General features: G+C 72.0%; 54 protein-coding genes and 1 pseudogene (1 of these 55 running past the window's edge). 21 read left to right on the top strand and 34 right to left on the bottom strand.

The genetic code is table 11. The features are described 5' to 3' along the window. The 3 genes from AB0J55_RS38215 to AB0J55_RS38205 form a co-directional block, all read left to right on the top strand. On the top strand, positions 1-158 hold the final stretch of the coding sequence (locus AB0J55_RS38215) for an SDR family oxidoreductase (RefSeq protein WP_364260326.1). Its footprint begins 601 nt before the window's first position; 158 of the gene's 759 nt are visible here — the last part of the coding sequence; its start codon lies beyond the left edge, outside the window; the stop codon is at positions 156-158. A 129-nt stretch (positions 159-287) separates the two neighbouring features. Next, complete coding sequence (locus AB0J55_RS38210; RefSeq protein WP_364260323.1) at positions 288-1,175, top strand: RNA polymerase sigma-70 factor; 888 nt, start codon at positions 288-290, stop codon at positions 1,173-1,175. Positions 1,176-1,194: 19 nt separating this feature from the next. Beyond that, the gene (locus AB0J55_RS38205) at positions 1,195-1,560 is read left to right on the top strand and encodes a hypothetical protein (RefSeq protein WP_364260320.1); all 366 of its coding nucleotides are present in this window, start codon (positions 1,195-1,197) and stop codon (positions 1,558-1,560) included. 33 nt (positions 1,561-1,593) lie between these two features. Here AB0J55_RS38205 and AB0J55_RS38200 read toward each other — a convergent pair whose 3' ends face one another. The 4 genes from AB0J55_RS38200 to AB0J55_RS38185 all read right to left on the bottom strand — a co-directional run bounded on the left by AB0J55_RS38200 (position 1,594) and on the right by AB0J55_RS38185 (position 4,432). Then, the gene (locus AB0J55_RS38200) at positions 1,594-2,328 is read right to left on the bottom strand and encodes an SDR family oxidoreductase (protein ID WP_364260317.1); all 735 of its coding nucleotides are present in this window, start codon (positions 2,326-2,328) and stop codon (positions 1,594-1,596) included. After that, positions 2,325-2,693 carry a cupin domain-containing protein gene (locus AB0J55_RS38195; RefSeq protein ID WP_364260314.1) on the bottom strand — a complete coding sequence of 123 codons (369 nt, stop codon included), beginning with the start codon at positions 2,691-2,693 and terminating at the stop codon, positions 2,325-2,327. Before AB0J55_RS38195 ends, AB0J55_RS38200 begins: the two co-directional genes overlap by 4 nt. A gap of 75 nt (positions 2,694-2,768) precedes the next feature. Beyond that, entirely contained in the window at positions 2,769-3,509 is a 741-nt protein-coding gene (locus AB0J55_RS38190; protein ID WP_364260311.1) for a 5'/3'-nucleotidase SurE, read from the bottom strand. After that, positions 3,497-4,432 (bottom strand): PfkB family carbohydrate kinase, encoded by a 936-nt coding sequence (locus tag AB0J55_RS38185; RefSeq protein ID WP_364260309.1) that lies wholly within the window; start codon positions 4,430-4,432, stop codon positions 3,497-3,499. Before AB0J55_RS38185 ends, AB0J55_RS38190 begins: the two co-directional genes overlap by 13 nt. A 141-nt stretch (positions 4,433-4,573) precedes the next feature. On the opposite strand from AB0J55_RS38185, the gene AB0J55_RS38180 reads away from it, so the two are divergent. Beyond that, positions 4,574-5,272 carry a helix-turn-helix domain-containing protein gene (locus AB0J55_RS38180; protein ID WP_364260306.1) on the top strand — a complete coding sequence of 233 codons (699 nt, stop codon included), beginning with the start codon at positions 4,574-4,576 and terminating at the stop codon, positions 5,270-5,272. After that, positions 5,265-5,921, top strand: coding sequence for an arsenate reductase ArsC (locus AB0J55_RS38175; protein ID WP_364260303.1), 657 nt, complete (start codon positions 5,265-5,267; stop codon positions 5,919-5,921). The genes AB0J55_RS38180 and AB0J55_RS38175 overlap by 8 nt, the downstream gene beginning before the upstream one ends. 484 nt (positions 5,922-6,405) lie before the next feature. On the opposite strand, the gene AB0J55_RS38170 is transcribed toward AB0J55_RS38175, so the two are convergent. Further along, positions 6,406-7,110: an STAS domain-containing protein gene (locus AB0J55_RS38170; protein WP_364260300.1), complete on the bottom strand. Its 705-nt coding sequence runs from the start codon at positions 7,108-7,110 to the stop codon at positions 6,406-6,408. 69 nt (positions 7,111-7,179) lie between these two features. Beyond that, a complete protein-coding gene (locus AB0J55_RS38165; protein WP_364260297.1) occupies positions 7,180-7,332 on the bottom strand; it encodes a hypothetical protein in 153 nt (50 codons plus the stop codon). A gap of 224 nt (positions 7,333-7,556) precedes the next feature. Here AB0J55_RS38165 and AB0J55_RS38160 point away from each other — a divergent pair, with 224 nt between their 5' ends. Continuing rightward, the gene (locus AB0J55_RS38160) at positions 7,557-8,009 is read left to right on the top strand and encodes an STAS domain-containing protein (protein WP_364260294.1); all 453 of its coding nucleotides are present in this window, start codon (positions 7,557-7,559) and stop codon (positions 8,007-8,009) included. 569 nt (positions 8,010-8,578) lie between these two features. Further along, positions 8,579-10,867 carry a hypothetical protein gene (locus AB0J55_RS38155; protein WP_364260292.1) on the top strand — a complete coding sequence of 763 codons (2,289 nt, stop codon included), beginning with the start codon at positions 8,579-8,581 and terminating at the stop codon, positions 10,865-10,867. A gap of 114 nt (positions 10,868-10,981) precedes the next feature. Here the strand turns inward: AB0J55_RS38155 and AB0J55_RS38150 are convergent, their stop codons facing one another. The 12 genes from AB0J55_RS38150 to AB0J55_RS38095 form a co-directional block, all read right to left on the bottom strand. Further along, positions 10,982-12,223: a cellulose binding domain-containing protein gene (locus AB0J55_RS38150; RefSeq protein ID WP_364260289.1), complete on the bottom strand. Its 1,242-nt coding sequence runs from the start codon at positions 12,221-12,223 to the stop codon at positions 10,982-10,984. Positions 12,224-12,388: 165 nt separating this feature from the next. Further along, on the bottom strand, positions 12,389-13,141 hold the full coding sequence (locus tag AB0J55_RS38145) for an ATP-binding cassette domain-containing protein (RefSeq protein ID WP_364260286.1): 753 nt from the start codon (positions 13,139-13,141) through the stop codon (positions 12,389-12,391). Then, positions 13,138-14,082 (bottom strand): ABC transporter permease, encoded by a 945-nt coding sequence (locus tag AB0J55_RS38140; protein ID WP_364260679.1) that lies wholly within the window; start codon positions 14,080-14,082, stop codon positions 13,138-13,140. Before AB0J55_RS38140 ends, AB0J55_RS38145 begins: the two co-directional genes overlap by 4 nt. A gap of 20 nt (positions 14,083-14,102) precedes the next feature. After that, positions 14,103-15,164, bottom strand: a complete 1,062-nt coding sequence (locus AB0J55_RS38135) for a sugar ABC transporter substrate-binding protein (RefSeq protein WP_364260283.1) — start codon at positions 15,162-15,164, stop codon at positions 14,103-14,105. 464 nt (positions 15,165-15,628) lie between these two features. Then, positions 15,629-16,045 (bottom strand): VOC family protein, encoded by a 417-nt coding sequence (locus AB0J55_RS38130; protein WP_364260281.1) that lies wholly within the window; start codon positions 16,043-16,045, stop codon positions 15,629-15,631. Positions 16,046-16,092: 47 nt separating this feature from the next. After that, entirely contained in the window at positions 16,093-16,452 is a 360-nt protein-coding gene (locus AB0J55_RS38125) for an AraC family transcriptional regulator (RefSeq protein WP_364260676.1), read from the bottom strand. Positions 16,453-16,508: 56 nt separating this feature from the next. Next, positions 16,509-17,705, bottom strand: a complete 1,197-nt coding sequence (locus AB0J55_RS38120; protein ID WP_364260278.1) for a DUF6596 domain-containing protein — start codon at positions 17,703-17,705, stop codon at positions 16,509-16,511. Then, positions 17,702-18,055, bottom strand: a complete 354-nt coding sequence (locus AB0J55_RS38115) for a YciI family protein (RefSeq protein WP_364260673.1) — start codon at positions 18,053-18,055, stop codon at positions 17,702-17,704. Before AB0J55_RS38115 ends, AB0J55_RS38120 begins: the two co-directional genes overlap by 4 nt. A gap of 23 nt (positions 18,056-18,078) precedes the next feature. Beyond that, the gene (locus AB0J55_RS38110) at positions 18,079-18,798 is read right to left on the bottom strand and encodes a dihydrofolate reductase family protein (RefSeq protein WP_364260275.1); all 720 of its coding nucleotides are present in this window, start codon (positions 18,796-18,798) and stop codon (positions 18,079-18,081) included. Positions 18,799-18,901: 103 nt separating this feature from the next. Continuing rightward, a complete protein-coding gene (locus AB0J55_RS38105) occupies positions 18,902-20,293 on the bottom strand; it encodes a hypothetical protein (RefSeq protein WP_364260271.1) in 1,392 nt (463 codons plus the stop codon). Positions 20,294-20,436: 143 nt separating this feature from the next. Next, on the bottom strand, positions 20,437-23,304 hold the full coding sequence (locus AB0J55_RS38100; RefSeq protein WP_364260268.1) for a hypothetical protein: 2,868 nt from the start codon (positions 23,302-23,304) through the stop codon (positions 20,437-20,439). A 96-nt stretch (positions 23,305-23,400) separates the two neighbouring features. Next, positions 23,401-23,760 carry a hypothetical protein gene (locus tag AB0J55_RS38095; RefSeq protein WP_364260266.1) on the bottom strand — a complete coding sequence of 120 codons (360 nt, stop codon included), beginning with the start codon at positions 23,758-23,760 and terminating at the stop codon, positions 23,401-23,403. A gap of 527 nt (positions 23,761-24,287) precedes the next feature. Between AB0J55_RS38095 and AB0J55_RS38090 the strand changes: the two genes are divergently transcribed. Next, positions 24,288-25,505: an AI-2E family transporter gene (locus tag AB0J55_RS38090; RefSeq protein WP_364260264.1), complete on the top strand. Its 1,218-nt coding sequence runs from the start codon at positions 24,288-24,290 to the stop codon at positions 25,503-25,505. A gap of 5 nt (positions 25,506-25,510) precedes the next feature. Here the strand turns inward: AB0J55_RS38090 and AB0J55_RS38085 are convergent, their stop codons facing one another. Together AB0J55_RS38085 and AB0J55_RS38080 are read right to left on the bottom strand one after the other, a co-directional pair. Beyond that, complete coding sequence (locus tag AB0J55_RS38085; protein ID WP_364260262.1) at positions 25,511-28,063, bottom strand: LuxR C-terminal-related transcriptional regulator; 2,553 nt, start codon at positions 28,061-28,063, stop codon at positions 25,511-25,513. Positions 28,064-28,166: 103 nt separating this feature from the next. Then, positions 28,167-28,628, bottom strand: a complete 462-nt coding sequence (locus AB0J55_RS38080) for a hypothetical protein (protein WP_364260260.1) — start codon at positions 28,626-28,628, stop codon at positions 28,167-28,169. 192 nt (positions 28,629-28,820) lie between these two features. Between AB0J55_RS38080 and AB0J55_RS38075 the strand changes: the two genes are divergently transcribed. Next, positions 28,821-29,327, top strand: coding sequence for a DUF1269 domain-containing protein (locus tag AB0J55_RS38075; RefSeq protein WP_364260258.1), 507 nt, complete (start codon positions 28,821-28,823; stop codon positions 29,325-29,327). A 5-nt stretch (positions 29,328-29,332) separates the two neighbouring features. On the opposite strand, the gene AB0J55_RS38070 is transcribed toward AB0J55_RS38075, so the two are convergent. Then, positions 29,333-29,545 carry a hypothetical protein gene (locus AB0J55_RS38070; protein WP_364260255.1) on the bottom strand — a complete coding sequence of 71 codons (213 nt, stop codon included), beginning with the start codon at positions 29,543-29,545 and terminating at the stop codon, positions 29,333-29,335. A 126-nt stretch (positions 29,546-29,671) separates the two neighbouring features. On the opposite strand from AB0J55_RS38070, the gene AB0J55_RS38065 reads away from it, so the two are divergent. After that, the gene (locus tag AB0J55_RS38065) at positions 29,672-31,036 is read left to right on the top strand and encodes a DUF2252 domain-containing protein (protein ID WP_364260252.1); all 1,365 of its coding nucleotides are present in this window, start codon (positions 29,672-29,674) and stop codon (positions 31,034-31,036) included. Between the two features lie 11 nt (positions 31,037-31,047). Here the strand turns inward: AB0J55_RS38065 and AB0J55_RS38060 are convergent, their stop codons facing one another. Both AB0J55_RS38060 and AB0J55_RS38055 read right to left on the bottom strand, forming a co-directional pair. Further along, on the bottom strand, positions 31,048-31,320 hold the full coding sequence (locus AB0J55_RS38060; RefSeq protein WP_364260249.1) for a hypothetical protein: 273 nt from the start codon (positions 31,318-31,320) through the stop codon (positions 31,048-31,050). Further along, the gene (locus AB0J55_RS38055; protein WP_364260246.1) at positions 31,317-31,571 is read right to left on the bottom strand and encodes a hypothetical protein; all 255 of its coding nucleotides are present in this window, start codon (positions 31,569-31,571) and stop codon (positions 31,317-31,319) included. The genes AB0J55_RS38060 and AB0J55_RS38055 overlap by 4 nt, the downstream gene beginning before the upstream one ends. A 201-nt stretch (positions 31,572-31,772) precedes the next feature. Between AB0J55_RS38055 and AB0J55_RS38050 the strand changes: the two genes are divergently transcribed. The 3 genes and pseudogenes from AB0J55_RS38050 to AB0J55_RS38040 form a co-directional block, all read left to right on the top strand. After that, positions 31,773-34,439, top strand: coding sequence for a LuxR C-terminal-related transcriptional regulator (locus AB0J55_RS38050; RefSeq protein WP_364260244.1), 2,667 nt, complete (start codon positions 31,773-31,775; stop codon positions 34,437-34,439). A 110-nt stretch (positions 34,440-34,549) separates the two neighbouring features. Next, entirely contained in the window at positions 34,550-34,954 is a 405-nt protein-coding gene (locus AB0J55_RS38045) for an SHOCT domain-containing protein (RefSeq protein ID WP_364260242.1), read from the top strand. A gap of 179 nt (positions 34,955-35,133) precedes the next feature. Beyond that, a pseudogene (locus AB0J55_RS38040) lies at positions 35,134-35,373 on the top strand (ion channel); the annotation flags it as partial. 90 nt (positions 35,374-35,463) lie between these two features. Here AB0J55_RS38040 and AB0J55_RS38035 read toward each other — a convergent pair. After that, on the bottom strand, positions 35,464-36,861 hold the full coding sequence (locus AB0J55_RS38035; RefSeq protein ID WP_364260239.1) for an MFS transporter: 1,398 nt from the start codon (positions 36,859-36,861) through the stop codon (positions 35,464-35,466). Between the two features lie 137 nt (positions 36,862-36,998). On the opposite strand from AB0J55_RS38035, the gene AB0J55_RS38030 reads away from it, so the two are divergent. The 4 genes from AB0J55_RS38030 to AB0J55_RS38015 all read left to right on the top strand — a co-directional run bounded on the left by AB0J55_RS38030 (position 36,999) and on the right by AB0J55_RS38015 (position 41,994). After that, a complete protein-coding gene (locus AB0J55_RS38030; RefSeq protein WP_364260236.1) occupies positions 36,999-38,813 on the top strand; it encodes a glycoside hydrolase family 15 protein in 1,815 nt (604 codons plus the stop codon). Between the two features lie 96 nt (positions 38,814-38,909). Continuing rightward, positions 38,910-40,382 (top strand): APC family permease, encoded by a 1,473-nt coding sequence (locus AB0J55_RS38025; RefSeq protein ID WP_364260233.1) that lies wholly within the window; start codon positions 38,910-38,912, stop codon positions 40,380-40,382. Beyond that, positions 40,379-40,615, top strand: coding sequence for a hypothetical protein (locus AB0J55_RS38020; RefSeq protein WP_364260230.1), 237 nt, complete (start codon positions 40,379-40,381; stop codon positions 40,613-40,615). Before AB0J55_RS38025 ends, AB0J55_RS38020 begins: the two co-directional genes overlap by 4 nt. After that, complete coding sequence (locus AB0J55_RS38015; RefSeq protein WP_364260227.1) at positions 40,612-41,994, top strand: dipeptidase; 1,383 nt, start codon at positions 40,612-40,614, stop codon at positions 41,992-41,994. Before AB0J55_RS38020 ends, AB0J55_RS38015 begins: the two co-directional genes overlap by 4 nt. Here AB0J55_RS38015 and AB0J55_RS38010 read toward each other — a convergent pair. The 5 genes from AB0J55_RS38010 to AB0J55_RS37990 form a co-directional block, all read right to left on the bottom strand. Continuing rightward, positions 41,973-42,665 carry a hypothetical protein gene (locus AB0J55_RS38010; RefSeq protein WP_364260224.1) on the bottom strand — a complete coding sequence of 231 codons (693 nt, stop codon included), beginning with the start codon at positions 42,663-42,665 and terminating at the stop codon, positions 41,973-41,975. The genes AB0J55_RS38015 and AB0J55_RS38010 overlap by 22 nt on opposite strands. 168 nt (positions 42,666-42,833) lie before the next feature. Next, entirely contained in the window at positions 42,834-44,543 is a 1,710-nt protein-coding gene (locus tag AB0J55_RS38005) for a glycogen debranching protein (RefSeq protein WP_364260221.1), read from the bottom strand. 25 nt (positions 44,544-44,568) lie between these two features. Beyond that, complete coding sequence (locus AB0J55_RS38000; protein WP_364260218.1) at positions 44,569-45,378, bottom strand: carbohydrate ABC transporter permease; 810 nt, start codon at positions 45,376-45,378, stop codon at positions 44,569-44,571. Continuing rightward, complete coding sequence (locus AB0J55_RS37995; protein ID WP_364260215.1) at positions 45,375-46,322, bottom strand: sugar ABC transporter permease; 948 nt, start codon at positions 46,320-46,322, stop codon at positions 45,375-45,377. The genes AB0J55_RS38000 and AB0J55_RS37995 overlap by 4 nt, the downstream gene beginning before the upstream one ends. A gap of 8 nt (positions 46,323-46,330) precedes the next feature. Then, complete coding sequence (locus AB0J55_RS37990; protein ID WP_364260212.1) at positions 46,331-47,557, bottom strand: ABC transporter substrate-binding protein; 1,227 nt, start codon at positions 47,555-47,557, stop codon at positions 46,331-46,333. Positions 47,558-47,661: 104 nt separating this feature from the next. Between AB0J55_RS37990 and AB0J55_RS37985 the strand changes: the two genes are divergently transcribed. Continuing rightward, positions 47,662-48,726, top strand: a complete 1,065-nt coding sequence (locus AB0J55_RS37985) for a LacI family DNA-binding transcriptional regulator (protein WP_364260670.1) — start codon at positions 47,662-47,664, stop codon at positions 48,724-48,726. A 404-nt stretch (positions 48,727-49,130) separates the two neighbouring features. Beyond that, positions 49,131-49,265, top strand: coding sequence for a hypothetical protein (locus AB0J55_RS37980; RefSeq protein WP_364260210.1), 135 nt, complete (start codon positions 49,131-49,133; stop codon positions 49,263-49,265). A 4-nt stretch (positions 49,266-49,269) separates the two neighbouring features. Here AB0J55_RS37980 and AB0J55_RS37975 read toward each other — a convergent pair whose 3' ends face one another. The 4 genes from AB0J55_RS37975 to AB0J55_RS37960 all read right to left on the bottom strand — a co-directional run bounded on the left by AB0J55_RS37975 (position 49,270) and on the right by AB0J55_RS37960 (position 53,745). Continuing rightward, a complete protein-coding gene (locus AB0J55_RS37975) occupies positions 49,270-50,496 on the bottom strand; it encodes a GDSL-type esterase/lipase family protein (protein ID WP_364260207.1) in 1,227 nt (408 codons plus the stop codon). Between the two features lie 29 nt (positions 50,497-50,525). Continuing rightward, the gene (locus AB0J55_RS37970) at positions 50,526-51,488 is read right to left on the bottom strand and encodes an arabinan endo-1,5-alpha-L-arabinosidase (protein ID WP_364260204.1); all 963 of its coding nucleotides are present in this window, start codon (positions 51,486-51,488) and stop codon (positions 50,526-50,528) included. A 79-nt stretch (positions 51,489-51,567) separates the two neighbouring features. Then, positions 51,568-53,115 carry an alpha-L-arabinofuranosidase B gene (locus tag AB0J55_RS37965; RefSeq protein WP_364260201.1) on the bottom strand — a complete coding sequence of 516 codons (1,548 nt, stop codon included), beginning with the start codon at positions 53,113-53,115 and terminating at the stop codon, positions 51,568-51,570. A gap of 231 nt (positions 53,116-53,346) precedes the next feature. Continuing rightward, a complete protein-coding gene (locus AB0J55_RS37960) occupies positions 53,347-53,745 on the bottom strand; it encodes a helix-turn-helix domain-containing protein (protein ID WP_364260198.1) in 399 nt (132 codons plus the stop codon). Between the two features lie 119 nt (positions 53,746-53,864). Here AB0J55_RS37960 and AB0J55_RS37955 point away from each other — a divergent pair, with 119 nt between their 5' ends. Next, positions 53,865-54,722 (top strand): SDR family oxidoreductase, encoded by an 858-nt coding sequence (locus AB0J55_RS37955; protein ID WP_364260195.1) that lies wholly within the window; start codon positions 53,865-53,867, stop codon positions 54,720-54,722. 27 nt (positions 54,723-54,749) lie between these two features. On the opposite strand, the gene AB0J55_RS37950 is transcribed toward AB0J55_RS37955, so the two are convergent. Further along, complete coding sequence (locus tag AB0J55_RS37950; protein WP_364260192.1) at positions 54,750-54,974, bottom strand: hypothetical protein; 225 nt, start codon at positions 54,972-54,974, stop codon at positions 54,750-54,752. 167 nt (positions 54,975-55,141) lie between these two features. Between AB0J55_RS37950 and AB0J55_RS37945 the strand changes: the two genes are divergently transcribed. Further along, the coding region (locus AB0J55_RS37945; protein ID WP_364260667.1) for a manganese catalase family protein at positions 55,142-55,235 on the top strand (94 nt) is incomplete at its 3' end.

Raw genomic sequence — 55,235 nt, 5'->3', positions numbered from 1 at the left:
CCTTCCGCGGGGACCCCCGCCAGGTCGTCACCGACCCGGACGCGCGCTACTTCGGTGCCCTGCTGGACAAGGACATGCTCCTGCCCGGTGCGGGCGCGCAGCTGGCCGCCACCCGGTTCGCCGACTGGCTCCCGCTCAACCCGCCGCCGGCGAAGTGACCACGACCGAGCACCGGATCGCCACGTCGGTCCTCGTCAAGCTCGTCGAATGAGCTTTCCTTGGCCCCGGCCGCGCGGCCGGGGCCCCGGGAGCCGACATCGTAGAGTCGGAGGGTGACGGATTCCGGGATGAGTGCCGAACTCGGTGACCTGGCCGATCTCGAGGCGGCCACGGCCGCCTTCACGAGAGTGCGGCCGCGCCTGTTCGGGATCGCCTACCGCATGCTCAGCAGCGTCACCGAGGCCGAGGACCTGGTGCAGGAGGTCTGGCTGCGCTGGCAGACCTACGACCGGTCCACCGTGACCAACCCGGAAGCGTTCCTGGCCACGACCACCACCCGGCTGGCCATCAACGTCCTCCAGTCGGCCCGCAAACGCCGGGAGACCTACATCGGGCCCTGGCTGCCCGAACCGGTCGACACCGCAGCGGACCCGTACCTGGGCGCCGAACGCGGTGAAGCGCTGGAGTTCGCGACCCTGCTGCTGATGGAGAAGCTCACCCCCGGCGAACGCGCGGCCTACGTGCTGCGGGAAGCCTTCGACTACACCTACGCGCAGATCGCCGACATCCTGTCGTCGACCGAAGCCGCCGTGCGCCAGCTGGTCAGCCGGGCCCGCAAGCACCTCACGAGCGAGCGGCACGCGTCCGTACCCGCGGCCGAGCAGCGGGAACTGCTGACCACGTTCCTCGCCGCCGCCCGGTCCGGCGACTTGGCCGAACTGGAGCGGCTCTTCACCCCGGACGTGACCAACCTGTCCGACGGCAACGGCCGCAAGGGCGTCGCCCGCCGTCCGCTCGTGGGCAGCGTCCGGGTGACGAAGTTCCTGCAGGCGATCTCCAGCTGGTTCTGGGACGACATCGACGTCGAGTGGGCCCAGGTCAACGGGCAGACCGCCGCCGTGCTCCGCCAGGACGGCATCGTGTACGGCCTGCTCACGGTCAGTGCCACCGCCGAGGGCATCGACCAGTTGCTGTGGCTGGTCAACCCCGAGAAGAACAAGGCGGTCCCGGCCTGACCCGCCGGCGGGAGGATCCGTGTTCGACCCGCACGAGCAGACCGTGCGCCGGTTCGCCGCGGCTTGGCGCCGGCGGGACAGCGCCGCGCTCGAAGCCGTCCTCGGCGACGACGCGGTCGCGACGTGCGACGGCGGCGACCCGGAGCCCGCGCCGGCGGGGACCGTGCGCGGCGCGACGGAGGTCGCCCGGCTGGTCATCGGGATCATGGGCGGGCGCGCGGACGCCGAGCTGACCGTCGAGTCCGTCAACGGCCGCGCCGGGCTCGCCCTGCGTCACACCTCGCGCGCCGTCGCGGTCGTCGGCGCCGAAACCGCCGGGTCCCGGATCACCACGCTCTGGATCGTGCTCAACCCGGCCAAGCTGACCGCCTGGCACCGCGGTTGACCGGGCCCGCACACCGGGCGGGCCCGGTCTTTCTCACCGCGCCAGCCACTCCCGATAGGTGGTCTTCGCGATGACGGCGCCGTCCTTGGCGATGAGGGCGTCGCCCGACGCGGCCGCGAACAGGCCGGCCTGGTCGTCGGTCACGACGGGACGCCGGTCACCCTGGGCGGCCAGGGTGATCCGGCCCAGCTCGTCGAGGGCGAACACCTCCGGCCCGGCGACGTTCCGCGTCCCCCGCAGCGGGGCACCCGTGCTGACGTCGGCGACGGCCTGGGCGACGTCGTCCGCGGCGATGGGCTGGATCCGCGTCGCGGGCAGGCGGACGGTGTTCTCGTCGGAGGTCCAGGACATCGTCGCGGCCATGAACTCGAAGAACTGCGTGGCCCGCACGATCGAGTATGGCACCGGACCGGCCTTGAGGATGTCCTCCTGCAGCACCTTGGCGCGGTAGTAGACCAGGTCCGGCACCAGCTCGGCGCCCACGATCGAGAGGATGACCGCGTGGCCGACCCCGGCCGCGCCCGCCGCCTCCAGCAGGTTGTCCATGGTCGTCCGGAAGAACCCGGGCGACGCGTCGTCGAACGTCGGCGAGTTCGTCAGGTTGACGACGACGTCGGCGCCGGCCAGCGCTTCGGCCAGCCCCTTTCCGCTGAGCAGGTCCAGCCCGGTGGACGGCGAGTGCGGGACGGCTTCGTGCCCGTTCGCGGCCAGGATCTCGACCACGCGGGAGCCGATGAGCCCGGTCCCGCCGATGACGGCGATCTTCACTTCCGCGACCATCCCTTCGCCCGGAGTTCGTCCTCGGTCACGAGGTCGACCATCGGTTTGCCCGGTTCGCAGAGCATGGTGACGGTGAACCGCACCGGGACGTCGTCGCGGTTGTTGCCGTCCTGGTAGTGGATGACGTCGCCGCCCGGTTCCCAGAACGCCTCGCCGGCGCGGACGACCCGCGGTGGCTCGCCTTCGAGCTCGAACACCATCTCGCCCTCCAGCACGTAGCCGAAGGCCGGCCCGGGGTGGCGGTGCGGCGGGGTGCCGGGGTCGCCCGGCGGGTACTCGATGACGATCGTCATCGCGTGCGCCCCCTCCGGCACGAACGGCGGTTTCGCCTCCTGCAGCACGGTCAATGACATGAGAAGACCTCCTCGACGAACGGATACACCCGCTACGACCGGACAGCCCCGGGATTTGTGACCGGCGGACCGTCTTCACAGCACCAGGTCGGCGTCTTCGGTCACCGACCGCAGCGCGGTCACCGTCGGGTGGCCTTCGGCCAGCAGCCGGGCGTCGCTGCCCGGTGGCAGGTCGCCTTCGACCAGCACGGCGGCGAGGGTGAACGTCCCGTCGCCGTCGTCCTGGATGCGGCTGCGCACCGCGCCGAACTCGGCCAGGCCGGCCCGCTTCACCGGGCCCACCTCGGCGCGATCCGGGACGTTCAGGTTCAGGACCGTTCCGGCCGGCAGTTCGGCGAGCCGGTCGAGCAGGGTGGCGGTGACCGCCACCGCGGTGTCCCAATGGGGCTCCGAACGGGGATCCAGTCCCACGTCGAGCGACACGGCCAGCGCACGGGCGCCGTTGAGCGCCGCCGTCAGCGCCGCGCCGACGGTGCCCGAATGCAGCACCGCGCGGCCGACGTTCGCTCCGTGGTTGATCCCGGACAGCACGACGTCCGGCGGCTCGCCGAACGCTCCCTCCGCCGCGGCGAGCGCGATCAGGCCGGGATGGGCGGCGACGGCGTACGCGGGTACCTCCGGCAGGCCGGGCAGCTTCCGCCGTTCGACCGCGACCCGGCCGCCGTCACCTACGGCAGAAAGGCCCGCGCTGGTGCCGCTGGCCTCCGCGGCCGGTGCGGCGACCACCACCGTCCAGCCGTGCGCGACGGCGCCCCGCGCCAGGGCCGTCAGTCCCGGGGACCCGATCCCGTCGTCATTGGTGATCAGTGCTCGCATCCGCCGTCCTCCCAGCTCTTCAGGCGCACCCGTCCGGCGAGTTCGCGCACCGCGTCGCCACTGCCCGAGCCGAGGCCATGCCGGGTCACGTTGACCGCTCCCGCCGCGGCCCCGAGCTTCAACGCTTCCTCCAACGACCGGCCCTGCGCCAGGGCCACCGCCAGGCCGGCCGTCATGGAGTCCCCGCCACCACGGCTGTCGACCGCCGTCAGATCGGGCGACTCCACCAGCCACAGCTCGTCCTGGACGAGGGCCAGCGTCTCCGCGTCCGCTCGCGACACGACGACGGCACGGGCGCCGGACGACGCCACTTTGCGGCACCCGGCGGCCAGATCGGCCAAGGCGGCCGACTCGGCGAGCCCGTCGGCCACCATCTCCTCGTGGCTGATCTTGACCACCTCCGGACCGCCCGCGAGCGCCCGCGCCAGCCGTTCCCCGGACAGGTCCACCACGACCCGGCCGCCGTGGGCGCCGAGGTCGCGGGTGAGCCGCTCGTACACCGAATGGGGTACCGGGACGTCGTCCTCGGCCGGGCCGCTGAGGACCGTGACGTCCGCGCGGAGCGCCGCCACGAGGGTCAGCTCGTAGAGGTCGTCCAGCTCGTGCCGGGACAACGCGTCCGCCGGCATCCGCACGACCTCGTCGCGGTGCCCGGCCCGCCGGTCGTGCACGTAGCCGCCGTTGCGCGCGGCGACCTCGCGAACCTCGACGTCGACGCCGATCAGGTGCCGCAGCACCTGCCCGGTCTCGCCGCCGAGCGCGCAGCACAACACCGCCTGCGCGCCCAGCGAGTCGATCATCCGTGACTGCCACACCCCCTGCCCGCCCGCGTGCACGTGGATGTCGGGCACGCCATCGAGGTCTTCCACGGTCACGGTCAGCTGCGGAGACGGCGCGAACACCGCCACTCGTCCTTCGGCCATGAAGATCTTGTACCCGTTTTGCCCGATTTCATGACTGCTGAGATCGACGATCCGGTGAACTTCCGGCGACGGATACGCAGCGGGCCTGATCGCGTGCGAGGCCGTTGACGTCCACCGCTTCACTCAATCATTATTGAGTCAATGAACGTTGAGTGGACTCCCGAGCTGAGGGCGCGTGCCCAAGTGCACGCCGCCCTCGGCGAGCCCGCGCGCCTGGCGATCGTGGACCGTCTCGTGCTCGGTGACGCCTCGCCCACCGAGCTCGGGCGGGACCTCGGCCTGCCCGGCAACCTGCTGGCGCACCACCTCAAGCTCTTGGAGCAGGCCGGGGTGGTCGAGCGGTCCCGCTCCGAAGGCGACCGGCGGCGCACCTATCTCCGGCTGCGCCCGGCGTCGCTCGCCGGCCTGCAGCCCTCCGGGACGCTGTCGGCGCCGCGGGTCGTGTTCGTGTGCACCCGCAACTCGGCACGTTCCCAGCTGGCCGCCGCGATCTGGGCCGGTCAGAGCCCGGTGCCCGCCGCCTCGGCCGGCACCCGTCCGGCCGCCCGGATCCATCCCCGCGCGACGGCTGTCGCCCGTGCCCGCGGCCTGTCGCTGGCACGGGCCCGCACCTCGCTCGTCGAGGAGGTCCTGCGCGAGGACGACCTGGTCGTCGCGGTGTGCGACAACGCCCACGAAGAACTCGGCACCCGCGCCGCCGGCCGGCTGCACTGGTCGGTCCCCGACCCGGCCCGCGTCGACACCGACTCCGCGTTCGACCACGCCTTCCACGACCTCGCCGACCGGATCCACCGGCTCACCCCCGCCGTCCACCTCCCCGGAGAGCAGACCGATGACTGACCTCGAGCACCAGCACCACGACCTGAGCATCGACCAGCAGCTCGCGCTGCGCACCGCCGCGGCCCGCCTGCACGGCGAGTTCGACGGCGTCTTGGGCAGCGAGACCATCGAGCAGTTCCTGCGCAGCAGTTACGACCAGTTCGCCTCCCGCAGCACCATCCCGAACTTCCTGCCGCTGCTGGCCGAGCGGTTCGCCCGCCAGCGCTTGCACGCCCTCGCGAGGATCGAGGGTGACCACGACGGCAAACCCACCGTGTTGTTCCTGTGCGTGCACAACGCCGGCCGCAGCCAGATGGCCATGGGCCTCTTCCAGCACTTGGCCGGCGACCAGGCACTGGCCTGGTCCGGCGGGTCCGAGCCCGGCCACACCATCAACCCCTCGGCGATCGAGGCGATGCACGAGCGCGGCATCGACATCGTCACCGAGTTCCCCAAGCCGTGGACCGACGAAATCGTCCGCGCCGCCGACGTCGTGATCACCATGGGCTGCGGCGACGCCTGCCCGATCTTCCCCGGCAAGCGCTACCTGAACTGGGAACTCGAGGACCCGGCGGGCAAGAGCGTCGACGACGTCCGCCCGGTCCGCGACGAGATCGAACGCCGGGTCCGCGGCCTGCTCGACGAGCTCGGCGTGCCCGCCCTCGCCTGACATCCGTTGCCTGCCACGGCTGTCGCCCGCGGACACCGGTCTGCAGCTGACCGAGAACGCGGCCGCGACGGCGGCCGGGCTGTTCGCGCTCATCCTGATGTTCGGGCCCGTCAGCGATGCCCACTTCAACCCCGTCGTGTCCTTTGTGGACGCCGTGTTCGGCGGGCTGCCGTGGCGGCACGTCACATCTGCCGCCGCGGCCGACGTCGTGGTACCCCAGGTCGCTGAGCCGGCTGCACGGTCCACGACCTCCTGCTGTCGGAATCCGGGGTTGACCTTCGAGTCGAGTCGAAGGTTCAGGTTCGGCGCGTGACCGGTTTGCGCATTTCCGAGCTCGCGACCCGGACAGGTGTTCTGGGACCAGCGGCTGTCGTTCATCTCCTCGGCCAAGGTCCTGGGGCTGCCACGGCACGGACACCAGCGGTTCCCCACCATCCCGCTCGGGCAGGTTCGTGAACCGCCAGGGCGGATGTGGCGGTGCTGCTCACCCGCTGAAGGCCGCGAGCGCGTCGGCGCGGGTGTCGAAGACGCGCAGCAAAGTGTCGGTGAGGCCGAGCAGCTCGAACGTCCGCCGGTTGGGGATGCCCGCCGCGACGTGGAGGGCCACCGCGTCGTCGGCGGCGGCGTGGGCGAGGCGGACTATCTCGTTCACGCCCGTCGACGCCAGGAAGGTCACGCCGGCCAGGTCGAGCACCAGGCGCAGGGGCCGGGCCGCGAGGATCACCGCGATCGCGTCGCGCGTGCGCGCGGTGGTCACCAGGTCGAGCTCACCGGTGAGGGCGATGACCAGCGTGGCCCGGTCGATCCAGGTCGGGACGACCGCGACCTCCGACGTGCCCGCCACCGGGGCGTCGGAAAGGTGCAGGAAGGGCGTCAGCTCGCTGCTGCCCAGCCAGGGCAGCAGCGCCGGGGTGACTTCGATGCGCAGAGCGAGGTTCTCCCGCGCGCACGTGAGCGCCAGCTCCTGCAGCTCCGCCGGCAGCACCTCGTCGCACGAGGTCACCGCGGTCAGCGTGACGCCGAGCGCCGCCGGTTCGGGTGACAGCGCCGTCAGCAGGGCGATTCGCAGGGTTTCGCGCAGCCGGGCGTGCGCCGCCGGGCCGAGTGCTCCGGACATCACCACCTGCACGACGCCGGCGGTCGTCCGCGCCGGCGGCATCGTGATCGTCCACGCGGACTCGTCGTCCATGCGGCCAGTCTGGCAGCCGCCCGCCCGATCGGCGCGCCGGCGAGCGGACCCCGTCGACGCGGCGGGGAGTCAGTCCGGCGGCTCCGCCGCAGCGCCGTCCGGCCGCGGCGGCGGCTCGTCGGCCAGGAACTGCGCCACGTCGACGTCCAGGTCCGGCACCGGCGCCGTGCCGGGTGACACCGGCGCGTCGGGGTTGATCTCTTTGGCATCCTTGTCAGCCATGGTCGGCGGTCCTTTCCCGGGAAGCCGATGGTGCCTCCTCTTCCCGCCCTGCCGCCTACCCCGGCGCCGCGCCGGAGAAACCGGGATCGGCGCACCAATGGAATGACCGGGCAAAGGTGAAACTCATTTCCGGTCCGGGATCGCGCCGGACGCCGACAGAGCGTCTACAGTGGTGGAGAGCGCCGCACCGACGCTTCGCCCCGAATAGTTCGGGAGCACCCGCCATGTCTGCACCCATCTCGAATACCGCCCATTCACCCGCCGCGGGGGAATCCGCTCCCGAGAAGGTGCTGACCGTGCGGCGAATTCCGTGGCGGCACGATCTGGCGATCATCTCCGCCGCCGGGGAGGTCGACGCTCGTTCCGTCCGGCTGCTGCACCGGGCGTTGTGGCAGGACCTGCCGGCTTGCCTGGTGCTGAACCTGTCCGAGGTGACGTACTTCGCGGCGGCGGGCGTCCGCGCGCTCGAGGGCGCGGTGAGCCGGGCCTGCGCCGAGCGCCGCCGGATCGGGATCGTCGCCGCGACCCGCGCGGTCCTCGTCCCGCTGCGGATCTCCGGCATCGACACCCGGGCCGGGGTCTACCCCATCCTCGCCGATGCCCTGCGCGAAGTCCCGCTGTCCCCGCCGCCGGCGGTGCCGACCGGCGGGGCCGCGTCGTGCCGAACCGAATCGTGAGCCCGGGATCGGCGCGGCGGGGTGCGAAGTTCTGCTCGGGTAGCGGTCGTCACGGACATGGGTTTCTTTCGGGAGTCGGTTGTCGCGGAGCGCGCACCGAAGCCGATCACCAGGTGAAGACGGCTTCCTGCGGACGATGCGGCACAGGTGACGCCGCTGGCGACGGCAACCCGGAGCACTATCGGACGCAACGGCGCCTCCGGAGACCAACACGGGGCTGCAACTTGCGCCGATGCGCTTTTGCCTGGTGAGACCATGCCTCGCTGTTCCCCGACACGAAAAGGTCACCATCAGCACAGAGCTCATCCAGTCATTACTGTCGGTGTCCCCAGTCACCTAGAGCCAGAGCGCAACGCGGGCTACGAAGGCACCAAGCCGGTTCTCCTATCGCTTCTACGGGACGAGCGCCGATCCCGTGCAGCGACGTACGCGGGGTGGGTCGACTCGTCACCAGTTCTCTGAGCCCGGTCCGACGCCAGATTCGTCACCAACCCGCGACGATGGGCCATAATCTACGCCTGGCATGCGACGTCGAGCCAAGTGACATCGAAAGAGGGAGGCTCCTCCGAATGTCCTATTTCCTGAACCACGCGATCATGGTAGTCGGCGTGGCGGGCTTGAACGCGCCGCACCAGGCCCTGCGCGACCGGTTAGCCGTACACGAGGGAACGTACGAAGTACTGAAGGCAGCCTTCACCGAAAGCGGCATCGACTTTGGCGCGTGCATACTGGAGGAGCGAGGCGACGGCGTCCTTATCCTGTTGCCACCCGGCACACCCAGAGCCGTGCTCGCCGACCGGCTACCCGAGCGCGTGGTGGCCGCCCTGCGCCGCTTCAATTGGTCCCGCATTCCACAAGCTCAAATCCGGCTCCAATTGGCCCTAGGATCCGGCGAGGTGGGGCATGATGGAACCAGGTGGCTTGGGGAAGCGATCGATACCGCCATTAAAATCTTAAGCTCAAATGAGGCCAAAGAGGCGTTCGTCGAATCCAACCAGATGCTTACTGTTATTTCATCGAAACGTTTCTTCGATGAAATTATCGCACCCGATCCAGGCTTGCTCCCCGAATCCTACAATCCCATTCATATATCAAAGACGGATCGTACAGAAACAGCCTACCTTCGACTGCACGGCAAAGTTGCCACGGTTACTTCGACGTCGCAGTACGCCTCCTCTCCCGCCGACGATGACCGAGCCAAAACAGTCGCGGAAAACACCGCATGGGAAGTGATCCCTCGCGCAGATCTAACGAAACTGCAAGCTTACGTCACCCAACTACAGGTCCCACACCTAGCAGCCATGGTAAGACAGGCGTTAGAGCCGGTAACTCCGTCCCCCTCGCTGCCGGCCACAACGGACGCCTGGAGTGCCTTTCTCATACTCTCCGACTTCAATGCGGGCCCGGATGGAATCCCGCCCGCGATCACCTTCCTTCGCCTGCTAGCCGAGCAACTCGGCGATCAAGTCGGCGCCTTCATCACCCGGTGGATTGATGAGCAAGCCCGTCAACTGCGATTGATCCCTGCGTTATCGCGACAGCAATTGAGTCGACCCACGACAACCTTTCACATGGAGCTTCATGGGTATGATCTCAATGAGATCCTCGCGCATGATGGTCCACCCTTGGCCAGCTTACTGGAGCCATCACCACCAAACGCCGCGCCTGCCGACATGCAGGGGCAGAGTCCACCAGAGTTTCCTATCTGGATCTATCTGTCGACGGCCACGGGACACGAACTGGTCCAGGCCGCGGTCGAGGACTTGGTGAGCAAGGCCGAAGCGGAGGTCATCGAACGAGGAGACCCAGAGATCGGCTCCTGGATGCGCCGGCTCATCGGCCGCATCAAGACCGTCACCGAAACCACTTCCGGACGAGAAGCCGCCATGGTAGCCGCGCACGCAGTGGAGGCTAGATTGGTCCAGGCACAGGATGCCACCAATACCGCAACCTTGATGCAGAACCTTGCGCCAACCTTGACAGCACTGCAACCTATCCCTTCAGCCGTTGTCAGAGTCGGAGCACTGCTGATAGTCAAAAACGGAGACATCATCGCAGTGCACCAACTGACCACTACACAACAGTTTCAGCTGAACCACAAACCGGAGCTGCTTTCCTCACCCCGCGACATCCTGCAGGCACTGGGTTTGAATACGTTAGAGTATGCCGAAAATGGTACCGACACCCCCATATTGGAAACGACACCAGCTCCTCTCGACGTCGCCACCGCTCGCAGCGACAGCGAGCCGGTAAATTACGAAGTTGGCCCGGCGTGGCATCGGATTACAGCTTGGCTCCGCGTCAACACGCCCGCCACAGCAGCAACCTTACGGTGTCCTGCACCCACTGCGGACGTCCTGGCGCTGCAACATGCCATGAGACAGACGCTCCCGGACGATCTCGTCGAGTGGTGGCGCCTGATGGACGGTGTCGACTACGAACAGAACCGACGTACCGCATTCACCGTTCCCGGCGTGTTCTTTCCACTGCCAGTGGCACGCGCGCGGGAGGCGTGGAATTCCTTGAGCACTTACGCGGATCAAACCTGCTGCCATCCAGAAGGGAACCACCTGCAACCAGCCGGCAAACCAATGACCAGCTTCTGCACCGCTCTGATACCCATCTGCCGCAGGACTGACGGCGCCATTCTCGCTGTCGACCTCCGTCCCGGCACCGAACGCGGACACGTGATGGGCTGGACGAGCCGGACAGGCACCCGCCGCACCCGATGGCGAAACGTCAACGCGCTCCTCACCGACTGCGCGAGGCGCCTCGAAAACCATGTCCCGGCTCAGACCGACCCAGCCCAACCCGGCCAGCCGATGATCCGAGACGACGGCGTACTGATCTGGGCTTGATTGTGGACTGCTGCATCGATACACCGAAAGACCCGTGGCGTCCGCCACAGCCGGGCACAGGAATTTCTCGTACGGCGCGTCCCGGCCGACGGCACCTCGGACCGGCGTGAGCGTTCAGCCGGCCGTGCAGGCCGCGCCGTTCAACGTGAACGACGTCGGGGCCGCCGGGTTGCCCGTGTGGTTGGCCTGGAAGCCGATCGTCGTCGAGGCGCCCGCGGCGATCTCCGCGTTGTACGCGACGTTCGTGGCGGTCACCTCTCCGGACGACGGTGCATACGTGGCGCTCCACCCGGACGTGATGGTCTGGCCGGCCGGCAGGGCGAACACGAGTGACCAGCCGCTGACCGGGGCCGTGCCCGTGTTCGTGATGGTGATGTTCTCCGTCAGGCCGGTGTTCCACGCGCTGACCACCGCGGCGACCTTGCAGGCCCCGTTGCCCGGCGGCGGGTTGTCCGGCGGGGTTCCGTCGCCGAACTGCGAGAAGAACTGCCACACCAGCGCCGGCACCCAGGTCCGGGATCCGCTGTCGCCGGTCGCGCCGTCCTGCGGGGCGGCGATGTGCCCCTCGTCGAACGCCGCCCACTGCACCGGGTACCCGGCCCGGCAGCCCGCGTAGCTCGTCACCCGGTGGGTCAGGCTGCCCTGCGCCGGCTCGGGCGGGTTCTGGGCGGTACAGCCGTTGTTGCGCACGAACGTGTCGCGCAGGGAGCGGCCGCCGGAAATGTTGAGCACGTTGTCCCGGATGCCGTGCACACCGAGGTACGCGATGGGCTGGGTGCCGCCGCTGCACCCGCTGAGCAGCCCGCCGGACTGCACCGCCACCGCGCGGAACACCGTCGCCCGCGAACACGCCAGCGAGTAGCTCATGGCGGCGCCGTAGCTGAAGCCGACGGCGAAAAGCTGGGTCGTGTCGACGCAGAGGTCGCCCTCCAGCTGCCGGATGATGTCGTCGACGAAGGTCACGTCCTCGCCGCCGGAGTTCGCCCAGCCGTTGTTGAAACCCTGTGGTGCCACGAAGATCGCGCTGTTGTTCGCGAGCCGCTGGAGGCCGTAGTACGCCCACGTGCCCGTCTGCACGGTCCGGCCCGTGTCGACGTCGGTGGACGTGCCGCCCAGCCAGTGGAAGCCGAAGATCAGCCGGTAGGGGTGGGTCCGGTCGTAGCCGTCCGGGATCCGCAGGATGTAGTTGCGGCTCTTCCCGCTGGTCTGGATCGTCCGGGTACCGCTGGTCAGCGTCGGGGCCTTGCCGCAGCCCGCCGTCGACGCGGCCGGCTGCAGCGGTTCGCTCGCGGCCACCCCGCCCGAACCCAGGACCAGCAGCGTGGCGGCCACGGCCACCAGGACCTTTCTCATCATCGCCAGCTTCCTTCCGGTCGGCGAATGATGCTGTGACCGTGGCAACCACGCTGTCAACCGAGGGGACGAAAGGTTTCGCCGCGCCGGCGAATGGCCGCTGGATCCGGCCGGTACCGCACCGGACCGGCCGCATGTAATTTTCACCGGAAATGCGCGGAACAGCCTTCAGGGGCCGCCGAGGCGGTATTCCGCGTTCACCAGTTCGAGGAGCTCGGCCACCGAGGTTTCCGCGGCCGGCCGGTCGAAGGTGATCTCGCCGTGCTGCAGCAGGTTCACCCGGTCGCAGACGTCGATCACCTGGCCGTAGTTGTGGGCGATGAGGATGATCGCGATGTCGCCGCGGCGTTTCAGCTCCTGCAGCAGGCGCAGGATCACCGCGCTTTCCTTGGCGCCCATCGCGGCGAGCGGTTCGTCGAGCAGCAGCAGCTTCGCCTTCGAATACACCGAGCGGGCGACCGCGATCGCCTGGCGCTGGCCCCCGGACAGCATGCCCACCTCAGCCGTCACCGACGGGATGTCGATGCCGATCGAGTCGAGGACCTCCCGGGCGCGGCGCTTCATTTCGCCTCGTCGCAGGAACGGGACCGGGCGGTGGGTCAGCTCGCGGTTCAGGTGCAGGTTCAGGTACACGGGCAGGTCGTCGACCATCGCCAGGTCCTGGAACACCGTCTCGATGCCCAGTGACCTCGCGTGCACCACGGACTTCAGGGTGACCGGCTCCCCTTCGAACAGGATGCGGCCGCGGTCGGGCTGGTGGTAGCCGGTGAGGATCTTGATCAGCGTCGACTTGCCGGCGCCGTTGTCCCCGATCAGCCCGAGCACCTCGCCGGGCTGCACGTGCAGGTTGACGCCGGTGAGCGCGTCGACCGGCCCGAAGCTCTTGCCGACGCCCTCGGCCCGGATGACGTCGGCGGTCATGTCAGCTCCCGGGATCCGAGGCGTTTGCGCAGCACGACCAGCGTCACGTTGAGCGCCATCGCGAGCAGGATGGCGGCGCCGAGGACCACGTTGAACGCGTTCGCGCTCACCCCGGTCAGGTTGAAGCCGTCGAAGACGATGCCGAGCAGCAGCGCGCCGAGGAACGCGCCGACCACCGTGCCGGACCCGCCCAGCAGGGCCGTGCCGCCGATCACGGCGGAGGCGACCGCGAAGAACATCGTGGTGAACCCGCCGTTGGTCGGGTCGTAGGAGCCGACCCGGGTGCCCTGAAGGATGCCGGCCAGCCCGGCCAGGGTGCTGGTGATCGCGAAGTTGACCACCTTCACGCGGTTCACCGCGATGCCGGATTCCGCGGCCCCGACCGGGTTCCCGCCGGTGGCCTGGGTGTGGATGCCGAACCGGGTCGCCGAAAGCACCACCTGCATGACCACGACGACCGCGGCCGCCCACAGGAACTCCGTCCAGCGCGTGCCGCCGAAGACACCGGCCACCCAGCTGTCTTCGGGCGCCCCCACCGGGCGGGCGTCCGAGATGATCAGGACCAGGCCCTGCAACAGGAACGCCATGCCCAGCGTGGTGATGAACGACGGGATGTTCAGCAGCGTCCGGATCAGCCCGTTCACCAGCCCGACCAGCGTGCTCACCGCGATCGCGCCGAGCAGGGCGAGCCACAGGGGGCAGCCGTTGACGAAGAACAACATCAGGATGAACGGGGCGAGGGTGAACACGAACCCGGCGGAGAGGTCGATTTCGCCGCAGATCAGCAACATCACCTGTCCCGCGGCGATGATCGCCCACGGTGCGACGTACTGGGCGATCGTCTGGTAGTTGTCGAGGGAGTTGAACGCGTTGCTGGTCACCGTGAAGAAGATTCCGGCGGCGATCGTGACCAGCAGGATGCTGAGTTCCTTCACCCGCATCACACCCGGCAGCACCGGCCTCACCGGCTCAGCACCGACGCCGGCGGCAGCGGGATCGCCTGCGGCATCCCGATGACCTCCTTGTTGTCGCCGCCCTCGAACCTGCTGCGGGCCGTCGCGTAGGGACCCACGTTCTCCTTGGTGACGAACGTGAGGCCGGTGTCGGTGGCCGGCGGCGCGACCAGGGTGCCGGACAGCCGGAACAGGTAGAGGTAGAGCACCGACAGGAACCCTTGCAGGTACGGCGACTGGTCGATGGTGAAGTCGAGCGCGCCGGTCCTGACGCCGGTGACCGTGTCGTCGAGCAGGTCGAACCCGCCGCCGCCGATCTTGCCGGCCAGGCCGCGGTCGGCGATCAGTTTCGCGCACGCGGCGGTGCTGCCGGCGTCGACCGCGTAGATCCCCTTCGCCGCGGGGTTCCCGGTGTACGCGGCGGTCATCGCGTTCAGCTCGCCGGCCTGCTCGGCCCCGGTGTTCACCGACTGGACGCGCACACCCGGCGCGGCCTGCTTGAGCGCGTCGGTGATGCCGTCCAGCCGCGGCTGGACGTTGTTGCCGCCCGGCTGGGAGATGCCGACCAGGATGTCGCCGGAGGTGATCTTCTGCGCAATGCGCTGTCCCATCCGGAAACCGGACAGGTAAAGGTCTTGGCCGACATAGGTGAGCGGGTAGTTGCCGGCCGCACTGGCGTTGTAGGCGATCACCGGGATGCCCTGGCCCAGCGCCCGTTTGGTGAGGTCGACGAAGGCGTGGTCGTCGGTCAGCGCGACGGCGATCCCGTCGACCTTGCCGGTGATCGCCGTCTCCATGGCGCTCGCCATCTGGGCGACGTTGCCGTTTTCCGAGCCGGTCCACTGTGGCTCGGGCACGCCGAGCAGCGCCGCCGCGTCGGCGAGCCCGGACCGGGTGGGGACGAAGAAGGAATTGGTGGTGACGTGGTTGACGAACACGAACCGCCACCCCGGGTTGCCGGGGAACGGCCCGGACCGGCCGCCGTTCTGGGCCTGCTGGACGCCGGTGCACGCGGCCAGCGCGGCGCCCACGGCCACCGCGCCACCGCCCGCGCCAAAGTACTTCAGCACCGTTCTCCGGGAACTGGCCGCTGTTTCGGACATCGGATTGATCCCCCATTCAGCTCGACGGCTGCGTCTGAATCACCGGATGGTCGCGGCTCGATTGTATGCCCGGCGCCGTAGTTCGCATTCCTTCATCCGGCGGCCGGGACACGGCCATTCGGGCAATATCGTCGGGACGGTTTTCGTCGAATTGATCGAAAGGGGACAATTACCGGACAGGCTGCAACAAATCGCGGGGGTGCCGGCATCTGTTCTGGTGTACCTGCGGAACGTCGGCGGAAAGGGACAGCCCGCTGCGGAGATCACGAGCCGGCCGATCCGGCGGGCACGGTCGCCGCCCAGGTGTGTGGGAAATCGGCTGGGCAACCGACGAAACGTACCTGTTCGAGGACGGCACGTCGTCGGCCCCGGCCCCGCCCGGATACCAGGGGAAGGCTTCCGGCGGCGGCACGGTTTCGCGAACCCGGCGTTCAGGACCTCGGCAGCGGCTGGCTGAACCGGATGCTGTTGCCGAACGGGTCACGAAGGCCGCAGTCGATGCCGTACGGGCGTTCGGTCGGCTCGTCGGTGAACTCCACCCCCTTGGCCAGCAGCGTCTCGTAGGTCTTGCGGCAGTCGTCGCTGGTGAAGAACAGCGAGCCGCCCATCGCACCCTTGGTCAGCAGGTCCCGGACCTGGTCCGCCGTCGCCTCGTCCATCCGGGGCGGGCCGGGCTTCTCCAGCAGGATCTCGCGGTCCGGCTGACCGGGCACGTTGATCGTCAGCCACCGCATGAACCCCAGGTCGGCGTCGGTGTGGACCTCCAGGCCGAGCTTGCCGACGTAGAAGTCGAGCGCCTCGTCCTGGTCGAGCACGAAGATCTGCGAAATCGTGATTGCGTTGAGCATGAGGCGACGGTAGTGCAGGAGGACACCGGGACGCTTATCCGAAACGATCAGCCCCGCGGCCGCATCCACGCCATCGCGAAGCAGGTCGGCACACCGGCCAGCGGCCCCCGGCGCCGGTAGGCCGTCGGCGACTCGCCGACGATGTCCCGGAACGTCCGGCTGAACGTCCCCAGACTGGTGAAGCCGACCTCCAGGCAGATCTCGGTGACGCTCCGGTCGCCCGAGCGCAGCAGGAACATGGCCCGCTCCACCCGGCGGCGTTGCAGGTAGCGGTGCGGGGTTTCCCCGAAGGTGGCGCGGAAGGTCCGGCCGAAGTGCGGCACCGAGACGTGCGCGACCCGGGCCAGCGCCGCCACGTCCAACGGCTTCGCGTAGTCCCGGTCCATGGTGTCGCGCGCCCGCAGCATGCGGCGGTTGGTCGCTTCCCCGGCCCGGCTCACGACGTCATCACAGCACACCCGGATCATCCCAGGCGCGCGGCGCGGCCCAGGAGGTGACGCCGCTCGGGTTCGCTCGTCGTGCGCCGGGCCGCCTCCTGGTAGCCGGCGCGGGCCGCGTCGTGGTCGCCGGCCATTTCGCGGAGGTGGGCGCGCACGGATACCAGGTGGTGGGACGCGGAGATGCGCTCGTCGGCCGCCAGCGTGTCGAGCAGGGCCAGTCCCGCCGCCGGTCCGTGGACCTCGGCCACCGCCACCGCGCGGTTCAGCGTCACCGCCGGGTTCGGTGCCACGCGCTCGAGCAGCGTGTAGAGGGCCAGGATCTGCGGCCAGTCCGTGGCTTCCGCGGTGGGAGCCTCGTCGTGGACGGCGGCGATGGCGGCCTGGAGCTGGTACGGGCCGACCGGGCCCCGCGACAGCGTTTCGGTCACCAGGGCCACGCCCTCGGCGATGGCTTCGCTGTCCCAGCGCGTCCGGTCCTGCTCGCTCAGGGGCACCAGCGAGCCGTCCGGGGCCATGCGGGCCGGGCGGCGGGCGTCGGTCAGCAGCAGGAGGGCCAGGAGGCCGGCCACCTCGCCGTCGCCGGGGACCAGCCGGTGCAGCTCGCGGGCCAGGCGGATGGCCTCGGCCGTCAGCTCGGCGCGCACCAGCCGCGTCCCCGACGTCGCCGTGTAGCCCTCGTTGAAGACGAGGTAGACCACCTGGAGCACGACGCCGAGCCGCGCGGCCTGCTCGGCCGGCGGCGGCAGCGCGAAGCCGGCCCCCTTGATGCGCTGCTTGGCCCGGCTGATGCGCTGGGCCATGGTCGCTTCGGGCACGAGGAAGGCCCGGGCGATCTCGGCGGTCGACAGGCCGCCGACGGCCCGCAGCGTCAGCGCGATCTGCGAGGGCGGCGTCAGCGCCGGGTGGCAGCACAGGAACAGCAGCGTGAGCGTGTCGTCACCGGCTTCGACGGCGCCGGCGGGCGGGGTCCGGAGCGCGTCGGCCTCTTCCCGCCGTCGCCGGGCGGCGTCGCTGCGCACCTGGTCGGCGAGGCGGCGCGACGCCACCGTCAGCAACCACGCCCGGGGGTGCTCCGGCCATCCGTCGACCGGCCACTGGGCCGCGGCCGCCAGCAGCGCCTCCTGGACGGCGTCCTCGCAGGCGTCGAACCGGCCGTACCGGCGCACCAGCGCCCCGAGCACCTCGGGGGCCAGCCGCCGGACGGCCTGCCAGCCGGTCACGGTGCCACTTCGGCCTCGTGCATCAGGGGCCGGACCTCGACGCCCCAGTAGCGCGCCGACGGGGCGCGGGCCGCGATCTCCAGGGCGCGGTCCATGCTGTCGCAGTCGACGATCATGAAGCTGCCCAGGAACTCCTTGGCTTCGGCGTAGGGACCGTCGGTCACCACCGGCGTTCCGTCGGTGACCCGGACCATCTTGGTGTTCACCTCGTCGGCGACGCCGTAGGCGCCGACGAGCTCGCCCGACTCGAACAGCTCCCGGTTGAGGGCGTCGGTTTCGCGGATGACCTCGGCGAGGGCCTCCGCCCCGATCGAGGTGAAGGCTTCTTCGTTGCCGTAGATCAGCAGCATGTACTTCACGGGCCTGTCCTCTCTCACTGCCGCGGCTGGACGAGGTCGCCGCTGGCGCCGCGATCGTCCAGCACCAGCTTCGACCGCCCGGTGACGGTATAGCGGAGGTGGGTGACGCCGGGCGTGTCGACGACCCGGGTGGGGACGAGCTCGATGCCGTCGTCCGCGCCGAGGCCGAGACCGGGGCCGAGACCGGGGCCGAACAGGCGCTGGCCGTCGCCCAGCAGCACCGGGGCGATGTGCAGTTCGAGCTGGTCGAGCAGCCCGGCGGCCAGCACCTGGCGCAGCAGCTCCCCGCCACCGGCCACCGCCACGTCCTTGCCGCCGGCGGCGGCCCGGGCCAGCTCGACGGCCCGCTCGAACCCCTCGGTGACGAAGGTGAAGGAGGTGCCACCCCGGCGTTCGAGCACCGCACGGGCCCGGTGGGTGACGACGAACACCGGAGCCCGGAACGGCGGCTCGTCACCCCAGGGGACCTCCCCGGCGTCGAACATGCGCCGGCCCATGACGTAGGCCCCGGCCGCGGCGAACGTCTCGGCGACGATCTCCGAGTCGGCCGACCGCTCGCCGCCGGCGAAACCCTGCCGCTCGCGCCAGGCCGCGGCGTCGACGGCCCAGCGGGTGACCCGGAAGAACCCGGGTGCTTCGGGGCCCTGCATCCAGCCGCTCACGCCGTGGGGGTGCCGCGGCCCGGTGTAGCAGCCGTCGAGGGACACCGACATCTGGGCGGTCACCTTGGTCATCGCTTGCGCTCCAATCGTGGGGAGGCGGCCTCCTTGGCCGCCGCGTACCCCTCAGTCGGAGCCGTCCGCCGGTTCTCGACACGCGCCGCCGGGGAAATCCCGATCAGCCGGCGACGAACTGCTGGTGCCAATCGCCGCCACCGTAGGGCGGCGCCCACACGGCGAGGTCGCCCTCGAACGGGGCCGGCTTCCACGGGCCCAGGACCCGCAGCTGGTAGTTGCCGACCGGGATGTCCTTGAACGTCGCGTAGCCGTTGGCGTCCGTGCGGGCGTACGCGCGGATCGCGCCGTTCTCGAGCAGCACGAGGTTGCGGTTCGCCAGGCCCTCGTCGGCGTCCACCGTGCTGTTGCCGTTCTTGTCGCGCCAGACCTGGCCGCGGGAATCGGCCCGCTTGCCCGGCACCTTGGCGGTGACCTCCGCGTACGGGGCGCCGCCGCTGTGGCCGTCACTGGCCACGCAGTCCAGCCCGGTCGTGCCGGTGTAGGCCGCCTTGTCGGGCACCTTGCCCGAAGCCGTGAGCACCAGCCGCTGCCCCGCGGCGACCGTCCCCTCGCGACGCTGGGAGCCGAACGCGCCCCACTGGTCGTCCGTGATCGCCAGCTCCGAGCCGAACCCACCCGCGTCGCAGCCGAGGTAGAGGCCGGTGAGCGCCTTGCTGCCGGAGTTCGACAGCGTGACCGTCACCTTGGCGGTGTCGCCGGCCGCGTAGCTCGTCTTGTCCAGCGCGATCGTCTCGTGCAGCACGTCGGACAGCGGGCGGACGGCCCGCACCTCGAGCGCCGTGTAGGCCCCGCGGCCGTCCAGCCGCAGCGTCCCCACCGGCTGGTCGACCCAGCCGCCGGGCACCTTCTGGAAGGACACGTAGGCGTTGCGGCTCAGCGGGAGGTTGTCGAAGTGGAAGTGGCCGGTCGCGTCGGTGACCGAGACCAGGTCGTTCGTCGTCCCGACGCCGATGAAGTGCGCTTCGGCACCGGCCAGGGCCTCGCCCGGCGACGGCTTGCCGTCGCCGGGCGCGTCCCCGTACAGGACGCCCGCGACGCGCTCGGTGCCCCGTGCCATCGGCAGGGTGATCCGCAGGACGTTGTCGCCGTAGTCGACGTCGTTGCCGGCGTAGACCTCGATGTGCACGACGGAGTCGCCGTTGAACGTGCCCAGCTGCCCGGTCAGGTGGACGGTCCGGGTTTCCCCCTGCGCGATGTTCGCGCCGCTGCCGCCGTCGGAAAGGTCGCCCCACTGGTTCCGGTCGGTCCAGAAGTCCGTGCCGGACTCGGAATAGGCGGTGCCGAACACGCCGAAGGCGACGGCGTCCCCGATGTTGCTCACCGTCACGTCGAGCGCGACGGTGTCGCCGGAGAGCCAGTTGCCCTGCTGCGCGACGGCGGTGACCTTGATGTTCGGGCCGGACGCGGCCGACGCGGGCGCGGCGGCCAGCCCCGCCATGACGAGTACCGCGGCCAGCACCCCGGCCGGCCGCACGAATCTGGGTCTACGCATGGTTTTCTTTCCCCCTTCGGGTCCTGCCGCGAAATCTAGGACCGGCCCGGACGTCCGGGGAGACCGGAACGTTCCGCGAGCGCGGTACGGCAACCTTTCGCCGGTCCCGTGCGTTTCGGCCGGTCACGGCGGCGCACCCGCGGTCACGGGCAGGACACCCGGTTTTCCCGCAGCCACCGGCCCAGGTTCACCGGCGCGTCGGCCTGCATGGCCGCGTCCCGCTGGACGTCGAGGTCTTCGATCGCGAGCGCCGAGAGCGACCAGGCCAGCGGGGCTTCCAGCCCCGGCGACTTCGCCGGCCGGACGGCGAAGAACCGGCTTCCTCCGGACTCGAGCCCGCACTCCGGTCCCGCCCGGCCCGGGAGGGGACCGGTGAACGCCGCCCGGGCGCGTTGCTCCGCGATCAGGTCGTCGAGCCGGTCGGTGCGCTCGTTGGTGCTGGGCGGCACGAACAGCTCCTGGGTCCGCGCGGGCGGCACCTTCGACGCGACGGTCCGGTAGTGGTTGTCCAGCATGACGAAGACCGGCACCACGGTCGCTCCCCGCCCGGTCCGGTTGTGGGTCGCGACGAGCGGCTCCAGCCGTTGCCAGAGCGCGAGCACCGAGTCGATGCCGGTGTTGTCCGCGTAGCCGCCGTCGACGTCCGCGATGCGCGCGCCGTCGTCGCAGCGGTACAGCTGGGCCGAGGGCGAAACGTAGGGGAACCGGGCGGACAGCAGGGCCGCGGTCGACCGGCTGAACGTCCCGGCCCGGTGCCCCGCCGGGTCGCACACGTAGTCGAGCAGATCCGCCGTGGCCGGGGCGCCGGCCGCGCCGGTGATCCCGCCGCACACGTCCCGCTTGTGCACCAGCCGCAACGCGGAGATGTTCAGCCGGCAACCGCTTTCGACCTGGGTGCCGGTCAGCAGGAGCAACGGGTCCTGGGTGAAGAAGTCCTGCGCCAGCGCGGGCTCGCTGCGTTCCCAGCGTTCCTCCAGCCGCCGGGCGCGGTCGGGGCCGGGGAAGCCGACGACGGCGCGGGCGAGGTCCACGGTCAGCATCCAGGCGAAGGGGTCGCTCAGGTAGTCGTGGGCGAGCAGCGCCTGCCGGTACCACTCGGCGGAGCCGCCGCCGAGCGCGGCGACCCAGCCGGTGTCGCCGAGACTGCCACCCGAGGCACCCCCGAGGGCGAACACCGCCGACGCCTTCGTCCCGTCCGCGCACCCCGGCCGGGCGCGCTCGGTGCCGAAGAGCCGGGTGAGCGAGGACGCCGTCCAGTAGGCGGCGCGCTGGCCGCCACCCGGGCTGGCGACCAGCACCAGCGGGACCACCCCGGACTTCCGGTCGACGCAGTTCACGCCCTTCCACCGGGTCCACCGCGTCCACAGGTCGGCACCCGCGGCGTCCGGCGCCGCGCCACCGGCGTGGTGCGCGGCGTGCGAAGAGCCGTCGTTGAACGGTCCCAGGCTGCTCACCGCGAAGACGACCACCAGCAGCAAGGTCGCCGGCGTACGGGAAAACCCGAGGAACAGCAGGCCCGACGGGACCTGGTACCGCTCGGCCAGCCGTTGCGCTTCGGTCAGGGCCAGCAGCGCGAGACTCAGGAACGCCGCGGTCACCGGCAGCGCCGAGAAGGCCGGCCAGTCCGTGACGATGGCGAGCACCAGGACCAGCGCCGGGTAGGCCACCGCGGCGGGGACGAGCAGCCGCACGAGGGTGCTCACCCCGGGGTTCTCCGCGGCGGACACCGGTCTGGCGGTGTCGGCCCGCTTCAGCAGGCGGATCCCGGCAATGGCCAGCCCGGGCGTGAGGATCGACGCGACCAGGAGGACGACCGCGGCGACCACGAACGGGGTCGTCCCCGCCCGCCCGGCGGCCGGCAGCACGAACATCACGGGGGTGAACGCGGTGATCGCCGCGGCCATCAGCGCGACCATCGGGACCACCGCGATTCCGCGGGCCAGCGCGCTGATCTGGTTGCGGTACGCCTGGGGTGGCGCGTCGGCGTCCCGTTGCCGTTTTTCGTCCCGCTTCGCCACCAGGTCCCCGGGTTTGGCTTTGAACCAGTCCCAGATCAGGCCGAACACACCCAGTACCCCGGCCACCGTTCCGAGTCCCCACAAGGGTTTCCAACCCGAAACGGCGGCGATGCAGCAGACGGCGACGCCGAAGGCGAACAGCGCCCAGGACGGCAGTTCGGCCGTCCCCTGCGACCACTGGCTCAGCACCAGCCGCCGGGTCGTCCACCACACCACCCCGCCGAGCTGGACGACCCCGGCGGCCGCCACCAGGGGGGTCCAGGGAAACGCCCCGGCGTCGGCCCAGCGCCGGATGAGGTCGGACACCTGCCCGGTCGGTTCGAACAGGACCAGCCCCGCGAACAGGACGGCCGCCGCCACGGCGAGCCGCAGCCGCCAGAGGAACCGGCCGAGCAGCCGCAGCCGCACCAGGAGCTTCGCCCGGAACTCGGGCGAGCGCAGCCATTCCACGACGGCCCAGGCCACGAGCAGGAGCCCGACGAACTTGACGGTCGTGAACGCGTATGCGGCGTAGACCAGCGCCGGGTACGCCCGCACGTCCGGCGTGCCGACCTGGCAGAAAAGCGCCAGGCGCGTCACGTTCTCGGCGAGGTCGGCCGCCCCGATCACGCAGACGAGCACGGTGCGTTTTCCGGCGGTCAGCGTGGTGAGGAAGTGCAGCGGGGAAAGGGAATCCGGCGCGTCGGCGCCGACGAAGTCCTGCACCCGTCCGTACAGTTCCCGCAGCAGCAGCACGTAGACGACGATGAAGGCCAGGTCCACGGCGAAGTAGCACACCATCACCAGGGTGACCAGGGTCCGGGTGGGTTCCGCCGCCCAGGTCTGCAGCAGCGCGGTGGTGCGGTCGACCACCCCGGCCGGGCTGCCCCAGGCGATCGACTCGACGTCACCGGAAACGAGGCCGTCGACCTGGACGCCACCGAGCAGCACGTTCATCGCGCGCAGCGCGCACCAGAGGGCCACCGACACGACGAACCACCTGACCACCGGCATGGCACCTCCTCACGGTCTGTGCAGAGGTACTCGCCCGGGTACGCGGCGGGGTTACGCCGGAACGCGTATTTCGTCTGTTCGAGTGACGGGGAGTGGTCAGGGCGCGAGCGCCGAGGCGGCGCACAGCGCAGCCCAGGTCACGGCGAACGCGGCCACCTTCTTGCGCGCGGATCGATCGGGCAGCCCGGTGCCGAAGACGACGGCATCAGCGGCATCGGAGGCCACCCGTGCCCCGAGCGCGAACCGGAGCGGCTTGCCTGCGGGCGCGAACAGCATCGCGAGGCCGATGGCGGCATCACGGGCCCCGATGCCCGCGATCAAGGTCCGCACATCCGCGCTGACACCCCCGGAGGCGGTGGTCAGCCCGCAGGGTTTGGCCAGCACACGCGGCGCGGCAACGATGGTGACGCTGTAGGCGGCGGTCACCGCTCCGAGAACACGGGTCAGTACGGGCATCGGGAGCTTCTTTCCTCGGTGCGGTTCGGTCGGTGCCGCATACCCGGGGTGTTGGGCGCCAAACCCGGGACGCCCGGTGCGGCGGGGGGCCGTGCCGACTTGGCGGGGCGGGCCGCACCAGCTCGCGGGAAGCGGGCCGCACCAGCTCGCGGGAAGCGAGCCGCACCGATTCGCCGGGGAGCGGGCCGCGCCGATTCGGCGGGGAGCGGGCCGCACCGATTCGGCGGGGAGCGGGCCGCACCGATTCGGCGGCAAGGGCAAAGCAGAACCTGGGCAAGCAGTCCGCCGGCGCGGACCACGGCGATCCGACGGGTGCCCGCCCCGCCAGTCGCGCCGCGGCACTGGCGCTCGCTTCGGCGACTCCGTGCCGCCGGGCCCGCCGCCGTTCGACCCCGTGCCATCCGCCCGTGCGCCGGCCCCGCCGGCGCTCGCCACCCCGGCGGACATTCGCCCGTGCCGGGTGACGACCTGCCGTCCCGGCGCCGCCATCGTGGGATGCGCCGCCGCCCGTTTCCGGAGGAGTCAGCATGGTGCGAGCTTCGCTCACCGATTTCCCGGCGCACCGGTACCGCAAGCCCCGGCGGCACCGGGGTGCGGCCGGGGATCGCGCTGTGCGCCGTCCCTTCCGGGGACTCGCCGGCCGGCTCGGTGGTGGCGCGCAACCGCCGCCGGTCCCGTGGCCGCCCGAACGCGACCCCGGGGCCGGCGGTACCTCCTTCCCGCGGGCGCTCGTCGTGCTGCTGGGCGCCGCCGCCGCGGTGGTCGTGCTGGCCGGGGTGCAGGCCGTCGCCTGGTTCGCCGGGCCCGTCTTCCTCGCCCTCGTCGTCGTCATCACCCTCGATCCGGTGCGGACGTGGTTGCTGCGCAAGGGCTTGCCGCGCTGGCTGACCGTGGCCGTCCTGGTCGTCACCGTCTACCTGATCCTGTTCGCCTTCTTCCTCGTCATCGTCGTGTCCGTCGCGCAGCTGTCCACGCTGGTCCCCCGCTACACCGGGCGGGTCGACGAACTGCTGCACGACGGACTGGCCGTCCTCGGCCGGTTCGGCGTCGGCGAACCCGAACTGCGTGCCGTCTTGTCCTCTTTGGACACCGGAAAGCTGGTGGGCCTGGCCGGTTCCCTGCTCGCCGGGGTCGGCGGGCTGGTCACCAACCTCGCCTTCCTGTTCGCCCTGCTCCTCTTCCTCAGCGCCGAGACGGCCTGGGCGGGACAGCGGCTCGGCCGGATCGGGCAGGACCGGCCGTGGATTTCCGCGGCGTTGCGCGGCTTCGCCACCGGCACGCGGCGGTACCTGATCGTGACGACCGTGTTCGGCGGCCTCGTGGCGGCGCTCGACACCACCGCGCTCGCCCTGCTCGGCGTGCCCGGCGCGGTGCTGTGGGGCCTGCTCGCCTTCGTCACGAACTACATCCCCAACGTGGGCTTCGTGATCGGGGTGGCACCACCCGCGGTGATCGCGCTCCTCGACGGCGGCTGGCGCAGCCTGCTCATCGTGCTCGTCGTCTACGCGGCGCTGAACTTCGTGGTGCAGTCGCTGATCCAGCCCCGGTTCGTGGCCGGCTCGGTCGGCCTGTCCACTTTGGTCACAGTACTGGCGCTCGTGTTCTGGACCTGGCTGCTGGGCCCGCTCGGCGCGGTCCTCGCCGTCCCCGCCACCCTGCTGGCCAAGGCGCTGCTGGTCGACGTCGACCCGCGCGCCCGCTGGGCCGAAGCTCTGCTGTCCGCACCCCGCCGCGACGAAACCTGACCGGCTCAGGTCAAGCCGTGCTGCCGGGCGACCACCACCGCCGAGCGCCGGTTGTTCACGCCGAGCTTGCCGTAGATCGCCCGCACGTGCGTCTTCACCGTGTTGACCGACACCGTCAGATCCGAGGCGATCTCGTCCAGCGAACGCTGCGAAGGCAGCCGCTGCAGCACCACCTGCTCGCGGTCGGTCAGGCCGCTGGGCGGGGCGTGCGGGACGAGCCGGCCGCGGACCGCCTGGGCGAACCGGTCCAGCGAACCGAACCCTCCCGAGTGGTCGATCAGCAGGTCGGCCACTCGTGGCTCGGCGAGGGCGAACGGCCGCACCAGGCCGTTGGGGCGGGCGAGGGCGAGCGCCCGGTCGAGGGCGTGCAGCGCCTTGGTCCGCCGGTGGGAGCGCAACGCCAGTGCCGTCTCGGCCAGGCAGCGGTCGACCGGGGTCGCGGGCAGCAGCGCGGCCGCCGACGCGGTGTCCCGCAACACGGCTTCGGCCGTGTCCGTCTCGCCGGCGGCGAGGTGGGCGCGGACGCGCAGGACCGCCAGCTCGCCGCTGCCGGGCAGCCGCTCGTGGCCCCAGGCGAGCACTTCCGCCGCGTGCAACGCCTCGCCGAGGGCGAGCGCCGCGTGGTACTCCGCGACCGCGCACACCGCGATGACCTCGCGGGGCAGGTCGAGCGCGGCCAGCAGGCGGCGGGCCGCGCGCATGGCCTGCGAACCCGCCGGCCGGTCGCGGTTGTCGAACCGCACCATGCCCTCGAAGAATCCTCGCAGCGGTACCAGCAGCGGCGCGCTTCCGGGCACCTCCGCCGACGTCGCCTGGGCCAGTTCCCGGGCCGCGGCCACCGGCTCCGCGCGCATCAGATCGTCGTAGGCGAGCAGCAGGTGGCACTCGGCCACGCCCGGGGACCGGCGCCGGCCGCTCCGCCGGGCGACGGCGAGCGCGCCCGTGCAGGCACGCCGCATCGCCGGGTGGTCGCCCCCGACTGCGGTGGCGACGGCCACCGCCAGCCGGCTGTGCAGCACGAGGTGGTCGAGCCGCTCGGTGTGGGCCAGCCGCAGGGCCTCCTGCGCCTGGGTGACGGCGTGCCGGCGGGCACCGCGGTGCAGGGACTGCCACGCGCGGTCGAGCTTCACCCAGGCGTCGAGTTCCCGGTCCGCCCGGCCGTCCGCCGGCGGCACGGGTCTTCCCGTCAGGACGGCCAGGTGCCGGACGGCGAGCGGCCAGCGGCCGTCGCCGGGCGCCGCCGTGGCGAGGTCGGCCGCCGCGTCGGCGAACTGCCCGCGCTGGATGTTCTCCAGCGCCGAGGCCAGCCGCAGCGGCGGGCTCGCGGCGACCGTGGCGGCCCCCAGGTAGGTGAGCGCGACCCGCACCGGTTCCCCGTCCCCGGCGAGCACCTGCCGCACGGCGTGGTCCCGCGCCAGCGCGAGGACCCGCCGCCGGTCCCGGCCCGCCACGGCGTGCCGGAGGGCCTCCCCGAACCGGCCCCGCCCGGCGTACCACCGGGCGGCGGCGCCGTGCAGCCGCAGCATCCGGTCCAGGTCCCGCCGCGCCAGCTCGGCGCGCAGGAAGCCGCGCAGCAACGGCGGCAGCCGAAAGGTTTCGGCCGGCGTGCGCACGACGAGGGCCATCGTCCGCTCGACCTCGTCCAGGATCGCCCCGGCCGCCGGACGACCCGACAGGTGGACCGCCAGCGCCGCGCCGACTGTCTCGCACACGCTGATGCACAGCAGCAGATCGGACGTCTCCGCGGGCAGCCGCGAGAGCACTTCGTCGGCGAAGAACTTCGCCACCGCACGTTCGTCGCCGCTGACGGAGGCGACGAGCGCGTCGGCGTCTTCCGCTTCGCGCACCGAAACCGCGGCCCAGCCGAGCGCGGCGGCCCAGCCCGCGGTGCGTTCGGTGAGCTCCCGGACGCGGTCGTCGCCGACGGCCGTGCCGGTGGCGCGCAGCAGGCCGGCCGTTTCCCGCGTGGTGAACCGGAGTTCGGTGCCCTCCACGCGGGACAATGCGCCTTCGACGTGCAGCCGGGCCAGCCGCAGCCGCGGCTCGACCCGGGTGGCGAGCACCAGCCGCAGCCCGGCCGGCAGGTCACGGGCGAGCGCCGCCAGCGCGTCCAGTGCTTCCGGGCGCGAGATCTCGTGGAGGTCGTCCAGGACCAGGCGGACGGGCTGGTCCAGACCGGTCAGGGCGTCGTCCAGATCGGCCAGGAAGGCCCGCCGCCGCCCGGGCGGCGGCGGGCCGAGGCGGTGCACCCGGTGGTCCCCCGGCACCGCCGGGCAGCGGCGCAACGCGGCGAGGATCGCCGCCCACAGCCGGGATTCGTCGTTGTCGCCTTCGTCCAGGGATACCCAGGCGACGTCGCGGCCGGCACCGGCCCAGGCGGCCAGCGCCGTGGTCTTGCCGGCGCCGGCCGGGGCGCGCACCACCGTGACGCGCCGGGTGGCCGCGTGGTCGAGCAGGGCGTCGAGCCGGGGACGGGGGACGAAGATGCCCGGCAGGCGCGGAACTGCCGCCTTGGCACCGGGAACGGACCGGAACGGGGTCGTCGTTCGAACGGGCACGTCAACCTCTCGGCTGTCGGGAGAATTCGCCCCGGTTCCGCGGTCGACGCCGGACGGAGGCCACGACTGTACTGATCACCGGCAGGTCACCGGGGCGCCGGGGTCACCAGATTTCGTAGGTGGCTTCGTCGCCGTGCACGATGACGGCCCAGATCACCAGGACGTCGAGGGCGATCACGAGGACGCCCCAGAACGGGTAGGCGGACAGGAAAGCCAGCTGCGCCAGTGCGTTGAACCCGGCCAGCGCGACCGTCACGACCCGCGCCCACTGCGCGCCGGTGAACAGCGCGATGCCCGTCAGCACGACCAGGATGCCGACGATCAGGTGCAGCCAGCCCCAGCCGGCCAGGGAGAAGACGAGCAGGCCGGACGGGCCGATGACGTAGTAGTCCCGGTCGAACAGCGCGACGACGCCTTCGACCACGTTGAACAGTCCGGCCAGGACGGTGATCGCCCCGGCGAACCAGATCCAGCCGACCCGCCGCGACCGGGCGACCGCCCGCTCCGGCGGGAGGGGCGCCCGGTCGCCGGTGGTTCCGGACCGGGGGTGCATGGGTTCGGTCATGATGCCTCTTCCTCGTTCGTGGACGGGCTGCGGACCCGGGCGATCATGGTCGGTCGCGCGTCCGCGGGGCCTCGCCCGCCCCAGGTGAGATCGGGTGGCCCGGTCCGCGGCTCACACGGCGTGGGCGATGACCCGCGCCGGCCTCCGCGCGAGGGTGCGGCAGACCACTGTTCCCGGACCGAGGAGGAAGCCGTGTCCACCTTGACCGTGTGGCGGTTCCCCACCGTCGAAGGCGCCGAAAACGCCCTGGATCTGCTCAAGCAGCTGCAGAAGCAGCAACTGATCTCGATCGCCGACGCCGCGTACGTGACCTGGCCGGAGGGGCGGAAGAAGCCGAAAACCAAGGACCTCGGCTCGCTGACCGGCGCCGGCGCGCTGGGCGGGGGCTTCTGGGGCCTGCTGTTCGGCCTGATCTTCCTGGTCCCGTTGCTGGGCATGGCCGTCGGCGCCGCGATCGGGGCGCTGACCGGGTCGCTGAGTCACGTCGGGATCGACGAAGAGTTCGTCGAGACCGTCCGCGCGCAGGTCACCCCCGGGACGTCCGCGCTGTTCGTGATGTCCGAGGACACCGTCCTGGACCGGGTGATCGAGCCGTTCAAGGAAACCGGGGCCACCCTGCTGAGCACCAACCTGTCCGATGCGGAGGAAGCCCGGCTGCGCGGCGCGTTCGCCGAGGCGCCCCACCTGGAACCGCGGTAGACCGGTCACGCGGGCCGGACCGCGGCGACGCCCCCGAGCGCCGCCGCGGCCACCCGCGGGAGGTCCGGCCGGCCGCGGTGCGCTCCCCCGAGAGCGCCCCGCGGCGGGCTCGACGGGATGGCCGAACGCGGCGCCGGGGACGCTGCGGCCGCCACCGGGGAGATCCCCGTGACACACCCGCCGGGGCGCCGCCGTCCGCTCGTCGTCCGTTCCGCCATCACCGCACCTCCACGGCCCCACCCTGAGGTGCTCGCCGGCGCGGGTCGTCACCCGTGGTGGATGACTCCCCGCTTCACCCCCGGCGGGCGACGCCCCGGCCGGTCCCGCGGCCGACGATCCGTCCCATGACTCTCACCGACAAGGAGATCGCGGCCCCCGACGTGCGGATCGCCCGGGCCCGCGCCGCCCGCGGCACCGTGCCCGCCGCGAGCCACGCGGAGTTCCCCAGCCTCGTCCGGCGCGCCGACCCGCTCACGTTGCTGGCCCGCCAGGACACCGACCGGGTACCTGAGCTGCTGCCGCTGCGCTACGGCCGGATGGCCGCGTCGCCGCTGGCGTACTTCCGCGGCGCCGTGCTGCCGGCCACGGCGGACCTGGCCGCGACCCCGCGGACCGGGTTCTCCGTCCAGGCCTGCGGCGACGCCCAGCTCGCCAACTTCGGCCTGTTCGCCGTGCAGGGCCGCCGGCTGGTCTTCGACTTCGCCGACTTCGACGAAACCCTGCCCGCGCCGTGGGAATGGGACGTCAAGCGGCTCGCCGCGAGCTTCGAGGTCACCGGGCGCGAGAACGAGCACCCGGCGGGCCAGCGCCGGCGCACGGTGATCGCCGCGGTCGAGTCCTACCGCCTGGCGATGCACGACTTCGCGCGCCGCACCCCGCTCGACATCTTCTTCGCCCCGGCCGACGCCCGCACGCTGCGGGTGGTCGCGGCCCACCGGCTGGGCCCGGCCCGCCGCCGCGCCGCCGGGGTGCGCCGGTTCACCGAGATCCGCGACGGGCAGCTGCGGCTGGCCGCGCGCCCGCCGTCGGTGGTGCCGGCGGGCCACCTCGCCGGCGACGGCGACCCGGCGACGCTGACCGAGCGCCTCGGCGTCGTGCTCGCGCGGTACCGGCGCACGCTCGGCCCCGCGCGGCGGGCGCTGCTGGACCGCTACCGGCTCGCCGACGCGGCCCGCGCGGTGACCGGGCCGGGTGGCGCGGGCACGCGGTGCTGGGTGGCGCTGCTGGTCCGGACCGGCACCGGCGATCCGCTGTTCCTGCAGCTGAAGGAGGCCCGGCCGTCGGTGCTGGAGGGCTACGCCGGGACCGCCGCACCGGGCGGTGCCGGCCGGCGGGTGGTGACCGGGCAGCGGCTGATCCAGGCCACCGGCGACGTCTTCCTCGGCTGGGCGCGCGGCGCGGAGTTCGACGGCCGCACCGGCGACTTCCACGTCCGCCGGCTGCGCGACGACCACGACGCCGGGGACGTCACCGCGATGACCCCGGACGTCCTGCGCGCCCACGCCCGGCTGTGCGGGTGGACGCTGGCCCGCGCGCACGCGCGGACCGGTGACCCGCTCGCGATCGCCGCGTACCTCGGCTCCGGTCCGGCGTTCGCCGAAGCCGTCCGGGAGTTCGCCGTGGCCTGCGCCGACCAGACCGAACGCGACCACGCCGCGCTGCGGCAGGCGATCCGGTCGGGCCACGTCACGGCGGCGACCGGATCGTGAGGCCGCCGGCGTCACGGGGACGCGCGGTGCACCACCAGGGGCAGCTCCCGGACGCGGTGGACGGACACGACGTGCAGCCCGAGCGCCTCGAGCCGGCCCAGGATTTCCGGGAGCCGGCCGGGGTCGGCCACCGTGCCGAACACGATGGTTTCGGGCGGAACCGGGACGACGAGCACGTCCCGGAAATCGCCGGTCCCCTCGGCGGCCCGGTCGGGAATGGCACCGTTGCCCCGGAAGACGTAATGGGCGCCCGCCGTCAGGCCGAGAACGCCGCCCCGGGTCACCGTGCCCTCCGCTCGCGCCGGGTCCGGCCCGCCGAATACCAGGCACGCGCGACCACGGCCACGTCGAGCAGCAGCATCGCCGCCGACCAGCCCCGCGCCGGCAGGAAGACCAGCCGCGCGACCAGGTCGGCCCCGGCCCGGACGCCGGTGCGGAGCTCGGCCGCCGGGCTCAGCGCGGCGAGCGCGACGACCAGCCAGAGCAGCACCGAAGCCAGGCTGATCCGGCCCGTCCGCAGCACGTCGAGCACCACCGCCTCACCCGGTCCGAGCCAGCAGAAGTGCGCGCCGGCGAATCGCCGCCGGCTGCTTCCCGATGAATTCCCGCTTATTTTCACCCGCCACACGATTCTGCTCCCGGCCGTTGTTCTCCTCGCCCGCAGCGGGTGAGCCGGACGTTTTGCGTGGCAGGATCCGCGGGATTGCCCGAAACCGATCACGAAGGAGAAAAGCGCATGCGCCAGTGCCCCGACGTCCCGTCGCGAAGACGAATTCCGAGAACGAAGATCACCGTTCCCGGCCCGCCGGCGGATCTCGTGTCCCGGCCGCGCCTGCGCACCGTTCTCGACGGCGCGAGCGAAGCGGCCGTGGTGTTCGTCGGCGCCCCCGCCGGGTTCGGCAAGACCGTCCTCCTCGCCGACTGGGCGCGGCACCGGGAGCACGGCTCGGTCGCCTGGCTCGCGGCGGACGCCGAGGACAACGACGACCACCTCTTCTGGTCCGCCGTCCTCGAAACCCTCGGCCGCAGCGGCCGGATCCCCGGCGGCAACCCGCTGCGGCTGCTCGCCGTCCCCGAGGCCCCGAGCACCGACTTCGGTTTCCTGAGCGCGGTCGCCGACGCGCTCGACGCGCTGCCCGAGCCCGTGGTGCTCGTCGTCGACAGCGCCCAGGAGATCACCGCGCCCGAACCGTGGCAGGGGTTGCAGGCGCTGGTCCGCCACCAGCCGGCGGGGCTGTGCCTGGCCGTCTCGAGCCGGCGGGAACCACCGCTGCCGCTGGGCCGGGCGCGGCTCGCGGGCCGGCTCGTCGAGGTCGGCCCCACCCGGCTGCGGTTCACCGCGGAGGAGGCGGAAACCCTGCTCGCCACGGCCGGCCGGGCGATCCCGCGGGAGCAGGTCACCCGGCTGGTCGCCGCGACCGGGGGCTGGCCGGCCGGGCTGCGGCTCGCGGCGGCGTCCGCCACCCGCCACGGCAGCCTGCGGGACTTCGAGGCCGGCCGGGACGACGCCGTCCTCGCCTACCTGACCGACGAAGCCCTCGCCTCCCTCAGCCCGCCCCAGCGGGAACTGCTGCGCACGATCAGCATCTGCGACGACGTCCCGGCCGGGCTGGCGACAGTGCTGTGCGGCCGGACGGACGCGGAGGCGACGCTGCGCGAGCTCGGCGAGCCCGCCACCCGGCTGGTCGAGTCCACCGGCACCCCGCTGCACCACCGCATGACGCCGCTGCTGCGCACCTACCTGCGCGCCGAGCAGCAGCGGCGGGCGCCCGACCGGACCCGGGCGCTGCACGCGACGGCGGCCCGCTGGTTCGCCGGGCACCACCGGCCGGCGCCGGCGTTGCTGCACAGCGTCCGGTCCGGGAATCCCGCCCGGGTCGGCGAACTCCTGCGCGAGCACGCCGTGACGCTGTTCGTCGCAGGTGAGCACGACGTCCTGCGGCAGGCCCTCGCCCTGCTCGAGGACCGGCGGATCGCGGCAGGCGCCCCGGCCGCGCTGGTTTCGGCCGCCCTGTGCCTGGAGGCGGCCGAAACCTCGGCGGGCCGCCTGTACCTGGCCCGCGCCGAAGCGTCGTGGCCGGACCGCGCGGTGCCGGAGCTGACCCTCCTGCGCCGGCTGACCCACGCCCGGCTCGCGCAGCTCGACCGCACCCCCGCCCACGCGCTTCGCGTGGCCGAGCTGGTCGACGAGGAGCCGGCCGCCGGGAGCGAGCTGCGAGGGCTCGCGGCCGTGCACCGCGCCGGCGTGCTCATCGCGCGCGACCAGCGCAAGCAGGCCCGGGAGGCGCTGATCGGGGTCCTCGGCACCGCCGAGCAGGTGCACCAGGACTTCACCGTCGCCCGGTGCCTCACCCTGCTGGCCGAGCTGGCCTGCCACGACGGCGACTACCGGGCGATGGACACCCTGGCCCGGCGGGCCGGCAGCCGCCTGCCGCGCCAGGATTCCCCACGGTCGCTGCAGGGCGCCCAAGCCCACGCCCTGATGGCGTACGGCGCCCTGTTGCGCGGCGAACCCGCCGGCTGCGTCGAACACGCGAAGCGGATCGGGCAGTTGCTCGGCGACGCCCCCGCGCGGGCTGCCCGCGACCTGCGGATGTTCGCCGAAACCCTGCGCGGGGCCGCCGAGTTCGAGCTCGGCGGCTGGCACGCGGGGCTGCGGCGGATGCGCCGGGCCCGCACCCGCCTCGTGACCGGGCGCGGCTGTTCCGCCGGGCACGCCGCCCTGTGCGCGGTGCTGGAACAGCGCGCGGCCCTGCGGCTGGGCGCGGCGGGCCAGGCCAGGGAGACCGTGCGCTGGGCCCTGCCGGTCCTCGCCGGTTCGGGCGAGCAGCTCCTGATGCGCGCCCGGACGCAGCTCCGGCTCGGCCGCCACCACGCGGCGAGCACCGTGCTGCGGTCGCTGGCCGAGGACGGACCACCGCCGGAACTGGCCTGGCTCCCGATCGAGGCGTCGCTGCTGGGCGTGCAGGCGGCGCTGGCGGCCGGGGCGCGCGACCGGGCCGCCCGGCTGCTCGACGACGCGGTGCGGGCCGCCGAACCCGCCGGCGTCCGGTTCCCGTTCGTCTTCGCCCCGCCCGAGCTGGTCGGGTTCCTCACCAGCCGGCTGGGCCGCCTCGGCGCGGGGGAACGGTTCGCCGGCGAGGTCCTCGCGCTGCGGCGCCGGCTGCGCACCCCGCCGATGCCGGCCCCGCTGACCGAACGCGAGCGCAGCGTGCTGCGCCTGCTGCCGACGCAGCGGTCGATCGACGAGATCGCCCAGGACCTGACCGTCTCCCCCAACACCGTCAAGACCCACGTCCGCGGGATCTACGCGAAGCTCGACGTCCGCAGCCGGCGCGAGGCGGTCACGATCGCGCAGGAACGAGGTCTGCTCGACGCCGAAGTCGCCGACTTCACGGTCTGACGTCCTCGCCCCACCCGGCGCGGGTGAGGCGGGCGCACCCGGGATCGGTGTCGAGTGGGCCGGGCACGCGCGAGCGTGCCTGGCCCCGATCCCGGACCCGAGGAGAAGTCATGGCCCTGGCGAGTGCGGAGTACCCGTTCCTGAACCTGATGTGGACGATGCTGGTGTTCTTCTGCTGGATCGCCTGGTTCTGGCTGCTGTTCGTGACCTTCGGCGACCTGTACCGCCGGGCCGACGTCTCCGGCTGGGCCAAGGCGGGCTGGACGGTACTGGTGATCGTGCTGCCGTTCGTCGGCGTGCTGCTCTACCTCTGCACGCAGGGCCGCAACATCCTCGAACGGCAGCGTGCCCGCGAGGTGGCCGGCCGGCGGCGGTTCGACGACTACGTGCGTTCGGTGTCCACAGCGGACTCCACCGGGGCGGCGCAGATCGCCGAAGCCCGGCGGCTGCTCGACGACGGCGTCATCGACGACGCGGAGTTCGAAGCCCTCAAGCGGAAGGCCCTCGCGCGTTGACCGCGGCCCGGCGGTGGCGGTTCGTCCACCTGGCCGTGCTCCGGCCCCTGCTCACGGTCACCGCGCTGCTCAGCCTCTACTACCTGCTCCCGGTCGACCAGGCCCTGCGGCCGTGGACGGCGGCCGTCTTCACCGCCGGTCTCGCCGTGCTGGTGCTGCTGGTCGTCGGCGAGGTGCGGATGATCCTGCGTTCCCCGTTCCCGGCCTGGCAGGGCGTCCAGGCGCTCGCCCTGATCGTCCCGCTGTTCCTGCTGCTGTTCGCCGACGCCTACTACGTGCTCGCGCAGGACCGGCCGGGTTCCTTCGGCACCGGCCTGACCCGCACCGACGCCCTGTACTTCACGGTCACGGTGTTCGCCACGGTCGGCTTCGGCGACATCACCCCGGTGTCCGCCACCGCCCGGGTGCTGGTGACCGTGCAGATGGTCGCGGACCTGGTGGTGCTGGGCGTGGTGCTGCGGGTGATCCTCACCGCGGTGCGGCACCGGCGCTCGTCCACTGTGGACGGATCAGTCGGACGGCAGCCGCAGCGCCGCGGCCAGCCCGGCCACCGCCACGACGCCGAGGGTGGTGAGGGCGAGGGCGAAGGACCGCCCGCCGAGGTGCGGCGTCCCGGCCAGGACCGAGCCGGCCAGCGCCGTCCCCACCGACGAGCCGAGGTTCGACGCACTGCGGGAAACCCCCGAGATGTCGCCCTGGGCGGCGTCCGGGAAGCGCGACTGCACCAGGTTCACCGACGCCGTCAGCATGACCCCGACCCCGGCGCCGAGCAGGAACAGGCCCGGCACCGCGCTCGCCACCCCGGAGTCCGCCCGGACCAGCAGCAGCATGAGGGCGAGACCCGCGACGGTGACGGCGAACCCGGCGCGGACGAGCCCGCGCTGGGAGTGCCGGCGCGCCAGCCGGCCCGCCGCGGCCGAGGCCCCCAGGATGCCGGCCGTGGCCGGGGTGAGCATCAGCCCGGTCTCGATCGCGCTGTACCCGCGGACCTCCTGCAGGAAGACCGCGACGACGAAGAACGCACCCTGCAGGACGAGCCACTGCACGTGCTGGGTGGTCAGCCCGAGCCGGGTGACGCGGTCGCGGAAGAGCCCGGACGGCACCAGCGCGTCCCGGCCCGCCCGTTCCCGCGCGCGGACGTGCGCGAAGAACACGGTGAGGAAGCCGGCACCGATGCCGGCGAACAGCCACACCGGCGAGATCCCGCCGGCGGGGAGCAGGACCACGCCGCCGACGGCGAAGTCCGCGCGTGAGACGAGCCAGCCGTAGGTCCCCGTCTGCAGGACACCGAAGACGACGAAGAACAGCCCGGCCGCCGAGAGGATCGCGCCGGCGACGTCGAACTTCTCTTCGCGCGGCGGTGCGGGCGGCTCGGTGACCCGCACCGCCAGCAGGACGATCAGGACGACCAGGAGGACCTGCAGCAGGAAGGACGCCCGCCAGCCCAGCCACGTCGTGACCAGGCCGCCGACGAGCGGGCCGGCCGCGGCCCCGAGCGCGCCGGCCCCGCTGACCACGCCGAACGCCCGCGCCCGGGCCGCCAGCCCGGGGCTGGTCACGGTGACCAGGATGTAGATCGGCGGGATCATCAGCGCCGACCCGATGCCCTCCAGCACGGAGTAGCCGAAGATCAGCAGCGCCGGTCCGTGCGCGGCCGAAGCCAGCAGCGCGCCGGAGCCGTACACGGCCAGCCCGGCCAGGAAGCACCGTTTGCGGCCCAGCAGGTCGCTCAGCTTGCTGCCGGGCACCATGAGCGACGCCATGGTCAGGGTGAACACCGTGATCGCCGCCTGCACGCCGAGCACGGTCGTGCCGAGGTCCGCGGCGATGGCGCTGACGGCGACGGTCATGGTGGTCGCGGCGTAGCTCGCGACGAACTGGGCGAGGGCCAGGGGCAGCACGATCATCGGCGGGCCTTCCTCGTCGGGTGCCGCACACGGTGGCGCGCCCCGCCCCGGGCCACCTCACCCCGCGGGGATGAGGCAGCGCCCGGCGGCGCCCGGGACGGTGCCGGTGAGGGGACCCCGGTGCCGATGGAGGAGCCATGACCGAAACCACGATCGCCGAGCACGGGCTGATCGGCGATCTGCAGACGGCCGCGCTGGTCACGACCGACGGGTCGATCGACTGGTTCTGCTGCCCCCGCTTCGACTCGCCGTCGGTCTTCGGCGCCCTGCTCGACGACGAACGCGGCGGCCGGTTCCGGATCCGGCCCGCCGGTGCCTGCGCGAGCTCCCAGATGTACCACCCGGACACCGCGGTGCTGATCACCCGGTTCTCCGGCCCCGACGGCATCGGCGAGGTGGTCGACTTCATGCCGCCCTGCGACGGGCCCGCCACCACCCGGCACCGGATCGCCCGGCTCGTGCGCTGCGTCCGCGGCCGGATGACGTTCGACGTCGTGGTCGCGCCCCGCTTCGACTACGGCCGCCGTCCGCACCAGGCGATGCTCGTCGCGAACGGGGCCGTGTTCGTCGCGCGCGACACCTCCCTCGTGCTGCACGCGGTCCGCGAGCCCGGCGACGAGCACCTCGCCGAAACCCGCATCGAAGGCGGTGACGTGCACCTGCGGCTCACCCTGGACGCCGGCCAGGTGCGCGGGGTCGTGCTCGAGACCGATTCCGCGGAGCCGCCGCGCGAGATCCGCGTCGCCGAGTTCGAAGCGCTCTTCCAGTCCACTGTGGACTGGTGGCGCGGCTGGCTGGCCCGCTCCACCTACCGCGGCCGCTGGCGGGAGATCGTGTTCCGGTCCGCGATCACGCTCAAGCTGCTCACCTACGCGCCGACCGGCGGCCTGGTCGCCGCGCCCACCCTCGGGCTGCCCGAGGAACTCGGCGGGGAACGGAACTGGGACTACCGCTACACCTGGGTCCGCGACGCGTCGTTCTCGGTGTCGGCGTTGCTGTCACTCGGGTTCGCCGAGGAGGCCGCCCGGTTCGGGAACTGGCTCGGCGACCGCATCCGCGAAGGCCGGGGCGGGACGAGCGGGCCGCTCGCCGTGCTGTACCGGGTGGACGGCACGACGGACCTGGCCGAGGAGAGTCTCGCGCACTGGTCCGGGTACCGCGGGTCGGCCCCGGTCCGGATCGGCAACGACGCGGCCGGCCAGCTGCAGCTCGACATCTACGGCGAAGCCCTCGACAGCGTCTTCGCCGCCGACCGGGCCGGGTTCGAACTCCCCCACCAGGGCTGGACGGCCCTGCGCGCGGCCCTCGACTGGCTCGGCGAACACTGGGACCAGCCCGAGGAAGGCATCTGGGAGACGCGCGGCGGCCGGCAGCGGTTCACCTACGGCAGGCTGATGAGCTGGGTCGCCTTCGACCGCGGCATCCGGCTGGCGGGCACGCACGGCCGTCCGGCCCCGGTCGAGGACTGGACCTGGCAGCGCGACAGCATCCACGGCCAGATCCTCGACCGCGGCTGGCACCGCACGCGCAACGCGTTCGTCCAGCACGACACCGGCGACGAGCTCGACGCGGCCCTGCTCCGCATGCCCCGCACCGGATTCCTCCCGGCCACCGATCCACTGTGGCTCTCGACGCTCGACGCGATCAAGACCGGCCTGGTGACCGACAGCCTGGTCTACCGGTACGACCCGGCCGCGTCCCCGGACGGGCTCGCCGGCTCCGAAGGCACGTTTTCCTTGTGCAGCTTCGCCTACGTCGACGCCCTGGCCCGGGCGGGCCGGCTGGAGGAGGCGCGCACGGCGTTCGAGAAGATGCTGACCTACGCCAACCACGTCGGGCTGTACGCGGAGGAGATCGCCCCGACCGGCGAGCAGCTCGGCAACTTCCCGCAGGCGTTCACGCACCTGGCCCTGATCGACGCCGCCGTCACCCTCGACCGGATCCTCGGCTGAGGAGGCCGGGTCTCCCCCGCCACGGGTGACCCGGCCCGGCCCCGCGCGGAACACGATGAGGCACCCGTCGAGGCGAGCCCCGGGAGGCCGACAGCCATGACCACCACCAACCGACCACACCGGTCCGCGGAACCAGCCGGGCCGCCACCCGCGGAGGGGGCCGGCCGCGCGAAACCACCGGCCGCGGCGTGGATTTCCTGGGTCGCGCTCGCGCTCATGACGACCGGTTCGGTCGCGAGCCTGCGCCCCTCGCCGACCATGGCGGTGTACGGCCTCGCGGCCGTCTTCCTCTACGTCGTCCCGGCGATCGTCTTCCTGCTGCCGACGTCGCTGGTCTCCGCCGAGCTGGCGTCGGGCTGGCCGGGCGGGGTGTACAACTGGGTCGCGCTCGGGATCTCCAAGCCGATGGGGTTCCTGGCCGTCTGGTGCCAGTTCGCGATGACGATCTTCTACTACCCCAGCCTGCTCGGGTACGTCGCCAGCACGCTCGCGTACGTCTTCGACCCGGACCTGGCGAACAGCGGGTGGTGGACGGCCGCGGTCATCGTCGTGGCGTACTGGTCGGGCGTCTGGATCTCCTCCCGGGGCACGAAGGGGGTGGCCGGGCTGGCCGGCGGCGGCCTCGTCATCGGGACGCTGCTGCCCGGCGTGCTGCTCGTCGTCCTCGGGATCGTGTTCCTCGGGCAGGGGCACCCGTCGGCGGCCCCGATGTCGGCGGACCACCTGCTGCCCGCGTGGGCCGGGCTGGCGAGCCTCGTGCTGATCGTGAACAACTTCCTGTCCTACTCGGGCATGGAGATGAACGCGGTGCACGTGTCCTCGCTGCGCAAGCCGGGCAAGGAGTTCCCGCGGGCGATGTTCCTGGCGATGGGGCTGGTGCTGCTCATCTTCATCCTGCCCGCGCTCGCGATCAGCTGGGTCATCCCGGCCGACCGGCTCTCGCTGACGGCCGGCGTGATGCAGGCCTTCGACGCCGTCTTCGCCGGTTTCGGGATCCAATGGCTGACGCCGCTGATCGGGATCCTGCTCGTCCTGGCCTCGCTCGGCGGGATGCTGACGTGGCTGGCCGGCCCGTCGAAGGGCCTGCTGCTCATCGCCCGGCAGGAGGGGTACCTGCCGCCGTTCCTGCAGCGGCTCAACGGCCGGGGCGTGCAGCAGAACATCCTGGTCGTCCAGGGCGCGGTCACCACGCTGATCGCGCTGCTCTACGCCTTCATCCCGGACGTGTCGAGCGCGTACTGGATCTTCTCGGTGATCACCACGCAGGTGTACCTGATCATGTACCTGCTGATGTTCGCCGCCGCGGTGCGGTTGCGGCGCAAGTACCCCGATCACCCGCGGGGGTTCCGCGCACCGCTGCTGCTCGGCCTGTGCGGCGTCGGGTTCTGTGCGTCGCTGGCCGCGCTGCTGGTCGGGTTCGTCCCGCCGTCGCAGTTCGGCTCGGGCAGCCCGTGGGTGTACCTCGGGATCGTCGCCGGCGGCGCGCTCGGCCTCGGCCTGCTGGTGCCGTTCCTGTTCTACCGCTTGCGCAAACCGTCGTGGCGGCAGCCGGAGGTGACCGCGTCATGACCACTGTGGACGAACAGTCGACCCGGGGGCAGCGGACGGCCGTCTACTTCGTGGTGGCGGTCGTGCTGGGCGGGTTGCTGGTGGCCGGTTACCTGGTCCACCGGTCCGCGGTCTGCGCCGACCTGACCGGCGCGGTCGCCCGGGCGGCGAGCGACACCGCCGGTGGCCCGGGCGCACGCCCGCTCCTCCGGCCGGCGCTGCGGTACGCCGGCCCCTGCCCGGTGGGCGGGTGAGCGCGGTGGACCTGCGGAACCGGATCGACGCCCTGATGCCCCGGGCGCGGGAGGAACTCGCGGAGCTCGTCGCGCTGCGGTCGGTGGCCGACCCGCGGCAGTTCCCGCCCGACGAGTGTCACCGCGCGGCCGTGTGGGTCGCCGACGCGTTCGCCGAGGCCGGCTTCCGCACGACCCTCGCCGACACGCCGGACGGCAGCCAGGCCGTGGTCGGTACCCGGCGCTGCGGCCGGGCGGACGCGCCGGCCGTGCTGCTCTACGCGCACTACGACGTCCAGCCACCGCTGGCCGACGACGAATGGCGGACGCCGCCGTTCCGGCTGACCGAAGTGGACGGACGCTGGTACGGGCGCGGTGCCGCCGACTGCAAGGGCAACATCCTCATGCACCTCACGGCGTTGCGGGCCCTCGGCGACGACGTGCCGGTCGACCTCAAGCTGGTCGTCGAAGGCTCGGAGGAGCAGGGCACCGGCGGGCTGGAGGCGTTCGTCCCGGACCACGCGGACCTGCTGCGGGCCGACGCGATCCTGGTGGCCGACACCGGGAACGCGGCGGTCGGCCATCCGGCCGTCACGGTCAGCCTGCGCGGCCTGGTCAACGTCGTCGTCTCGGTCGAAGCACTGCCGTCCGAGCTGCACTCGGGCATGTTCGGCGGGCCCGCCCCGGACGCGCTGGCCGTGCTGGTGCGGGTGCTGGCCTCCCTCCGCGACGACGAGGGCGCCACCACGGTCCACGGCCTGCCCGGCGACGGCCGCTGGTCCGGCGCCCCGTACCCGGCCGACCGGTTCCGGGCGGACGCGGGCCTGCCACCCGGCGCCGTCCTGCTGGGCGGCGGCGAAGTCGCGGACACGCTGTGGGCCCGCCCGGCGCTGACGGTGCTGGGCATCGACTGCCCGCCGGTGGTCGGCTCGACGGCGGCGCTGGCCCCGCGGGCGCGGGCCCGGCTGAACCTGCGCATCCCGCCGGGCGTCGACCCGCACCACGCGGCGTGCGCGCTGACCGAGCACCTCCAGGCGGCCGCGCCGTGGGGGGTGGAGGTCTCGGTGGACGTCGAGGCGATCGGCCAGCCGTTCCTGGCCGCCACCGACGGTCCGGCGTACGCGACGATGGCCCACGCGATGCAGACGGTGTACGGCCGCCCGGTGAGCAGGCTCGGCCAGGGCGGTTCGATCCCGTTGTGCACGGTCTTCGCCGAGACCTACCCCGACGCCGAGATCCTGCTCATCGGCGTCGAGGAACCACAGGCCCGCATCCACGCGCCGAACGAAAGCGTGGCACCGCAGGAGATCGCGGCCATGGCCCTGGCCGAAGCCCGGTTCCTCCGCGACTACGGCCGGACCTCCCGCGGTGCCGCCGGTCAGGAAGCGGAGACGGAATAGCTGTTCGAGGTGAAGTTCAGCCCACCCGCCGAGGAGGTGATTTCGAACCCGAACTGCACCTCGCCCAGTGTCACGTCCCCGAACCAGCCGCGGGCCTTGATCCAGTTGAGCACCGCGAGCACGTCGACCGTGCCCGCGTTCGTGTTCGACGTCCGCAGGAACGAGAAGACCGCGTTCGACCCGTTCGATCCCTTGTAGACGTCCCAGGTGTGGCCGCCGACGCTCACCGTCGTCTGCTTGCTGCCGATGGGGCCGACCGCGCCCTGCTTGTTCATCCACAGCATGATTTCGTAGGCGTTGTTGTTCGCCCAGATGTCATAGGCCGTCTCGTAGGCGCCACTGCCCGCGCGGCCGACGTTGAAGCTGCTGGAAACCTGGCGCAGGGAACTGAGCGTCCGGCCGACGTTCTTCGCCGAGTGCGGGTACGATTTGACGCCACCGGTGTTCGGGTGGTCCGCCCACACGCCCCAGTTGCTGTAGGAATTCGCCCAGATCGTCTGGGGGCCGGCCCCGCTGCCCCAGACGTCGTTGCGGACGGTGTACCCGCCGTTGGACCAGGTCGCCCACTTGTCAGAGGACGACCAGGTGGCCGCTTCGGCCACCCCGGCGGTGCCGGCCACCACGGCGGCCGCGGTCAGCGAGACGAGCAGGGAACGCACGACTTTGTGCATCGGTTCATCCTTTCCCGGAAATCGAACGGGAGGCGGGACGACTATTGCAGCCGCGTTGTGCGCCGGTCAAGATCCGGTGCGTTACTCACCCACATTCGATCGATTCGGACAATGGCATCGATGATTTCAACGGCAGCGATCGTCGATGTGGTCGAACGAACCGGATTATTACTTTTCGGAAAGCGTTTCCCGCGCTTCGGCGTCCCCGGCGAGCAGGAGGTAGGCCGCGGCCGTCCAGGTGTAGGCGCGGTCCCGCAGGCCGTCGCCGGTCAGCGCGTCGAAGTTCTCGGCGAACCCGGATTTCTCGCACACCGCGCGGAACCGCGCGCTGACCCGGTCGGCGAGGTCTGCCGCCCCGGCGCGGCGGAGGCCGTCCTCGATCAGCACCGTGACCGGCGCCCACACCGGCCCGCGCCAGTAGCCGTCCGCCTCGTACCACGGCGATCCGGGGCGTTCGGTGGCCAGCCCGATGTCGGTGAGGTGCTCCTCGAGCCCCGCCACGAGCTTCTCCCGGACCTCGGCCGGCAGGTGTTCGCCGAGCACGACCGGCATCAGTTCGAGCAGGCTCGCGCCGCCCTGGACCGCGCCGGTCGTCGCCGAGCGGCTGACGAACTTCGTGCCGTCCCAGAGCTCGCCCAGCAGGGCCGCCAGCATGCCGTCCGCTTCGGCGCGCCACCGCGCGGCCGCGCCGGCCTCGCCGAGCCCGGCGGCCAGCCCGGCCAGCTCCGTCAGCTGCAGCACCAGGAACGCGGCCAGGTCGGGGGTCTGCACCAGCCGTTCGCGGGCGAACGGCGTCGCGTTGTCCCAGCCGCTGTCGTTGCCGTGTTCGTAGTGGGCGACCGGCCGGCCGGGCACGCGGCGGTGGTCGAGCCAGAACGTCGTCCACGCCGCCAGCTGCCGGTAGGCGCGCTCGGGTTCCGGCAGGCCGCCGGGCAGGCGGGCCCGCAGGCGGCTCAGGGCCCAGCCGTGGATGGGCGGCTTGACGAAGTTGCGCAGCACCTCGGCGTGGGTGACCGAGTCGGGCAGCGCGCCCCGGTCGTCCTGGTGGTCGAAGACGACCTGGAACTGGTGCCAGGCCAGTTCGGGCCGGCCGCCGGCCAGCGCGAGCGCGTTGAAGCAGTGGTCCCAGCTCCACACCTTGTCCATCCAGTGCTTCGACATCAGCACCGCCGGACGGCCCACGAACCCCGACGGCGCCACGATGGCCGACCAGAGCACGTAGCAGGCGAGCTCGGCCGCGGGCGTGCGTTCGCTGCGCCAAGGCGCCACCGAATCGGCGAAGGCGGCGAACGCGGCCCCGGCGGCGGCGACCACGGCGTCGAACGCCGTCGACGGCACGTACGGCTCCCGGGCACCGGGCAGTTCCTCGAGCACCGCTTCCCAGCTGTCGCCGCTCAGCACGACGGCCCGCTCGGCCGTGCCCAGTGCTTCGGCGCCGACGTGCCGCATCTGTCCGGAAAGGACGGTGACGCGGTAGCGGTGACCGGTTTCGTAGGAGGTGAAGACGACGGAACCGTCGACCGGGTCGGCGAAGAAGTAGGTGCCGGTGAACGGGGTCAGCGTGGGCTCGGCCGCGCGGATCCGCAGGGCCAGGCCGCGCCCGGCGATCCGGAGCGCGTCCGGGCCCGCGTACGCGGCCGTGATCCGCCGGTCCCCGGCCCCCCAGGTCAGCGCGGACGGCGTGGCGCCGGCCGGGACCGCCACCCGCTCCCCGCCGCTTTCGGGGACGAGCGCCAGGACGGCGTGCATGCCGTGGCGGTGGGACACCAGGTGCAGGTCGTCCGCGTAGGTGGCTTCGGCCACCACCGGGGAGACGTCGAACCACGATCCCGGGTGGCTGAAGGGGATCTCCCGCAGCGAAAACTCGCCCGTGGGCACAGAAGCGTCCTTTCCGAGAGGGAGGTCAGTCCTTGACGGCGCCCGCGGTGACGCCGGCGGCGACGAACCGCTGCGCCAGCACGAGGAGCACGGCGGCAGGCACCGAGGCCACCACCGCCGTCGCCATGATGGAGTTCCACTCCTGGTTGTTGTTGCCGATGTAGCGGTAGATGCCCAGGGTCAGCGGCCGCAGCGAGCCGCCGCCGTCGAGCGTCGCCGCGAAGACGAAGTCCGACCAGGCCCACAGGAACGCGAACAGCCCCGCCGTGACGACCCCGTTGCGGCTCGCGGGCAGCACCACCGACCAGAACGCGCGCACCGCGCCCGCGCCGTCGATGGTGGCCGCCTGGACGAGCTCGTCCGGCACCGAAGCCATGAACGAGGTCAGGATGAGCACGGCGAACGGCACCGCGATCGTCGAGTCGGCCAGCACCAGCCCCCACGCGGTGTTGGTGATGCCGAGCGTGACGTAGATGCCGTAGAAGCCCAGCGCCATGATGATGCCGGGGATCATCTGCGCGACGAGCAGCACGAAACCCAGCGCCCGGCGCCCGCGCGGGCGGAGCTTGGCCAGCGCGTACGCCGACGGCGCCGCCAGGGCCAGCGTCAGGGCGACGGTCCCCAGCGCGACGAGCAGGCTGGTGGCGAAGTACGGGAGCTGCTCGTGCAGCACCCGCTCGTAGCCCTCGAAAGTCGGTGCCGCGGGGAACCAGTCGGGCGGCGACTTGCGCATCCGCCCGGCCGGCGTCAGCGACACGTTGACCATCCAGTAGACGGGGAACAGCATCACGGCGGTGAGCACCAGTCCCACGGCGGTGCGCCAGCGGCGGATCACGCTGCCTCCTGCCGGCGTTGCGCGCGGATGTAGAGCAGGCCCGCGACCAGCGCCAGCAGGATGAGCACGTTGCCCACGGCCGCGCTGGGCCCGAACCGCGGCAGCAGGCTGCCGAACCCGAGCTGGTAGGACCAGGTGGCCAGGGTGGTCGACGACCCGCCGGGCCCGCCCCTGGTCATGATCCAGATGACGTCGAACACCTTCAGCGTGTAGACCAGCCCCAGCAGCAGGGTGATCGCCGAAACCGGCCGCAGGAGCGGGAAGGTGACGTGCCGGAAGCGCTGCCACGCCCCGGCACCGTCGAGCGACGCGGCCTCGTACACCTCGGCCGGGATGTTCTGCAGGCCGCTGTGCAGCACGACGAGGTTGAACGGCACGCCGATCCAGATGTTGGCGATGATCACCGAGACCAGCGACCACGACGGCGAGGTCAGCCAGTCGATCCGGCCGGCGCCGAACCAGCCCAGCACGGCGTTGACCACCCCGGACTCGCTGTTGAGCAGCCACGCCCAGGTCGAGCCCGAGACGATCAGCGGCAGCAGCCAGGGCACCAGGAACAGCGCCCGCAGCGTCGGGCCCAGCCGGAAGTGGCGGGCGAAGAACACGGCCATCGCCAGGCCGATGCCGTACTGGAACAGCAACGACGCGGCCGTGAAGACGAACGTGTTGAGCAGCGCCGTACGGAAGGTCGGATCGGCGAACACGGTCGTGTAGTTGTCGAACCACACCAGCGGCGCCCCGCCGTGCACGAAGGTGCGGACCGTGTAGTTGCGCAGGCTGAGGTCGACGTTCGTCACGAGCGGGTAGCCGTAGCAGAGCACGAGGTAGGCGACGAGAGGCGCGAGGAACGCCCACGCGAGCAGCTGCGGCCGACGGCGGCGGCCCGGCCGGCCGGGCGCTCGCGCGGCCGGCCGGACGGCAACCGGTTCACGGATGTCCTGCACGAGCGGGCCTACTTCGCCGACGCGGCGGTCGCCTGCGCGGCCGCGAGCGCGGCGTCCGGGGCTTTCGCGCCGGTGAGCGCGGCCTGCACGGCGCCCCACAGCGGTTCCGAGATCCGCGGGTAGCGGGTGCCGAGGTTGTCGCCGGTGCGGCCCTTCGCGACCTTCACGGCGTCGACCCACACCTTCAGCTCCGGCTGTGCCGCGACCTGCTTTTCCTGCACCGCGGGCACGGCGGACACGTAGGTCAGCGCGGTGTCGGAGTCGAGGACGTTGGCCGGGCTGGTCAGGCAGGACGCGATCTTGCCCGCGGTCTTCTCGCTGTCCGGGCTGCTCTGCGCGGGCACGGTGACGAACTCGCCGCCGGTCGGCGCCGGGGCCGCTCCCCCGGCGCGGGCCGGGATCGCGAGGACGCCGTAGGCGAAGCCGGCCTTCTTCGCGTTCTGCAGCTGCCAGGTGCCGTTCTCGGCGAAGGCGTACTCGCCGGTGGCGAACTCCTGCCAGCTGGTCGTCTGCGTGTTGCCGACCACCGAGTTCGGCGCGTACCCCTTGTCCAGCCAGGACTTCCACTGCGCGAGCGCCGAGGTGGCGGCGGGCGAGGCCAGGTCGGTCAGGTTCGCTCCCGCGCCCCAGAACCACGGCAGGAACTGGAAGCTGCCTTCCTCGGTGCCGATGGCCGAGAACGTGATGCCCTTCTTGCCGGCGGCGTGCACCTTGGCCAGCGCGGCGTCGAGACTCGCCCAGTCCTTCACCGACGCCGGGTCGACGCCGGCCGCGGTCAGCACGTCCTTGTTGTAGTAGAGGGCGAGGGTGTTCGCGCCGATCGGGACGCCGTAGGTCTGCCCCTTGACCTCGGCGGCGGCGAGCAGGTTCGGGGCGGCCTGCGCGGCGTCGAGGCCGGTGTCCACATTGGACTTCAGGACACCGCCGTCGGCCAGGGTGGAGACCACGGGGTTGTCCACCACCAGGACGTTCGGCGCGGTGCCCTGCTGGGCGGCGAGCAGCACCTTGTTGGTCAGGTCGGTCGTGTCGAACGCCTGCCGCGCGATCTTGACCCCGGCTTCGGCACCGCACTTGTCGACGACCTTCGCCCACGCGGAGCTCGCGTCGAACTGCGGGTACGGGTCCCAGACCGTGAAGGGCCCCGCGGCGGCGGGGGCCGTTCCGGAGGAGCACGCGGCCAGCGCCGTCGCGGCGACGGCCGCCGACAGCAGCCGGATGATCGGGTGACGCTGCATGAGGGGTCCTTCCTGTCGGCACCTGCGACGACCGTGGATCCTTCGTCGAACCGGTTCGATGACCGAGGCCGCGTCACCGTAAACCCCGCGACCACTCCTGCGCAATACTGCGTGTACTACGATCGAACCGGTTCTGGACGACGCTCGGGAGTGGGATGAACATCGGCGAGATCGCGCGGCGCGCGGGGGTGTCGCGCAGCACCGTGTCGTACGCGCTCAGCGGCAAGCGCCCGGTCTCGGCGGCCACCGTGCAGCGCATCAACGACGTCATCGCCGAGCTCGGCTACCGGCCCAACGCGAGCGCCCGGGCGCTGGCCGAGGGCCGCACGCGCACGCTGGGCCTGGTGGTCCCGCCGGCCAGCCGCCGGCTGACCGACGTCCAGCTGGGGTTCGTCGGCAGCGTCGTGGACGCGGCCGCGGCCCACGACCTCGACGTCCTGCTCTCCCCCAGCGGCGGCGACCACGACCGGTCGTTCGAGCGCATCGTGACCGGCCGGCGCGTGGACGGCGTGATCCTGATGGAGATCCTCCTGGAGGACCCGCGCGTCGAGCGGCTGAGCCAGGCGAGCCTGCCGTTCGTGACGATCGGCCACGTCGAGCACCCGGGCGCGTCCTGGTGGGTCGACGTCGACTACGGCGGGCTGATCACGCGCTGCGTCCACCACCTGGCCGACCTGGGGCACGAGGAGGTGGTGCTGATCAACCGGTCGGCGGAACTCGTCGCGGCGGGTTACGGCCCGGCTCTCCGTTCGGCCACGGGATTCCTGGAGGCCACGGCGGCGCGCGGCTTGCGGGCCCGCACGGTGTGCTGCGCGGACGAAGCGGCGGCGGGGCTGGCGTGCTTCGAGCAGATCCGGACCCAGTGGCCCGAGGTGACGGCGGCGGTCACGATCAACGAGGCGGCACTGCCGGGGGTCCAGCGCGCGTTGCACCGGGCGGGGTTGGAGGTACCGCGCGACTTTTCGCTGACGGGGGTGATCGCGGAGAGGCTGGCGGAGGACTTCCACCCCCCGCTGACGGCAGCGGACGTCCCGGCCACCACCCTCGGCCGCCTGGCGGTCGACCTGCTGCTGGCCCAGATCGCGGACGGCGACGCGGAGCCGCGCCACGCACTGCTGGAGCCGCCGATCTCGCTGCGATCGAGCACGGGGGCCCGGCCACGGGGGTAGCGACGAGCCGGCCCGGCTCGGCACACGACCCCGCCGCCGACCCACCACGGTCCAGCGCACGCCCGCCGCCGGCGGCAATCCGACCGGCCCGTCGTGCTCCGGCAACGCCATGCGGGCCGCCAACAGCGGCAACCCGACCCAGCCCACCACCCTCCGCCGGCGGCAATCCGGCCCAGCCCGTCGTGGTCCCGCAACGCCACGCGGCCCCGCCAACAACGGCAACCCGACCCAGCCCACCACCCGCCGCCGCGAAACCGGCCGAGCCACCGCAACTCCCCGCCCCCGAGCGTTGCCACCTCCGGTCGAACCGCCTCCGCCGTTCGGGCGGTGCCATCTGCACCAGGCGTGCCCTAAGGTGAGCTCATGATCGAACCGGTTCGATCGTTCCCCGCGGAGAGGCTCCGATGTCCCCCATCGACCAGCTGATCGTCACGGTCCTCGGCGCCCGCCGGGCCCGGGCCCGGGAGCCGCGAACCACCCCGGCCCGCGAGCCACGGCCGGTCCGCGACCCCCAGCAGCCCAAGCCAGACCGGCCCTGACCTCTCACAACCCGAAGACCCGGAGGTCGATCGAGTCGCCCAGCAGGCGGTCCCCCGCCGCGTTGGGGTGGTAGCAGTCGGTGCGCCAGTCCGCGCGGATCACCGTCGGGTCGGCCGGGTCGCGCAGCACCGCGTCGAAGTCGAGGACCGCGTCGAACGTGCCCGACGCGCGGATCCACGCGTTGACCGCCAGCCGGGCCTGCTCCTTCGGGCCGCCCGGCGCGTTGCACATCGGCAGGATCGTCGCGCCGACGATCTTGCGGCCCGCCGCGTGCACCCGCCCGGCTATCGTCCGCATCGCGTCGATGACCTGCGTGGCCGGCGCCGGGGGCGCGTAGTCGCCGCCACCGAGGTCGTTCGTGCCTTCCAGGAGCAGGACGTACCGCACGCCGGGCAGGGAAAGCACGTCCCGGTCGAGGCGGGCCGGCGCCGGTGGCCCGCAGCACTGGCCGGTCGGGTCGTACGGGTTCGGCTGCACGCTGACGGTGTTGCCGCTGATCCCGGCGTTGGCCACCGACAGCTGCCGCGCCGGCGGGCGGGTCGCGATGCGCCCGGCGAGCACGTCGGTCCAGCGGGGGCCGCCGCCGAAGGCGTTGTAGCCGTCGGTGATCGAGTCCCCGAGGGCGACGATCGTGCCGCGGGCCGGCGACACCGCACTGATCGCGTCCGCCCACCACAGCACGCCGGGCGCGAAGGCGCCGTACGCCCGTCCCGACTCGTCCGCGCCGGCGTCACCCGGCCCGGCCGAGGCGAACGACCCCGGCGTGTCGGTCTCCGGCGGCGGGAAGGTGTGGTCGTCGACCGGCGACCCGGGCGCGTACACGCTCACCGCGACGTGGTCGCCGCGCCGCACGGACAGCGGCAGCGGGTCGGTCCACGCGCTCGCACCCGGCGGGATCGTCACCGCGTGCCGGAACCCGAACGTCGCGCGGCGGTTCGAGCCCGGCACCAGCGCGGGCGAACCCGTCGACGGCTGCCGCCCCACCCACACCGACCGCACCTGCAGCGGACCGGCGCCGAACGGGTTGCCCAGCCGGACGCGCAGGGCCGTCCCGCTCGCGGTCACGGTGAGCACATTGCGGACCGTGACGTCGGGCGAAACGCCGTGCACGCCCTCGAGGGACGACTCCGTGAGCGTGACCGAGCCCGGCAGGGCGGACGCCTCCGCCACCGCCGGGCTCAGCAGCGACGCGGAAACAGCCAGGACGACAGCGGTGCTGCGAAGACGCATCCGGGCATCCTCCTCGTCGACGGGGGTGATCAGACGACGACCGGCCAGCCGGCCGCGTCGTAGGTCAGGCGGTTGACGCCGAGGAGCGCTGCGCCGTTGTCGGCGTAGTAGTGGTAGAACAGCAGATCGCCGTCGTTGTCGGCGAGCACGGCTTCGTGGCCCGGTCCGTGGACGCTGCCGTGCCCGGCCAGGATTTCGGTACCACCACCGGAGTTCATCGGCACTCCGCTGCGGTCGGCGTAGGGACCGGTGACGCTCGTCGACCGGCCAACCACCACACGGTAGGTGCTCGACGCGCCGCGGCAGCAGAAGTCGAACGACACGAACTGGTAGTAGTACTGGCCGCGCTTGACGATGTACGGCGCCTCGATCGCGCCACCGCCGCGGCCCGCGATCGCCGTCATGCCGCTGCCCTGGCGCAGGCCGGTCGCCGGATCGAGCGCGATCAGCTTGATGCCCGACCAGAACGAGCCGAAGCTCAGCCACCACCGCCCCTGCTCGTCCACGACCAGGTTGGGGTCGATGGCGTTGAAGTTGTCGCTGTCGCGGGACTCGACCACGAGCCCCTGGTTCGTCCACGTCCCCGAGCCACCGGAAGCACTGGTCGCCAGGAAGATCGCCGAGTGGCGGGAACCGAACGTCGAGGCCGAGTAGTACAGGTAGTAGCGGCCGTTGTGGTAGGAGATGTCCGGCGCCCACAGGCTGCGGCTGCCCGCGGTGTAGGACGTGGTCCACGGCGCGCCGCCGGGGAACGCCGAGCCGGCGTTGCGGAACGCCGTGCGGTCGGTGGAGGTCTTCAGCGCGATGCCGTCCCCGGTGTGCGCCACGAGGTAGCTGCCGTCCGGGCGCTTCACCACGCTCGGGTCGTGCACTCCGATGTCGCCGGTCACGCGACCGGGATTCGGGTAGCCGGCCGCGGCGGCCGCCGGCGCGGCGGGCAACGCGACCAGAAGTGCGGTCAGGACAAGGAGGACTGTTCGAGCGACCGACATGGTGCCTCCCTCGGCACGGAACGGGCCGGGCGGGTGATCATGCGCCACCACCGGGGTGACGCATGATCACCGCTGGGGGTCAGGACCACGGAGAGCTGACGAGCCAGCTCACGTCGTCGTTGTAGGCGGTGGCGTTGTCGAAGGTGTTCGACCCGCCGTTGGCGGCGATGTAGACGATGTTGGCGTAGTGCCGCACGTACCGGTCGGGGAAGTTGAGCGACCGCAGCGACGCGCCCTGCCCGTTGCGGCCGGCCTCCGGGCAGAAGGTCGCGTCCTGGGCGAACAGCGAACTCCCGTCGTTGGCCTGCAGGTACAGCTGGTAGTTCTGGTGCCGCAGGTACTGTCCGGGCACGTTCCTGGACTCGAACGACACGCACGAGGCACTGCCGAGTCCGGTTCGGACGGTCCAGGAACTGTTGCCCTTTTCGGTGGCGGAGCTGCCGCTGCCGATCACCGCGGTGTCCACTGTGGACCCCGTGTGGTGGATGTAGCGGTCGGTGCAGCAGGCGGTGGTGGCTCGCAGCGAGACGGACGTGCCCGGCGTCAGGCCGGTACCCGCGGAACTCGTGGCGTAGCCGGCCGCGGTGATGTTGGCCTGGACCGCGTTCTCCGTGGCGTCCGAAGGATAACCGGACGTCATCACGCCTTCGTAGAAGGTGCCGCGGGCGCCGACGCTGTTGTCGCCGCCGATGCCGAGGATGATGGCGCCTTCCTTCTTCATCGGGTTGTAGCCCGACACGTTGGGCCGCACGCCGTCGTAGAACGTCGACACACCACCGGACTGGGCGTTGCCGCCACGGATGGCCCAGTGGTTGGGGCCGCCCTTGATGATCGCCGTCAGGAAGCGGTGGCTGATGCTGGGGTCGTTGGCGTTGTAGTGCTGGTTGACGCCGGAGAACAGGCCGTTCTCCAGGTCGGCCATGATCCACGGGCCGTTGCCGGCGCCGTAGCCCCACACCTTGATGTTGCCGAAGTAGATCGCTTCCATGGTGCCGTTGCCGTTGTCACGGCTGTTGCGCTCGGCGTTGCCGTAGTCGAAGCAGCAGCCGCCGTTGTAGTGCGTGCCGTCGAAGATCGCGTACATGCCTTCCGGCTGGTCACCGGTCGCGACGCCGTTGGTGTTGTTGTTGCGGTAGCCGGTACCGGGGGCCACGTAGACGCCGTAAGCCTTGTGCCCGCCCACCGTGATCGGCGCCGCGGTGGCGTTGGCAAGGTTGTCGTACCCGCCCGCGGCCGGGCCGGAGAACCCGCCCGGGGGCGCCTGCGTGAGGCGGTTGTTCCGGCCCGACTGGTCGTAGATGACCGTGATCAGGCAGGTCGTCCCGGCGCAGAACGAATCCTGGGTGGCGGCGTTGGCGACCCCGCCCGCGGTCAGCGGGGCGATGTCGCGCGTGGCGCTGTCCGACGCGCGCCGGACCTGGTACAGCGGGCCGTTGTAGGCGCCGTACAGCGCGCGGGTCGTCGAATGCGCGGCCACGCAAGGCGTGCCGCCGGCCGCGTAGATGTCGCAAGGGCCCTGCGTGGCCGCCTGGGACGTGCCGCCACCGACCAGCAGACCGGTGACGAGCGTGCCGGCCGCGAGGACGGCGGAGGCGATGGCGCGGGGAGTTCTCGGCTGTCGTGCCATGGGTGATCTCCTGGTGCGGTGCGGAAATCCTCGAATCGACAGGTGCGCGGGCCGGCGACGTTGCCAACCTCCTCCTCGATCACCGACACGCTGGGACGGCACAGGCGGAGCGATTGTGAGCGCTAACATAACGCCCGCGCCGACACAGTGCAATGGGGGATTTCCGCAGCGCAATTCTTTCGACGCTTTCGAGATCCCGCCCGGACCCCTTGCCCCGCAAGAGGATTCCGGTCAGGCGCCCTTCGCCTCGTCGTACCGGGCCTGCGCCGCCATCACCTCGGGCACGCCGGCTTCGAGCACCTCGATCAGCGCCAGCAGGCGCCGGGCAACCTCCTGACCGGCGGGGGTGAGGCTGTATTCGACGTGCGGCGGGATGGTCGGGCGCGCGTCCCGGTGCACGAAACCGTCGCGCTCGAGCGTCTGCAGGGTCTGGGCGAGCATCTTCTCGCTGACCCCCTGCACCCGGCGGCGCAGGGCGTTGAACCGGAAGACGCCGTCGTTCAGCGCGGCGAGGGCGAGCACGCCCCACCGGCCGGTGACGTGTTCCAGCACGGCCCGGGACGCGCACGCGGCGCTGAACACGTCGGCGACCAGTGCCTCGTGCTCGGCGTCGGCTCGTTGTTCATCCACCCCTCGATACTACCCAAGAGTTTGCACGATGGATGTGACAGCACTAACAATGAGTTGGTACTTTCTAAAAGTTAGTACATCCTCCAGGGACCAGGTACTTGAACCTTCAAGGAGTCCTCATGATCGTCGTCACCGGCGCCACCGGCCACCTCGGCAAGCTCGTGGTCGAAGGCCTGCTCGAGAAGCTGCCCGCCGACCAGGTCGTCGCCGCGGTCCGCACCCCGGAGAAGGCCGCCGCCCTGGCCGAGCGCGGCGTCGAGGTCCGCCGCGCGGACTACACCGACCCCGAAAGCCTGGTCACCGCGTTCAAGGGGGCCGACAAGCTGTTGCTGGTCTCCAGCAGCGAGGTCGGCCAGCGCGTCGCGCAGCACCAGGCGGTCATCGAAGCGGCGAAGCGGGCCGGTGTCGGGCACCTCGTCTACACCAGCGCCTCGAAGGCGACGACGTCGAAGCTCGCGGTGGCCCCCGAGCACAAGGCGACCGAGGAACTCATCGAGGCGTCCGGCCTGACCGCCACCATCCTGCGCAACAACTGGTACCACGAGAACTACGCCGAGACGATCAAGCAGGCCGCCGGGACCGGCAGCTTCGTCGGCAGCGCCGGTGACGGCCGGATCGCCGGCGCCGCCCGCGCGGACTACGCCGCGGCCGCGGTCGCGGTGCTGGCCGGCGAAGGTCACGAGGGCAGGATCTACGAGCTCACCGGGGACACCGCCTACTCGTACGCGGACCTCGCCGCCGAGATCGCCAAGGCCACCGGCCGCGAGATCACCTACGCCGACCTGCCGGCCGACGAGCACGCCAAGGTCCTCGCCCAGGCCGGCCTGCCGGAGCCGCTCATCGGCTTCCTGGTGGCGATCGACGGCGACATCAAGGACGGCCTGCTCGCCGAGACCACGGACGACCTGCGCACCCTGATCGGCCGCCCGGCCACGCCGGTCGGTGTCACCGTGGCCGAGGTCGCCGGCCCGCGCTGAACCCGCCGCCGAGCCGCCCGGCCGTCGTCACAGCGGCCGGCCGGGCGGCTTCCGCCGGGACACGCTGGTCTCCCGCAGCGGCGGCTGCCACACCCGGGCTTCGGGGGATTGGCCGTCGTCACCGGGCTGGTCGAGCGGGTCGGTCCCGTTCTGCCAGCGAGCCCAGTGAGCCGCGCACATCCTGCGCCAGAGGGCCGGCTCGTCGCACTGGTACCGCCGGCAGGTCGGTACCCGCTCCTGGTGATCGCTCACGTAATCGCTCCACTCGCCTTCGAACGTTCCGCGTTCAACTACCACAGCGGCAGTGGCGTTGTCGATCCTCGCCTCCGCCGGACGGACCCTTCGCGATCGCCGGGGTTAACCTTCCGCTAACCGGGAAAGCCCCCTCCGACCGCCACCCCGACGACGGAGGGAATGTCGTGTTCCGTCACACGAAGCTGCTGCAGTTCGAAGCCAAGCCCGAAAAGCCCGACCCCGTCTACGCCCACAAACTCCAGGAACTCATCGGCGGCG

It is taken from the genome of Amycolatopsis sp. NPDC049688 (genome assembly GCF_040674975.1).
Lineage (GTDB): Bacteria > Actinomycetota > Actinomycetes > Mycobacteriales > Pseudonocardiaceae > Amycolatopsis.
This window is presented reverse-complemented; position numbering and strand designations above follow the sequence as displayed.

What these genes read in the sequence shown, in the direction of transcription:
- AB0J55_RS38150 (WP_364260289.1), bottom strand. Translation starts at nt 12,223, where the DNA reads ATGATGAGAAAGGTCCTGGTGGCCGTGGCCGCCACGCTGCTGGTCCTG.
- AB0J55_RS38020 (WP_364260230.1), top strand. Translation starts at nt 40,379, where the DNA reads ATGACCACTGTGGACGAACAGTCGACCCGGGGGCAGCGGACGGCCGTC.
- AB0J55_RS38035 (WP_364260239.1), bottom strand. Translation starts at nt 36,861, where the DNA reads ATGATCGTGCTGCCCCTGGCCCTCGCCCAGTTCGTCGCGAGCTACGCC.
- AB0J55_RS37955 (WP_364260195.1), top strand. Translation starts at nt 53,865, where the DNA reads ATGATCGTCGTCACCGGCGCCACCGGCCACCTCGGCAAGCTCGTGGTC.
- AB0J55_RS37980 (WP_364260210.1), top strand. Translation starts at nt 49,131, where the DNA reads ATGTCCCCCATCGACCAGCTGATCGTCACGGTCCTCGGCGCCCGCCGG.
- AB0J55_RS37975 (WP_364260207.1), bottom strand. Translation starts at nt 50,496, where the DNA reads ATGCGTCTTCGCAGCACCGCTGTCGTCCTGGCTGTTTCCGCGTCGCTG.
- AB0J55_RS38050 (WP_364260244.1), top strand. Translation starts at nt 31,773, where the DNA reads ATGCGCCAGTGCCCCGACGTCCCGTCGCGAAGACGAATTCCGAGAACG.
- AB0J55_RS38025 (WP_364260233.1), top strand. Translation starts at nt 38,910, where the DNA reads ATGACCACCACCAACCGACCACACCGGTCCGCGGAACCAGCCGGGCCG.
- AB0J55_RS38070 (WP_364260255.1), bottom strand. Translation starts at nt 29,545, where the DNA reads ATGGCGGAACGGACGACGAGCGGACGGCGGCGCCCCGGCGGGTGTGTC.
- AB0J55_RS38190 (WP_364260311.1), bottom strand. Translation starts at nt 3,509, where the DNA reads ATGCGAGCACTGATCACCAATGACGACGGGATCGGGTCCCCGGGACTG.
- AB0J55_RS37970 (WP_364260204.1), bottom strand. Translation starts at nt 51,488, where the DNA reads ATGTCGGTCGCTCGAACAGTCCTCCTTGTCCTGACCGCACTTCTGGTC.
- AB0J55_RS38115 (WP_364260673.1), bottom strand. Translation starts at nt 18,055, where the DNA reads ATGCTGCTGATCTACGGCAACGAAGAAGCCTTCACCTCGATCGGGGCG.
- AB0J55_RS38165 (WP_364260297.1), bottom strand. Translation starts at nt 7,332, where the DNA reads ATGGCTGACAAGGATGCCAAAGAGATCAACCCCGACGCGCCGGTGTCA.
- AB0J55_RS38180 (WP_364260306.1), top strand. Translation starts at nt 4,574, where the DNA reads ATGAACGTTGAGTGGACTCCCGAGCTGAGGGCGCGTGCCCAAGTGCAC.
- AB0J55_RS38145 (WP_364260286.1), bottom strand. Translation starts at nt 13,141, where the DNA reads ATGACCGCCGACGTCATCCGGGCCGAGGGCGTCGGCAAGAGCTTCGGG.
- AB0J55_RS38140 (WP_364260679.1), bottom strand. Translation starts at nt 14,082, where the DNA reads ATGCGGGTGAAGGAACTCAGCATCCTGCTGGTCACGATCGCCGCCGGA.
- AB0J55_RS38155 (WP_364260292.1), top strand. Translation starts at nt 8,579, where the DNA reads ATGTCCTATTTCCTGAACCACGCGATCATGGTAGTCGGCGTGGCGGGC.
- AB0J55_RS38065 (WP_364260252.1), top strand. Translation starts at nt 29,672, where the DNA reads ATGACTCTCACCGACAAGGAGATCGCGGCCCCCGACGTGCGGATCGCC.
- AB0J55_RS38195 (WP_364260314.1), bottom strand. Translation starts at nt 2,693, where the DNA reads ATGTCATTGACCGTGCTGCAGGAGGCGAAACCGCCGTTCGTGCCGGAG.
- AB0J55_RS38185 (WP_364260309.1), bottom strand. Translation starts at nt 4,432, where the DNA reads ATGGCCGAAGGACGAGTGGCGGTGTTCGCGCCGTCTCCGCAGCTGACC.
- AB0J55_RS37965 (WP_364260201.1), bottom strand. Translation starts at nt 53,115, where the DNA reads ATGGCACGACAGCCGAGAACTCCCCGCGCCATCGCCTCCGCCGTCCTC.
- AB0J55_RS38160 (WP_364260294.1), top strand. Translation starts at nt 7,557, where the DNA reads ATGTCTGCACCCATCTCGAATACCGCCCATTCACCCGCCGCGGGGGAA.
- AB0J55_RS38125 (WP_364260676.1), bottom strand. Translation starts at nt 16,452, where the DNA reads ATGCTGCGGGCGCGCGACACCATGGACCGGGACTACGCGAAGCCGTTG.
- AB0J55_RS38010 (WP_364260224.1), bottom strand. Translation starts at nt 42,665, where the DNA reads ATGCACAAAGTCGTGCGTTCCCTGCTCGTCTCGCTGACCGCGGCCGCC.
- AB0J55_RS38210 (WP_364260323.1), top strand. Translation starts at nt 288, where the DNA reads ATGAGTGCCGAACTCGGTGACCTGGCCGATCTCGAGGCGGCCACGGCC.
- AB0J55_RS38130 (WP_364260281.1), bottom strand. Translation starts at nt 16,045, where the DNA reads ATGCTCAACGCAATCACGATTTCGCAGATCTTCGTGCTCGACCAGGAC.
- AB0J55_RS38090 (WP_364260264.1), top strand. Translation starts at nt 24,288, where the DNA reads ATGGTGCGAGCTTCGCTCACCGATTTCCCGGCGCACCGGTACCGCAAG.
- AB0J55_RS38045 (WP_364260242.1), top strand. Translation starts at nt 34,550, where the DNA reads ATGGCCCTGGCGAGTGCGGAGTACCCGTTCCTGAACCTGATGTGGACG.
- AB0J55_RS38095 (WP_364260266.1), bottom strand. Translation starts at nt 23,760, where the DNA reads ATGCCCGTACTGACCCGTGTTCTCGGAGCGGTGACCGCCGCCTACAGC.
- AB0J55_RS38030 (WP_364260236.1), top strand. Translation starts at nt 36,999, where the DNA reads ATGACCGAAACCACGATCGCCGAGCACGGGCTGATCGGCGATCTGCAG.
- AB0J55_RS38170 (WP_364260300.1), bottom strand. Translation starts at nt 7,110, where the DNA reads ATGGACGACGAGTCCGCGTGGACGATCACGATGCCGCCGGCGCGGACG.
- AB0J55_RS38100 (WP_364260268.1), bottom strand. Translation starts at nt 23,304, where the DNA reads ATGCCGGTGGTCAGGTGGTTCGTCGTGTCGGTGGCCCTCTGGTGCGCG.
- AB0J55_RS38080 (WP_364260260.1), bottom strand. Translation starts at nt 28,628, where the DNA reads ATGACCGAACCCATGCACCCCCGGTCCGGAACCACCGGCGACCGGGCG.
- AB0J55_RS38175 (WP_364260303.1), top strand. Translation starts at nt 5,265, where the DNA reads ATGACTGACCTCGAGCACCAGCACCACGACCTGAGCATCGACCAGCAG.
- AB0J55_RS38105 (WP_364260271.1), bottom strand. Translation starts at nt 20,293, where the DNA reads ATGCGTAGACCCAGATTCGTGCGGCCGGCCGGGGTGCTGGCCGCGGTA.
- AB0J55_RS37990 (WP_364260212.1), bottom strand. Translation starts at nt 47,557, where the DNA reads ATGCAGCGTCACCCGATCATCCGGCTGCTGTCGGCGGCCGTCGCCGCG.
- AB0J55_RS38110 (WP_364260275.1), bottom strand. Translation starts at nt 18,798, where the DNA reads ATGACCAAGGTGACCGCCCAGATGTCGGTGTCCCTCGACGGCTGCTAC.